Genomic DNA, 57,671 nt, shown 5'->3' on the forward strand with positions numbered 1-57,671 from the left:
AAAGGTAGAACCTTTTTCCGCAATTCCAAAAACCTCCCACAAACTTTTTTGTGAATATTTTAACACATCCCCATAACGCCCTCTGTACCAAAGAAATAACAATAGAAAAAAAATAAGAAAAAAACCACCGATTGGTAAAAACCTATCCAGAACTCGTTACAAAGGGCTTTCTGACTCCGAAAAAGAACTTCATAAATTTTAAAAATATTTCTAAAATCATCCATTCTCTCATCAAACCCACCACTTAACACTTCAAAAACTTTGATTCCCTTAAAATAAAACGGGCTGCCGATCTTCATCAGCAGCCCATCCTTATATATAATGTAGTTATTACTTATACATCTCAGCCCTCTGAGCTTTCACACGTTCATCAGTAAGATAGTCGTCAAAGCTCATCAGCTTGTCAAGGCTGCCGCGTGGGGTCAGTTCAATGACACGATTAGCCACCGTGTTTGTCAGCTGGTGATCATGGCAGGTAAAGAGAATGTTGCTGTCATAATCTTCCATCCCCTTATTGAGTGCCTGGATAGACTCCAGGTCAAGGTGATTGGTAGGCTCATCAAATAATAAGGTATTGGAGTTAGAGAGCATCATCTTCGAAAACATACAACGCTGCTTCTCTCCTCCCGACAGTACCGTACATTTCTTAAGGGCTTCTTCTCCCGAAAACAGCATCCTTCCTAAAAATCCCCTGACAAAAGTCTCGTCCTTCTCAGTCGAGTATTGCCTGAGCCAGTCCACCAGGTTGAGGCTGGCATCGCTGAAGTAATCTGTATTGTCATTAGGCAGGTAATCTTTTGTAATGGTTACCCCCCACTTGAAGGTTCCTGAAGTTGGCTTCTTCTTTTCCATCAGGATATCGAAAAGAGCAGAAACGGCCAGCCCGTCTTTACTGAGGAAAGCGATCTTGTCTTTTTTAGCTACCTGGAAATTCAGGTCTTTAAACAGGTAAACACCTTCTTCTGATTTATAGCTCAGGTTTTCGACTACCAGTATCTGATCACCTACTTCTCTTTCAGGTTTAAACCCGATAAAAGGATAACGGCGTGAAGAAGGTTGAATAGCGGTTACGTCCAGCTTCTCAATCATCTTCTGACGGGCAGTAGCCTGCTTCGACTTAGCGACGTTGGCAGAGAAACGCCTGATAAAATCTTCGAGCTCTTTTTTCTTATCCTCAGCCTTCTTGTTCTGATCCGCTTTCTGACGTGCAGCTAACTGGCTTGACTCATACCAGAATGAATAGTTACCACCATATAAAGTGATCTTCTTAAAGTCAAGGTCAGCAATATAGGTACAGACATTATCCAGGAAGTGCCTGTCGTGAGAAACCACGATCACGGTATTCTTGAAATTCATCAGGAAGTTTTCCAGCCAGAGGATCGACTCAATGTCAAGGTTGTTGGTAGGCTCATCTAAAAGAAGGACGTCGGGTGCTCCGAAAAGAGCTTGTGCCAGCAATACCTTCACTTTTTCAGAAGGATTGACATCCGCCATCATGGTAAAGTGCAGATCTTCTTTAACCCCCAGTCCTGATAATAATGAGGCCGCATCGGATTCTGCTTCCCAGCCGTTCATTTCGGCAAACTCAGCTTCCAGGTCGGCAGCCCGGTTACCATCTTCCTCAGAGAAATCAGGTTTCATGTAGATGGCGTCTTTTTCCTGCATGATTTCATACAGTCTTTCATTGCCCCTCATGACGGTATCCAAAACAGAATAGTCATCATAGGCATTCTGATCCTGCTTAAGGACAGACATCCTCTCACCCGGATCCATAGAGATAGAACCGGTAGTTTGTTCGATGTCACCCGAGATGATTTTTACGAATGTTGATTTGCCGGCTCCGTTGGCTCCGATCAGACCGTAAACATTACCCGGGACAAATTTTAAGTTAACTTCTTCAAAAAGAACACGCTTTCCAAACTGAAGCGAAAGATTAGATACTGTAAGCATTTATTTAAACTAATGTTAGAAACCGAAGGAATATGAATATAAAAACGGCTGCAAAGATACTGATTTTTGATCTACAAACAGAGACAAAACCAATCTTAAAGTTTTCGTGACCTGTATATAAGGAACGCTTTCAGGTGCTGTAAAAGTTTCTGGGACTTTGTTTTTCATCCCAAAAGCTTGTTAAACCGGATTTTACTTTGTTGTTCTTCCCAAAGGTTTGTCAAAGACCCCTTTGATTTGCATGGGCCTGACAGCCTCCTATACCTTTGTCCCAATCAAAAAATAAACAAAATTAAAACAATGAAAAAATCAATCGTTCTTATCGCCCTTATGTTGTTTGCCTCTGTTTCAGGTTTTGCCCAGCAAACCTATACCGTTAAAGTCGTAGTAAAAGGTTTAATGGAAAAGTCAGGTAAAATGTACGCCGCCATTACCAGAGACTCACAGGATTTCCCGGCAGTGACTGGTTTCAAAACCGCCAGCGTGGACGTGAAAGCGGATGGGGAAATTACCTTAAACCTGGAAGGAATTCCTGCCGGACGCTACGCCATCTTCCTGTTCCAGGATATGAACGGCAACCAGAAACTGGACATGAACGGCCAAATGCCTGCCGAGCCTTTCGGGTTCTCAAACTTAAGCACACTGATGGGGCCTCCGAGTTTTGATGAATGTGCTTTTGAGGTAAATGAAAACAAGGTAATTGAAATCGGTCTTTTCTCACTTTGATAATATAATTATCCCTATTCTATACATTATATATATACAAATTATGGAAACGCTCATTTTTAAATATGCTCTTATCATTCATGTGATTTGCGGATTTCTTTCCCTGGTAACAGGAGCGGTGGCTATGTCGGTAAAAAAAGGAGGAAAAACCCACAATGTGGCAGGCCTGATTTTTTATTGGGCAATGTTCGGGATATTCGTCACAACAGTCCTCTTCTTTGTTCTTTATCCCGAGAAAATAAAATACCAGTTCTTCCTTACTATTGGGATCGTCAGTTTTTACCCGAACTGGTCCGGAAAACGCATGCTTCAGATGAAAAAAGGCCTCAGCCCTACGCTGACAGACAAAGTTGCTGCTTTTGGAATCGGAATTTCGGGACTGGTTATGCTGGGCTACGCCTTTTACGGATTTTTAAATGGAAATATCCAGGATGTTTTTCAGATACTCTTCGTGATCTTCGGAATCGTCAGTCTTTTTAATGCCTATGGTGACCTCAAACTGTACCTTGGCTTCCAGCAAGCACCAAAAATGCACTGGTTCTTTGCCCATGCGGGTAAAATGACGGGGGCCTATGCTGCGGCTATGACTGCTTTTTTTGTCAACATTGTCCCGAGATATTTACCGGACAACCTGCCTTCTGCTTACCAGGTGGCCACCTGGGTGGTACCAGGGATACTTATAGGGATTGTCGGTAACAGGATTTCTAAAAAATACAAAGTAAAGTTTAAACTCATTCCTGCAGGTAAATAAGATTACCTGCAGAAGGAAGTTTTCCCCTTTGGGTTATTTATAAAATTATCCGGAAGCTTTTATCGTTCTTATCTTAAAAATAATCGGAAAACGTTTTTTTCTTTTTCAATAAAACCCCTATTTTGTATAATAAACTATTTCAGAAGAGATAAGAACAATAGGGAGATAATAATGAGTTTAAAGAATAAATGTAAGAAAATAGGCCTCACCGGTGCTTTGGGATTAGGAATAATTGTATCGTTCGGTTTTTTTAAAGAAGGCCCAGATTCCACATCAAAATCATATGAAAAGAATCATAAGACACTATCATATGAAAAGAATCATAAGACACTTCCGCAAGACATAAAACACAGAGATTTTCATGCTGCACAAAGCAGATGGGCCGACAGTTTGCTGGCTACCATGACCTTGGAGGAAAAGATCGGTCAGCTATTTATGGTGGCCACTTTCTCAAACCGTAATGAGCAGGAATACAGGAAAATCGAAGAGCAGGTCAGAAAATTCAAATTAGGCGGACTTATATTTTTCCAGGGAACGCCTATTCAGCAGGCGGTATTGACCAACAGATATCAGGCGGCCTCAAGGATACCCCTGATGATTGGTATCGACGGTGAGTGGGGACTGGGTATGCGTCTCGACGATGCGGTGTCTTTTCCGAAACAAATCACTTTAGGGGCTACCAAAGACCCTGAAGTAGTAGAACGAATGGGTTATGAAATCGGATTACAATGCAAACGCCTCGGTATCCACATCAATTTTTCTCCGGTTGTTGATATTAATTCAAACCCGCAGAACCCGATCATTAATTTCAGGTCTTTCGGGCAATCCAAAGAAAATGTATCCATTCTGGCACAAGCCTACGCGAAGGGGATGAAGAGAGCAGGCATTATGGCCTGTGCCAAACACTTCCCGGGGCATGGTGACACCGATGCGGATTCCCATCTTTCCATGCCGGTGCTGGACCACAGCCGGAAACACCTGGAAGAACATGAAATGTATCCCTTCAGACAACTGATCGCAGACAGCATTGCCGGCATTATGACCGGGCACCTTTATGTACCGAATCTGGACAATGCGATCAATATGCCTGCTTCTGTATCCAAAAGGATCATTAAGGAAACATTGCAGCAGGGTTTGAAATTTGAAGGGCTGACTTTTACCGATGCCCTGAACATGCGGGGATTGACCCGCTATTACCCGACCGGAACGGCAGAAGTAATGGCTTTTGAAGCCGGAAATGATGTACTGCTCCAAACCGGAAACGTTGAAGTGGCATTTAATAAGCTGAAAGAGAAGTTTCTCGACAGCACTCTTAACGTGGCTGACCTGGACATTAAAGTCCTTAAGATTCTCAGATCAAAATACTGGGCCGGGTTAAATCAGTACCGCCCTGTAGATTACAACAACATCAACAGGGACATCAATAACAATCAGTCGGTCGAAATAAAGAAAGAGATTTTCAGAAAGGCCACCACCATTGTCAAAGATGACATCAGGATTCTGCCTTTCTTTGATATTGACACTACCCGGTTTGCGTCGGTAGCGATCGGTGCCAAGTCAGGAAACGCATTCCAGGAGAACCTTTCCAATTATGCCAACTTCAAACATTTTACGATCCCGTTTAAACCTTCTGCCTCTACCGACTGGAAATGGGTAGCTGATGAAGCTTCCAAATACAGTGTGGTGGTTATCAGCGTGCATGAAATGCATAACCTTGGGTCAAAGAATTTTGGGGTAACAGCCTCTTCTATTGATCTTATCCGTGAAATAGCCCAGAAAACCAAAGTGGTGGTTTGTGCCTTCGGTAATCCATACAGTTTAAAATTATTTGATGAATTTAAAACACTGGTCTGCGGATATGAAGATGTAGATGAAGCCCACCAGATGATGCCGGGTGTACTTTTTGGGGGGAATACTTCTTTCGGGAAATTACCTGTGAGTCCGACCGCAAAAAATATGGAAACCTGGGAGGCCTCTCCTTCCGGGAATCTCGGAAGACTGGGCTATGCCGACGCTGAAGCTGTAGGGATGGACAGTAAAAAACTGGAAGAAATTGACAACATAGCCCAGGAAAGCATCCGTAGTAATGTTTTTCCCGGCTGCCAGATCCTTGTCGCCAGAAAAGGCAAGGTGGTTTTCCACAAGTCGTATGGCAAATTGAGATATGGTCTCGAAGAACCGGTCACCAATAATACTTTATATGACCTGGCTTCTATTACAAAAGTAGCGGCCACCCTGCAGGCCGTTATGAGACTTTCAGACCAGAACAGGCTGGATGTTAACAAAAAGGCTTCGGAGTATCTGCCTGAACTGGTGGGTACCAATAAAGAAAACCTGATCATCAAAGATATTCTGCTGCATCAGGCAGGATTAAAGGCATTTATACCTTTCTGGACCAGGACCAAAAAAGCGAACGGGAGTTTTGACGGCGATTATTATGCGATGAATATTCCGGAAAGCAATCTGCAGGTTTTTGAAAATCTTTATATTAAGCCATCTATCAAAGACTCGGTTTTCAAATGGATCATTGAAAGTCCTTTGAGCTCCAAAATAACCCCGGCTCCTTATGTTTATTCAGATTTAGGTCTGATCATGATGCAAAGGGTGGTAGAAAAAATAACCGGACAACCGCTCGACGAATATGTGGACCAGAACATCTATCAGCCTCTGGGCATGAATTCTACCTTGTTCAATCCCCTGAAAAGATTCCCGAAATCACAGATTGCTCCGACCGAATACGACCAGACTTTCAGAAATACTTCTATACAGGGCACTGTTCATGACCCCAACGCCGCCCTTCTGGGTGGAGTAGCCGGGCACGCGGGCCTTTTCAGCACTGCCTGGGACCTGGCCAAGCTTTTTCAGATGAATCTTCAGGATGGATTTTACGGCGGGGCTCATTACCTGGTGCCTTGCACGATTGAGAATTTCGCGAGGAATACTTCCACCAAAAGCCACCGGGGCATCGGCTGGAACAAGCCATTGATCAATGATTCAAGTGTAGCCTCCATGGCCTCAAAAAATACGTTCGGGCATACAGGATTTACAGGAACCGTCGTGTGGGTAGACCCTGACGAAGAACTGGTCTTTATCATGCTTTCCAACAGGGTTTACCCGAGTGTTGATAATAATAAAATCATACAATACAAGACCCGCAGACGGGTGCATGAGGTGATTTACGGAGCAATTAACAAATAAAAGAGAGCAGCCTTCCGGCTGCTCTCTTTTATTCCGGTTCATATTTTCCTAAAATTTAAAAACAGCTCCTGCTTTCAAATCGATATCTTTCTTAACGTCTCCGTAAATAACGGTGGCTTTACCACCCGGTTTACCATGGATAAGGGCAGAGACCAGCTTGCCGTTTTTCCAGGTGATGTCAATCTCAAAACCTCCGCGGGCTCTCAATCCTTTTACCGAGCCGGACGACCAGGCATCAGGAAGAGCAGGAAGAAGATAGATGTGTTCGTCATGGGACTGCAACAACATTTCAGCTACAGCCGCCGCCCCACCGAAGTTTCCATCAATCTGGAAAGGCGGGTGAGCGTCAAAAAGGTTAGGATAAGTACCTCCCCCTCTCGCGTAGTCCGTCTTTACACCATCCGGCTCCACATATTTCAGCAATTCCCTGTACATTTTGTAAGCGTGGTTTCCATCTCTTAATCTTGCCCAGAGGTTGATTCTCCATCCTTTTGACCATCCGGTGGTTTCATCTCCTTTTATTTCGAGGGTTTTCCTGGCGGCATCAGCCAGTTTCGGTGTTTCAATGACGTTCAGGTGATTACCCGGGAATAAACCGAACAAGTGTGACTGGTGACGATGCAGTATTTCAGGTTCCTCAAAATCATGGTACCATTCCTGCAAACTGCCTTTTTTACCGATCTGATAAGGTTTCAGTTTGCTTAAAGCACTTTCCAGTTTGTTTCTGAATGCCACATCTCCGTCAATAATATGAGTTGCTTCTATTAACTGGATGAAAAGTTCTTTAATCATGGCCAGGTCGGCTGTTGCACCATATGAGGTAGCTCCCCTGTAGCCGTCGGGAGCTGTAAACTTATTTTCCGGAGAACTGGAAGGCGAAGTCACCAATAGGCCGTCTTTGTCTTCCACCAGCATGTCCAGGCAGAATTCTGCAGCTCCTCTCATCAGCGGATAAGCATATTCCTTCAGAAATTTCTTGTCTTTTGTAAACGCGTAATGTTCCCACAGGTGCGTTGAAGCCCACGTGCCGCCCATGGCCCAGTTGGCCCATACAGGGTCGCCGTATCCGAAATCACCCACAGGGTTGGTCATTGCCCAGATGTCGGAATTGTGTGCACAGGTCCATCCGTTGGCTCCGTAGAAAGTTTTGGCAGTGACTTTCCCGGTTTTTTCCAGGTTGGAAATAAAGTCGAGGAAAGGCTGATGTAATTCCGACAGGTTGGTGTTTTCAGCCAGCCAGTAGTTTTCCTCCGCATTGATGTTCATGGTATAATTGCTGCTCCACGGCGGCCTCATGTACGGATTCCATAATCCCTGGAGGTTCGCCGGAACGCCCGGTGTCCTCGAAGAAGCAATCAGCAAGTATCTTCCGTATTGGAAATAAAGTGTTTCTAGGTATTTATCCGTGGTGCCTTTGGCATATTCCCTCAGTCTCTGATCTGTAGGCAGATTTTTACTCAGATCCGGTTCCAGGTCCAGTTTAACCCGGTCAAAGTATTTTCTATAATCCAGGACATGGGCAGCTTTTATGACCGCAAAAGTCTTCTTTGCAGCAGCATCCAGTTGTTTTTTTGCAATCGCCTGCTCATCAAGACCCTGTGTTGCAGGGTTCTTATCAAAACCATTGAAACTGGTGGCGATAGAAATAAGGATGACCGCTTCTTTCGTTCCGCGGATACCAATGGTAGAGTCTGACGCTACCTGTTTTCCATCTTTGGGGATGATCCTGGCCAGGCTGACAAACGCTGTTCCGCGGCCGGGTTCAAAAACCACGGCATTTTTGCCGTTTTTGTTATGATAGGACGGATCTGCTTTGATGGGTGCTCTGCCCGACATTTTGAGTTGCCCGCCGGCGGCCTCAGTTTTGTGATTAAGCAAGCTGTTTTGCCTGATGTCAAAATCAAGCGGCAAAGTCGAGGTCACTTTAATGGCGATGATATTATCCGGGTAAGAGGCCAGGTATTCACGCGTTATTTTAGCTCCTGATTTTTCCGAGTTGATTTTAACGACTGCTTCGTTAAGGCTGAGTTCACGATAATAACTGCTGGCGGCAGTTTTATCTTTAAAATCGATATAAAATGTTCCCAAAGGAGCAAAAGACTCTGAGTATTTCCCCTGCAGTTTTCTCATCAGGGAGTCAGCCACTTTGTATTTTTCGTTTTTCAGGGCTTCCCTGATGGCCGGCATAAACTTGTAGGCTTCCGGGTTCATGTTGGGATTGACGGGTTCTCCGGACCAGAGGGTGATGTCATTCAGAAAGATTTTATCGGTGGTATTTCCGCCGAAAACCGTGGCTCCGGCTTTCCCGTTTCCTAACACCAGCGTTTCTTCAAAATACTCGGCAGGTTTGTTGTACCAAAGTTTCAGGTTGGCCTGCTTTTGAGAAAATGACACAAAAGACATCAGTAACCCAAAAAAAGTAAGGGTAATTTTTTTCATAGAAATTGAATAAATGATTGTTCACAAAAATAGCCTTTTTTGACATAGTTTTCAGGAAATGAATTAAAATCCCCTGCTTTTTAAATTATCAGTCTTAATTTGCAGTATTCAAACCAGAAATTAAAATGAAAATAGTTTACCTCGACGATTACACCGTCCATCTGGAAGAACTTGATGCTTCCAGGCTTTTTACCCTCGGAGATTACACTGCCTATCCTAGAACATCAAAAGAACAAATCGTTGAAAGAGCAGCAGAAGCAGATATTATCCTGACCAATAAAGTGAAGTTGGGCGAAGATATTCTGAGTCAGTTGCCACGTCTTAAATACATTGGCGTAACGGCTACGGGATACAACATTATTGATATTGAAGCTGCCAGGAAAAGAAACATTATAGTTACTAATGCCAAAAACTACAGCTCCATGTCTGTAGCCCAGCAGACTTTTGCGATGATTCTTGCCTTTGCCAATCGCCTGGCCGAACATGCTGATCCTCAAAAATGGGTGGCTACACCTGATTTTTGTTATTATGATTTTACGCTGACAGAATTGGCCGGAAAGAAACTGGGCCTGATCGGTTATGGTGACATCGGCAAAAAAGTAGCCCAGATAGCCAAGGCCTTTGAGATGGAAATCCTGGTCCATAAAAAAACACCGATGAAAGAACAGGAAAAGGGCGTTACAGAAGTATCACTTGATGAGGTCTTATCTCAAAGCGATTACCTCAGCCTCCACTGTCCGCTAACACCTGAAAACGAGGCCTTCATTAACAAGGAGAACATCAGCAAGATGAAGAAAACGGCCTTTCTGATTAACACGTCAAGGGGTGGGCTGATTCATGAATCTGATCTGGCGGAAGCTTTGAACGAAGAAAAAATTGCGGGTGCGGCTTTGGACGTATTGACGGTTGAACCTCCGTCTGCAGACCAACCCTTGCTGAAAGCCAAAAACTGCAAAATCAGTCCGCATATAGCCTGGGCAACCCTCGAAGCAAGGAAAAAACTGATGCAGATTGTGATTGATAACATCGAAGCCTTCATGGCTGGAAGTCCGAAGAATGTGGTGAGTTAGTGTTTAATGTCTGAATGAGTGAATGATAGAATGTAAGGAATATTAAATTCTGGAGTGACATCAATAAAAAAGGTAGCTTCCGGAGTTCCGGATAAGCTACCTTTTTTTCTTTGAATATTATTTTCTCAGAATTTCAACGGAACGCTCACGGTGGTCATATCCCATGTGATGGTCAGGCTGGTGTTATCTGAGTTGATCAGTAATTTCTCCTGAACGGCGGAAGTTTTAGCTGGTTTTACTTTTACTTCAGCAATATTTTTTTCTTTGATACTGCCATAATTAGACGATCCCATCTGCTTCAATTCAGGATTCAGGATAACCGTCCATTCTTTTTCTCCCGGAATAGAGAAAAGGGTATAAGTACCTGCCTTAACACTTTTACCTCCGAAATTAACGTCTTTAGCAAAGGTGATTTCGGTACCCATGTTGGCACCTGTACGCCAGACCTGGTCGAAAGGCACCAGGGTTCCGAAGATTTCACGGCCTTTTTTAGAAGGTTGACTGTAAGAAATTTTGATGTTCTGGCTTTCTGAAGTAACGAGTGGACTAGCCGGTGACTGAGCATGCACGGTGCTTACGAAAAGAATAGCACTCAAAAACAATAGGACTTTTTTCATTTCAAGAATGTCGTTTATTTTGTTGTTTAATATATACGCACCCTTAGAACGAACAAATCAATGCTTTATTTTTTCTTTCATCTTTTCGGCCATCTCTCTCGGGTTCGTAGGATTCGGATTGACCACATCAGACTCTATCAATCCATCCCTTAGCCTCACAATCCTGTGGGCATACATCGCAATGTCTTCTTCGTGTGTTACCATGATGATGGTATTGCCCTTGGCATGGATCTCATTAAAAAGCTCCATGATCTCATAGGAAGTTTTGGTGTCCAGGTTACCGGTAGGCTCATCGGCCAGCAGGATACTCGGATCATTGACCAAAGCCCTGGCCACAGCCACACGTTGCCTCTGACCACCCGACAGCTCATTGGGCTTGTGCAACGACCGGTCTCCCAGGCCTACACTCGCCAGTACCTTCTGGGCTTTTTCTGTTCTGGCTGCTTTTCCATAACCTGCGTAGATCAGCGGCAGGGCTACGTTTTCAAGGGAAGATTGTCTCGGCAAAAGGTTAAATGTCTGGAATACAAAACCGATTTCCTTGTTACGTACTTCGGCGAGCTCGTTCTCCGTCATGCTGCTGACATCCTTGCCATTAAGGACATAAGTGCCGCCTGTAGGGGAATCAAGGCATCCTACAATGTTCATTAACGTAGATTTTCCGGAACCTGAAGGTCCCATAAATGCCACATATTCGCCTTTGTTTATACTGATGGTCACGCTTTTTAAAGCGTCAACGACTTCAGCACCCATGATGTACCTTTTCGAAATATGATCGGTCTCGATTATTTTCATTTATTTCTGCATTAGACTTTCCGGAAACAAATGTATCATTAAATCATCTTCACAGATATTATTTTTCTACTAATGATAAAATTAACGGATGGATGGCTATGAAGGCTTGATGGTCGGTAAAGCGTCATGGCTGAAGCTCTCCGGAGGGCTTGGTTCGTGTGCTCAGATCTTCCGGAATCCGGGCTGATTTTTTGATTGATTTTTAGATACGCACGGCCGTGCGTATCTAAAAATGTCAATAACCTGAATTTATAATTCCTGCATGGTAACCAGTTTCTTGTAGAAACCGTCTTCTATAGCGGCCAGCTCATCGTGTCGGCCTCTTTCTATGATTTTACCCTGATGGATGACCAGGATTTCGTCTGCATTCTGAATTGTGCTCAGACGGTGGGCAATGACCAGCGTGGTCCTGTTTTTCATCAGCTGCACCAGAGCATCCTGTACCAGTTTTTCAGATTCCGTGTCCAGGGCAGAAGTGGCTTCGTCAAGAATCAGGATCGGCGGATTATGTAAAATAGCCCTGGCAATGGAAATCCTCTGGCGTTGTCCGCCCGAAAGCTTGGTTCCCCGGTCTCCGATCACCGTTTGATAACCATCCGGCTGATTGACAATAAACTCGTGAGCATTGGCAATTTTGGCCGCCCTTACGATAGAAGTCTCAGGTACTTCAAAACCAAAAGCGATGTTATTAAAAATGGTATCATTAAACAGGATGGGTTCCTGGGTTACAATACCCATTCTCCCTCTCAGCGATTTCTGTGAGATTTCGCGGATATCTTTACCGTCAAAAGTGATGGCTCCGCCCGTTACATCATAAAACCTTGGAATCAGGTCGGCGATTGTAGACTTACCTCCACCCGACGAACCCACCAGGGCTACTGTTTTACCTTTCTCCAGTTTAAAATTAATATCGCTCAGTATCTCTCTGTCAGCAGCATAGGAAAAACTGACATTTTTAAATTCTATGGCTTTTTCAAATGACTTCACTTCAACGGCATGCGTATCGTCTACAATTTCAGAACGCTGATTGATCAGGTCCAGGATTCTCTGACCGGAAGCCAACCCTCTTTGTGCCGAACTAAAAGCCTGGGCTATTTCTTTGGCCGGTCTGACCACTTGCGAGAAAATAGCAATATAAGTAATGAATGCGGATGCCTCCAAAAGACCGTCGTTGTTCAGGATCATGCTTCCTCCGAACAAAAGCAAGCCGGCTACCATCGTCACGCTGATCACTTCAGAAAACGGGTTGGCCAGTTCTCTTTTTGAGGCGTAGGCAAACAATGACTTTTTATAAGCCTGGTTTTCAAACCTGAATTTATTCTGGATAAAGTTTTCGGCCACAAACGCTTTGATCACCCGCATTCCACCGAAAGCCTCGTCCATCAGACTGAGCAGATTCCCGAGCCTTTCCTGGCTGTCTCCGGCGTTGTGTCTCATTCTTTTGAGTGTCACTCCCAGAAAACCACCTGTTATCGGTATAATAATCAGTGAAAATAAAGTAAGATGCCATGACATCACAAAAAGGGTGATGAGGTAAGAGACCAGCAGGATCAGCTCTTTAATGGCTGCCGAAAAGGTGTTCGCAATTGAATTTTCAACCTCCTGCACATCGGTGATGATCCTTGAAATGAGATCTCCTTTACGTTCGTTGCTGAAAAACCCAAGGTTCAGATTAATGGCTTTGCCAAAAACCGCCTGGCGAAGGTTAGCCACCATGTTGACTTTGAAACCTTCCAGTAAGCGTAAACTGAGGTAACGGAATACATTGGAAATCAGGATACCGCAGACGATCGTCCCACAAACAAACTGCAGGGCTCCGATCTTGCCATGCTCTATGGAAATCCGGGCGAAAGTACCGTAAAACAAATCGCTGATGTTATAAGAAACCGGCAGAGCGGCCATTTCCTGCAATTTTTCAGGACCGACCTGCCCGAACAGGATGTCCATCAGTGGTTTAAGCAAAACGAAGTTAAGAACACCGAAAACACCGGCAATCAGGGAGGTTATCGCAAACGGGATAATGAATTTTCTCAGGTTTCCGGCATACCGGAGGATAGTAAAGTAGACTTTCATGCTGGAATTTGGAAAGTTAAAAGGCCTCCATCCTGAGAGACCTGAAACTCAATTAACTAATTTGTATTTTTATATCTTGTACTCCGGGTGTTGCCGAAAAACGGCACAAATTTCATTAAAATAGGTTAGATTTAAAACCTTAAACTCTATTTTATGCGAAAGTGCATTTTATTCAACCTGGTTTTCATTTTTACAAGCGGCTTGTTATCCTGCACTGCCCCGGAAGAAAAACTATCTGTCAGCCGTGCATTTTATCATTGGAAAACCATTTTTGACCTTCAACCTGCTGAAAAAGAATATCTTGAAAAACTGAAAGTCAATAAACTATATCTTCATTTTTTTGATGTCGACCTTGAACCTGTTACATACAGGGCCACACCCAAAGCCACCGTTGTCCTTAAAACAACACCTGACCGTGAAATAATTCCAACGGTTTTTATTACCAATAAAACCCTCGAGCTAAGCCCGCAAAATGAAATAGAGCCGCTGGCCGAAAATATTGTTCAGAAAATCAATGCGATAGCCTCCGCAAACCACATCAGATACCATGAAATCCAGATAGACTGTGACTGGTCAAAATCAACCCGGAAAAAGTATTTCAGGTTACTGAGCCGGATCAAAGAAGGTCTCCCGGCAGATAAAAAACTTTCAGTCACCATCCGGCTGCACCAAGTCAAATTCCCGGACATCACCGGCGTTCCCCCAGCAGACCGGGGCACGCTGATGATTTACAATACAGGCGACTGGAGAAATATCCGCACCAAAAACTCCCTTTTTGATCTTAATATCATTGGTCAGTACCTTGATAATCTTCCTGACTACCCTTTGGATCTTGACATTGCTCTTCCTGTTTTTGAGCAAACGCTCGTGTACAGGAACTCGGTTTTTCTACATTTTATCAAAGAGCAGACGTCCGAAAATTTAAATGCTCTTGATTTCTTAAAAAAAACTACAAATCCTGCTATTTTTGTTTGTACAAAAGATACCGTTTACACAGATGTATCGTTCAGGAAAGGAGATGTTTTCAGACATGAGAGGGCTTCTTTTGAAGACATCCTGGAAATCAAAAAAAATGTAACAACAAAACTGAGAAATAAGAACTTAAGTATCATAATCTATCATCTTGATGAAAAATCCGTTAAAAACTACAGCCTCAACCAACTGGAAGAATTATTCGCCGAAAACTAAAAAAGCCCTTAAGCTCCTTGCGGTATTTATCATTCTCGCCTGTGGACCGATGCCGCTTGATTTCGGGGAGTTTTACAGTTTTTTCTATCCGGAAAATGCTACAAACCCTGAGAATACACAGAAATACATTTATACCCCGCTGTTTCTGAACGAAGATGCTTACGAAAACCAACCGGCCACGCATTTTGACGACTCCGTCAATATAGAAGCCTGGAAGAAATACCTCGATGATAAAATCAGTTTTGCGGAAATCAAAAAAGGCCTTTATGAAAAACAGGCCATGGAAAGCCTCATTGCCAAAGTAAAGTCTCACGGAGACACAGAAGCGGCTGAATACCTCAAATTCTGTTCTGAAATAGATAGAAGTATCCCTTTAAAAGAAAATTACTGGGACGAAACCCTTCCGGCAGATACAGCTGCCCTTAAAAATCTCTATGCTACTTCAAAGGCCCGTTTTTCAAGTGTTAAAAGTGATTTTGTTAAGGAAAGATATGCTTTTCAAACCGTCAGGCTGGCAGCGGTAACGGCCAAACCTGAGCAGGCTATCAAGGATTATGAAACGCTGGTAGTGCCGATAAAGAACAAAACATTTATCAGCGGATGGGCCCGCAGCCGTAAAGCAGGCGTGATGATGAACGCGGGAGACGTGCCCCAGGCCATTTGTGAGTTTGCACAGGTGTTTGAAACCTGCCCTTCCAAAAGATACCAGGCAGACCTGAGTGTAAGACGTCTGGAAAAACCAAAGTTTGAAGAAGCTCTCGGTTTCTGTAAAAATGACCAGGAGAAAGCGGCCGTTTATACCCTGTGGGCTATTCAGCCGTTCCAGGACGGCATGTCGCTGGTCAAAAAAATATACGCCATTGATCCTCAGCATCCGATGCTGGAACTGGTGACCGCCAGGGAGATCAACAAAAACGAATACGGTTTTTTCGCATCTAAAAACGCGGAGTCATTTAATAACTACGGCGAGTTTAACGATGACAATTATAACGTTGATCCTAAGAAAGTAAAAGCGGCTGAAGACAAGTCGTCTGATTATTTTAAAGAGATTTTCGATTTTATTAACACGGTCATCAAAGACAAAAAAGCAAAATCAAACCAGTTCTGGCTGGCTTCTGCAGCTTATCTCTCTTATCTGAACCACGAGAATGAACAGGCCAAAAAATACATTGAAGAGGTAAAAAAAGAGAAAATCAGCAACCCATACCTGATCAGGCAGATGGACTTCCTGGAAATAGAACTGGCTGATAAGACCATGAATGCTGAAAATGAAGCTTTCCTCATTCAAAAAGTCGAAGGGCTTAAGGACGTTCAGAATTTCAGGGACAATATAGTGCTGGTCAATGCTTCCAAAAAACTTTCGGATTTCTATGCCGGAAAAGGTGAAAAGGTAAAGAAAAAAGGCGGATGGCTGAAGTCGTGTACCAGTTCTGACAAGCAAGACAAAGCACCCGGCAATGAAATCAAGGCTTTCCTGGCCGCGAATATCGGGGCCTTGCCTCCGGGTGAGTATGGTTACCAGTTCAGTGAATCGAAAATAAAGTTTATTGATACCTGTTCCGCTGCTTTTCTGAGAAAAGTGATTGCCTTTGTACCTAAAACAGAGAACGACAAAAAGCTGGTGGCACTGGCCGGCCTGAAGACCGACGATCTTAACCTTGCCCTGGTCAGGAGGCTGACCACAGACGGAGCCTACCAGCAGGCTGCAGAGGTAGTGACCAAAGTTCCGGAAGAAACGCTTCTCAATGCCCAGTTTGGTGAATATTTCAAAGAATCTCCAACACAGATCAACGGCAAAAAACCTGTAGGCGATGACGTTCTGTCTTTTCTGAAAAACATGGCCCTTTACAAAAAACAAACGGAGCAGAATCCAGGTAACGCCGAGGCGTGGTACCAATTGGGTGTAGGCCAATACAATCTCAGCTATCACGGCAATGCCTGGCTTCTGATCAAAAGAGAAAAAAGCAGTTATGAACTGGAATACGGAGAAGTTCATAAAGAAGATTACTATACCACGGAAAAAGCCAGGAGCTATTTTGAAAAAGCACTTGCTGCTAATCCGAATGCTGAACTCGGGGCAAAAATCTGTTACGCCGGAGCCTTGTGTGAACGCAACCAGTACCTGATCAAATATTACGAAGGAAGACCGGATACCTATGACGAAAAAGAAATAGATGACTATTATAAAAAGATGGTAGCCAACGAGTTGCCCGGCTTCAGGACATTCTTTGAAAAATTGAAAACGACCTATCGTGAAACCCAGTATCAGAAAATGATATTGAAAGAATGCGAAACCTACTCTGCCTATCTAAAATAACCAGCATATATGATTTACCTGATCGGGAGCATCGCTCTTTCTGTCCTTTTACTGATTAACTTCCGGATATTCCCGAAGTATTCGGTGAACACCTTTCAAGCCATTGTGTTCAATTACCCGGTTTGTTTCCTGATCGGTATGGCCCTCATGCCCGAGGGGCAGCATTTCAGCCTTGATCTTTCCCAGAACTGGACCTGGTATTGCCTGGCTTTGGGGGTTGGGTTTATTGTTACCTTTCTGCTATCCGGCATCTCAACACAGCAGGTAGGCATTACCATTACCTCTCTGGCCAATAACATCTCGCTCGTCATTCCGGTACTTTTCAGTTTATTTGTGTTCAAAAGCCAGAACAAGGTTTTTGACAACTGGAATTACCTGGGCCTTGTTTTGGCCATCGTAGCCGTCGCGGCAGCTACCTACAAACCTTCGACAGGCGAAAAAAAGGTTTTTGAATGGAAATCGTTCTGGTACTCAGGAGGCGTTACCCTTTCTGTTTTTCTCATGTACGGCATCACCAATACCGTCGTCAACTATCTGAACATCCACTACATTCCAAATCCCGAACAAACCGTACCTGTTACGCTTGTCATGATTTTCGGGGCTCTGATCAGCGGGTTTGTCGTTCTGATTTTCAGACTCTTCAAAGGCACCGAGAAGATAGAACTGAAAAGTCTCGTGGGCGGTGTGAGTCTCGGTATCCCCAATTTCCTGTCCTTCTATTTCCTGATTCTGGCCCTGAGTCAGTTCGGAAACAGCGGAGCTTTTGTGTATCCGATCTATAATATCGGGGTTATTCTGGGTTCCAGCCTGGTTGCTTTTCTGTTTTTCAAAGAAAAGATCAGCAGCTTCAACCGTTTTGGTTTATTTCTGGCACTTCTGGCCATTATTCTCATTTCTTACCAGGAAATTATGAGTTATTGACCTTTTATTTTGAACTAATTCAGAAATAATATCCTTGTGATTTGACATACTGCGTTAAAATCGGAGCATAAAACTCAAAAAAAGATGAATGAATGGAATGATTTTTAAGGAGATTTAAAGAATCATTTTAGAGTTTCTGCAAATTTAAGTATCTTTGCGTCCTTTTTGACTTTTCAAAAGTTTGATTATTAATTATTTATAAAATTTGTCTTATTAATTTAGACAATTCAGGGATATGTCGAATATAGTAGCTATAGTAGGAAGACCCAATGTGGGCAAATCTACATTATTTAATAGATTGATTGAGGAAAGAGTAGCCATTACTGATAATGTTCCGGGTGTGACCCGCGACAGACACTACGGTAATGCCACATGGACTGAGAAATTCTTTACCGTTATTGATACAGGTGGTTATGTCGTAGGATCAGAAGATACTTTCGAAGACGCCATCAGAAGCCAGGTTGAAATGGCTTTGGAAGAAGCCAACGTGATCTTGTTTGTGGTGGATACCATGACAGGACTTACTGATCTGGACAAAGACTTCGCGAACGTACTCCGCAGGTCTAAAAAACCGATTTACATTGTGGCTAACAAAGCCGAAACATTCGAACGCCAGACGCTGGTGGCTCCTGAGTTTTATGCCTTGGGAATAGCGGATGTTTATCCGATTTCAGCCATGGATGGCTCAGGTACAGGTGATTTGCTTGACGAAGTAGTGAAACACTTCGAAGATGAGGGCATTGAATACCCCAATGACGGCATCCCGAGAATCTCAATCCTCGGAAGACCAAATGTAGGTAAATCTTCGTTTTTGAATGCCCTTCTGGGTAAAGACAGAAGTATCGTTACGGACATTGCCGGAACCACCCGTGACTCGATAGATACCCGTTACAAGATGTTCGGGAAGGATTTTATCCTGACTGACACCGCCGGTATCCGTAAAAAAGCCAAGGTCAATGAAAACATAGAATTCTATTCTGTACTCCGTTCTATCAAGGCCCTTGACAATTCTGACGTGTGCGTGATCCTTATTGACGCCGAAAAAGGTCTGGAAGCTCAGGATGTCCACATCATTGCCCAGGCCCATAATGCCAAAAAGGGTATTGTGATCATGGTCAACAAATGGGATTTGCTTGAAAAAGATTCAAAGACTGCCGATAAGATGAAAAAGGAAATCCTGGATCGTCTGGCTCCGATGAATTACATGCCGGTGATCTTTGCGTCAGTGATCGAAAAACAAAGGATTTTTCAGGTGATCGAAAAGGCGATGGAAGTGTATGAGAACCGTAAAGTTCAGATCACAACCTCTAAAATCAATGACGTCATGTTGCCGATCATTGAAAAAACACCTCCGCCTGCATTGAAAGGAAAGCATATCAAAATCAAATACATTATTCAATTGCCCACGCCTTCTCCTACTTTTGTGTTCTTCTGTAATTTACCACAATACCTCCGCGAGGCTTATGAGCGTTTCTTACAGAATCAGATCAGGGAGAATTTCGGGTTTGAAGGGGTGGCCATCACAGTTTTCTTCCGCAAAAAGTAAAGCTGAATTTAAAATTTGATCGTATCAATGACCAAACATATCCTGTTAATGGATGGCCCCGATGCCAAGGGGCTGATTCTTCATGTCGCTACTGTCTTATTTGCCAATGGGTGTAACATCATTCGTCAGGATGAATATGTGAGCCCCTCAGGCCAGTTTTTTATGCGTACCGAGTTTGTCGGTAATGACGAAACTGCCACCGACAAAATACTCAGCGACCTGAGGGCTAAAGTGCCTAACGAAGCCATTTCATTCAGGATCAACCCGAAAAGGAAGAAAGACATTGTCATACTGGCCACCAAAGAACATCACTGTTTATCAGAATTGCTGATCCGTTACCATTTTGATGAACTGGACGCCAACATCCTGGCGGTGGTCAGCAATTATGACACTCTGCTTCCTTTTGTCAGCAAATTCGGAATTCCTTTCCATTATATCTCACATGAAAACAGGACCCGAGAAGAGCACGAAGAGCTGTTATTACAGGTACTTAAGTCCTATCAACCGGAATTACTGGTACTTGCCAAATATATGCGGGTACTGACACCTGAATTCGTCAGTCATTTTTCAGACAAGATCGTCAACATCCACCATTCATTCTTACCCGCCTTCATCGGGGCCAATCCTTACAGACAGGCCTACGACAGGGGCGTGAAGATCATCGGAGCTACGGCTCACTTTGTTAATAATAACCTCGACGAAGGGCCGATCATCGCCCAGGACATCAAAGAAGTAGACCACAGGTATACTGCCACCGATATGTCAAGAGAAGGGAAAGACGTAGAAAAGATGGTACTGACCAAAGCCCTGAAGCTTGTATTAAACGACAGGGTGTTTATCTACGGCAACCGTACGATCATTCTCTGATCTTAAAAGAAGAATCCGAATCTGAGTACCAAAGGCGAATCGCTGCCTCCCAGCCGCTGCGGACTGACAAAACCGTAGTTGGGATACCCGAGGTTATACATCACTGAAATAAACGATCCCTGCTGTTCTCTGAAGTTCGTGTAAACACCCAGCCCTATCAAAGGCGAGCCTCCCCATTTACGCTTGTATTCCGGATTGACACCGGGCGTTGACCTGTCAACAAAATTATAGAAATAATATTCGGGGGCATTGATGAGTTCATATTCCGCCTGGGCAAATACAGGCTTCCAGATCGGCTGTCTGACAAAGATCTTTGGACCACCCATAAACTCTCCCGACTGGGCAATAATCGATGCTCCTAATCCGACAATGGTTCCGCGATTGGTCACTTCATATCCGGCCATAGGCGAAGCATCCAGATAAAACGACCCGAAAAATCCCAGCCAGATATTCCCACCGTAATGCAGTTTATCTTTCCAGGCAGGCCTGGGTTCTTCAAAAAAGACAGGTTTCTCTTTGACGATAGGTTCTTGTTTCTCCTCTTCCTCTCCTTCTTTTATGGTTTCAACGGTTGGTTGAGTCTGTGCGACGACTCTGAATGATAATCCTGCACCAAAAAATAATAACAATAGTACCTTACGCATAATTTGTTTCTTTAATGAATCGGGGAAGGGTAATTTCCTCTAATAGCTTTTCTTCCAGCATATCTGCCCACTCGTTGAGATAAACGACCACATCGTCTTTGCAATTGTGACGGAGGTGCCGTTTTTCTAAGGGTATCCTGTTTAAAATATCATGATCCGAGAGCCTTTCCAGGTTTTTCAGATCGTCTGTTGTAAATCCAAAACTGATCAGATCAAAAATCACAAGGTCCAGGGGAATACTGGTATTGCTGCAGTAATCATTGAGCTGTTCACTCCAGTCTCCTTTTCCCTGCATGGCAAAAGCATGTATTTCGGCCTTGGTCCGCCGTGTCACCTGCTGGGCCAGGTTTCCGCAATTGCAGCTTCCCATGTGTCCCCACATATAGGGAGCGTCTTCTTCAAGAGCCCTCGCTGTTTTCCTCAGGGCCTCAATCACTTCCAACTTTACCGCTGCCATATGATTTAAGTTTAAAGTTCTCACAAAGATCGTGAAATTAACGCAATCCCTTACCTAATCATACGCTATTTAGCGTATAAATGTTTCTTAAAATGGCTTTATGGGTTAAAAATTCTCTTAATAAATCTTAAAAAGTGCATTTGACTGCCGGCAGTTCTTAGGTTTTTTTATCATATTTTGTTATGTTTGTAAACATCGGGTTTTCAACCACTTTGTTTTGCACAGGTTATTTTCCTGACAGATTTGAACACATTTTCCTGTTCAATACCCCTTATTTATTTCATCAACCCTTTAAATCCCTGATTCGCAAATTATGGAGTTATATTATTCATTTTCCGTTCTCATCGTTCTTGCCTCTTTTTTTTCTTACCTGAATCTACGCTACCTGAAACTTCCGTCAACCATCGGTGTGATGCTCATTGCCATGGCTCTGTCGGCTTTCCTTGTTATTTTCGGCAATATTTTCCCCAAGACCCTCAGCAATTTTTCCGAGCTCATTAACCGCTTCGATTTTTCAGAACTGCTGATGGGGGCCATGCTCAACTTTCTTTTGTTTGCAGGGGCCATTCACATCAATATCGCGGACCTGAGAGAACAGAGATTACCGGTCATTGTCTTTTCGACGGTGAGTGTGATCATCTCCACTTTTTTTGTCGGCATTATCATGTATTATATTTTCCCGGTTTTCACTCTCCAGGTTCCTTTTATTTATTGCCTTCTTTTCGGAGCCCTGATTTCTCCTACCGACCCGATTGCGGTATTGAGTATCCTGAAAGATGCCAAGGTGCCTAAATCATTGGAGACCAAAGTAGCCGGAGAATCCCTTTTCAATGACGGGGTCGCGGTTGTGGTGTTTGCGGTTATCCTTCAGCTTGCCCATGGTAAAGAAATTGACATCTCGTTTTTAAATATTTCGTGGCTTCTCATCAAAGAAGCGGCCGGTGGATTCGTTCTGGGTATTGTGCTCGGCATCAGTGCCTCCAATGCCATGAAAAGGATTGATGACTATATTGTCTCGGTGCTCATTACCCTTTCTGTGGTGATGGGCGGATATCTTATTGCCAGGGCCATGCACATATCAGGTCCGCTGACGATGGTAGCAGCCGGGTTGATGATCGGTAATTACGGAAAGAAAGCGGCCATGTCCGCTGTTACCAAAGATTACCTGAACAAGTTCTGGGAGCTGATAGATGAAATCCTGAACGCTATATTGTTCCTTTTCATCGGCTTTGAATTATTGCTTATTCCTCATATCATTAACTATTGGGCTATCGGATTGATCTGTATTGTAATAGTCCTGTTCTCACGCTTACTTTCCATCTGGTTGCCAACCTTATTCATACCTTTCAAAAAGAAGTTTTCGAGTGGTACGATCAAAATCCTTGTCTGGGGTGGTCTGAGAGGTGGAGTTTCCATAGCCCTGGCTCTTTCGACCGGAGAAGGACCTTATTATCAACTGATTATTGCCATTACTTACTTTGTCGTAGTATTTTCTATTGTAGTCCAGGGGCTCACGATCGGAAGGCTGGCCCACAAGGTGCTGCCTCATGTTTCGAAGCAATCCTGAAAAGAATAAAAGCCCGAAAAGATCTTATCCGGAGGTGTAAAGCCACGGATAAGATCTTTTTTTTATACAAATTCAGAAAATTTTCGAGAGGAGATAATCCAAAAAATTACTACTGCCGTATCTTAATCAAACAATTAGATTGAAAATAGGGTTTACTGAGAATCTTATTGTAAATTTAAACCTCTAAACATAAAATAAAATTGGCAACGAATTTAGTAAAATACACTGAAGAATCGTTGGTAATATCCTTAAAAGAGAACGACAAGAAAGCATTTGAACATCTCTATGACAATTATTCTTCGGCATTATACGGGGTCATTTACAAGATCCTTAATAATGAAGAAAAAGCAGAAGATGTGATGCAGGAAGTTTTTCTCAAAATATGGAGAAAAATCAATGAGTTCGATCCTTCACGAGGGCGGTTGTTTACGTGGATGATCAACATTGCAAGAAATTCTTCTATAGACCTTCTGAGGAAAGAGAAGAATGTTTTCAAAGAGGATATCGAAGATTCGGTAGGAAAAGTTGATCGCCTTTTCTCTGAGTCCAAAGAAATTTCTCATATCGGAATTAAGGATTTGATAGAAAATCTGAAACCCGAGAGGAAGGATTTGGTTGATTTGGTCTATTTTCAAGGTTACACCCAGGAAGAGGCGGCAGAAAAGCTGAGCATTCCCTTAGGGACAGCTAAATCGAGAATCAGGGTGGCCTTACAGGAATTAAAAAATTATTTTGAGTTATGAATATCAAAGATTATATAGCTTCTGGCATTCTGGAAGAATATGTGATGGGAGTAACTTCTGAGCAGGAAACGCAGGAAGTGAAGTGTATGTCACATATATATCCTGAGATAAAAGCGGAACTACTGAAGCTGGAGGATGCCCTGGGGCAGTACGCCAGATTATATGAAAGAAAACCATCGACGACTTTAAAAGACAAGATTTTTGCCCAGATGGAGTTCAAAGGTCACGAGGAGAGCAAGGAAAGTGTGGAAGAGGAGTCAACGGCATCTGTGGTAAAGGTTGTGCCTTTGTGGAGCAAAATTTCGATAGCAGCGGCAATATTGTTGGGGATCTATGCAGGTTCATTATATTATGACAACCAGCAGACCAAGGCTGACATGAATGCATTGAGTGCGAGAATGACGGAGATGGATAAGCAGAATGCTGTCAATCAGGATTTCCTGGCCATGTATAAGAACGCCGACATGAAAATTGTCAAACTGAGCGGAAAAGAGATATCCCCTGAAAGTTCTGTGGATGTATTCTGGAATCAGAAAAGCCAGGAAGTAGCACTGAATGTACTTAATCTTCCAAAACCTGAGAGTGGTAAACAATACCAGCTCTGGACGATTGTCGACGGCGTGCCTGTTGACATGGGAATGATTGACAAAGATTTTCAGGGTAAAATTTTGAAGATGAAAGCTACAGCCGGTAAGGTGATAGCATTTGCCATTACACTTGAGAAAGAAGGAGGAAGCCCGTCCCCAACATTAGAAAAAATGTATGTAATGGGCTTGGTTTAGAGGTAAAAAGTGTATTCAGACACCATTGTCTTTGACTTTGGTGTCTTTTTTTGCCCTCGTGCTTCCGTTTTAAAATGATACCGGCATCAGGATAAGATAATCAGAAAGTCAAATATGTCACCCCTCCGGGGTTTGTTTTAAGATGGCATATCTGTTGTTTCCACCGATGTTTCGCCCCTAAGGGGCTTATTGACACGGAGATTTATTGAAAATCTTCATCCGCAGATAATTTCAATTCCCACAAGGCATACACAAGACCCATAGGAGCGACATCCAGACAGCCAAGAGAATACAAGCCCGATCGGGCGGCATTGCGGCAGCCAATAATTTCTACAATATATTTCAAACAGCTCAGGGCCCTTAGCCCCATCGGGGCGACACCCCGGTAGCCAAAAATGTACGCAATGTGTTTCAAACCCCGGAGGGGTGGCATATTGGAAGGATCCATTGTTATAGTTATTTTGAATGATATTTCCATCCGGATAAACCTGTCTGAAAATACCATTCAAAATGCTAAACCCGGATATTTCAATGCTTGCTCTCCACAGTCACCGCATCTTTTGCCGTGGTTTTTAAGGCAAAATAGAGGGTAACCAGGAAACAAACCGCAGGAACGATATAAGCCGTCTGTATGCTGCTGATGTCTGATATCCTTCCCATAATCACCGGGAAGATGGCACCACCAACGATCGACATGATCAATAACGAAGAGCCCAGTTTGGCCTGAGAGCCCAAGCCATGAAGTCCCAGCGAAAATATAGTCGGGAACATAATCGACATAAAGAACTCCACTCCTATTAACGCATAGATGGAAACATTTCCACCCACAAAAATCGCCACCAGAAGCAGAACAATATTGATCAGACTATAAATAAAAAGCAATTTATGAGGAGCTACATAACGCATGATAAAGGTCCCGATAAAGCGGCCCAGCATAAAACTGAACAAGGCTACAGCAAGATATCTGGCCGCCGGTTGCTCGCCGATTCCGGCAGTTTTTTCCAGAAATCGGATAAAGAAACTGGAAATACAAACCTGGGCACCCACATAGAAAAACTGGGCGATCACCCCCAATACAAGGTTCTTTTGTTTAAGAATACTCTCACCTGAATTGGTTTGTTCTTCGTTTTCTTCTTTGATTTCCGGCAAATTGATTCTCCAGATGATCACAGCAACAAGAAGCACCACCACACCGATGATGACATAAGGAATCTGAACTGTTGAGGCCTCTTTTAATAAATACTCATCCAGTTGTTCCGCACTCATGGCAGACTGCTCGGTCTCTGTCAGTTTTTTCCCGGATAATATGAAAATACCTCCTAAAAGAGGGGCCAGCGAAGCCGCCAGACCATTAAACGCCTGCGAAAAATTAAGACGCTGGGTAGAAGTAGACGCATCTCCCAACACCGTTACATAAGGATTGGCTGCTGTTTCCAGAAATGTAAGGCCACTGGCTATCACAAAAAGAGCAAATAAAAACAAAGGGAAAGTACGGAAACCCGCCGCAGGATAAAACAGGAAAGCCCCTGCCGCAAAAATGATCAGCCCCAGGATGATCCCTGATTTATAGCCGTACTTTTTCATATAAACACCCGCCGGAAGTGCCATCACGAAATAGGCAATAAAAAAAGCGGAATCGATAAAAGCAGACTGTAGATCGGTTAGCTGACAGGCTTTTTTGAGGTGAGGAATGAGAATCGGGTTGAGGTTATGAGCAAATCCCCACAGAAAGAAAAGTACAGTAATAAATATAAACGGAATAAGGTAAGGGTTTTTCTTTGCCATACGTTTAAGGTTGAATTTTTTAATGGTATGCAAATAAATGAAAAATAAAAGAGGAATAATACCATGGCCTTTAATTTTAATTTATGTCTGCCATATCTTCAGGGATTATTCCAGAGCAGCAGATTCATTTTTTTCATAATCTCAGGATAAATACTTAGCATTGCAGAAAAAGCCGGCCGATGCCAATTAAAAAAGAATCTTACCCCTTGTTTTCTCATGAATATTTTATGAGTAAAGCCCTGCAACTCGCTGTTGAAGCGGGTGAGAAGGGTGAAGTCCCTGTCGGAGCCATCGTCGTGGCAGAAGGCAAGAGAATCATCGGGAAAGGCTCTAACCAGACCGAGCAGCTGCAGGATGTAACAGCCCATGCCGAAATTCTGGCCATAACGGCCGCTTCACAATACCTGGGAGGAAAATACCTTAAAAACTGCACCCTTTACGTCACACTCGAACCCTGTGTGATGTGTGCCGGGGCACTGGCCTGGTCGCAGATCGACCGGATCATCTTTGCCGCTTCCGACCAAAAGAAAGGCTTCACATTGATCAACCAGCGGATTATACACCCCAAAACGGAAATTTTATCGGGAATTCTGGCCGAAGAAGCCGGATTTCTTCTGAAAGCTTTTTTTAAGAATCTCAGAAAGTAAGCTTTGCCATCTCTCTTTTTTTGTTTGAAAATAAGTGTCAAACGAACATAATTTCGAATACCTGTGTTATCAAAAATATAAGTTTAACTCAAAATTCAAAATATTATGGCTTTTACACTAGCTCCGCTGCCTTACGCAAACGACGCCCTCGAACCTCATTTCGATGCTTTGACAATGGAAATTCACCATGATCGTCATCATAATGCATATGTAACCAATCTTAATAACGCTATTGCCGGAACAGAACTGGAAGGTAAAACCCTGAAAGAACTTCTTGCCGGAATCAGCAAACTTCCGCCGGCTGTCCGTAACAACGGTGGTGGTCACTTCAACCATGATCTGTTCTGGAATATCCTTTCGCCAAACGGCGGCGGTGCTCCGTCAGGTGAATTGGCTGAAGCTATCAACAAAGCTTTCGGTTCATTTGACGAGTTCAAAACAGCTTTCAAAGCTGCGGCGACCACCCGTTTCGGTTCAGGATGGGCCTGGTTATTGGTAAAAGCAGACGGTTCTGTGGCTATTTCTTCTACTCCAAACCAGGATAACCCTTTGATGGACGTAGCTGAGGTACAAGGAACGCCTCTTTTGGGTCTTGATGTATGGGAACATGCCTATTACCTGAAGTTCCAGAACAAAAGACCTGATTATATAGATACTTTCTGGAATGTAGTAAGCTGGGAAGCTGTAGCTGAACGCTTTGCTGCTGCCAAATAATTTCTGAAGAACGGAGGAAGGAGTTCGGAGAAAAATCTCCAGATTCCTTCCTCTTTTTACATTTCTCTTTCTATCTTTTCCAGTTTTCTGTTTTCGTCCCTCCTTTTTCCATAAATTATTTTGATTTATAAAAAACATTCATACATTTGCGACATGAAATCATTCAAAAGCATAGCAAACATCTGGTGGTGGCGTTCTACTCTTCGAAGTTGAACGGTTAGTGCTATGCAATGAATTCAAAGAAATTTTGCGGCTTGCTGTTCACACGGCAAGCCGTTTTTTTTGACCTTTTTTTGACAAAATATTAAAATGTATCATTAAAATGACCGCAAATAGCCCGAATATTGAAATGAAAACAACCTATCATGTCTCTACAAGACATAAAAAACTACTGGCAGATACCCTGACTCCGGTAAGTATTTTCCTCAGATTGAGAAAACAATATCCGTTTTCTGTGATCCTGGAAAGTGCCGATTATCATGCCATGCAAAACAGCTTCAGTTACATCGCCTGCGACCCGGTGGCTTACTTCCAGATTGACAATGATGAAGTGACCGAAAGTTTCCCGGACGGCAAAAAAGAAAAATATAAACTGGCCTCACGCAAGGATGCCGTAGGGGCATTAATGGAATTTACCAAACAATTCAAAGCTCCTGAAAACAAATATCCTTTTATTTCCAACGGACTGTTCGGACACATCACTTATGACTCTGTCGAGTATTTCGAAGACATTGAAATACAGGAGAAAAGTCCGGAAACAGCCATCCCACAGATTCTTTACAGGGTGTACCGTTATGTGATTGCCATCAACCATTTCAAAGATGAGATGTATCTTTTTGAACACACCTACACTCCTGAAGGAGCGGAGCCTAAGCCGATAGAAAACGGACTGGAAACGCTGGAGATTTTTGTAAAAACACCAAAAATATCAACAGGCCATTTTAAAGCTTCTGAACACGAAGACACCAATATCCAGGACGACGACATGCGTGAAATCATCGGTCAATGTCAGAAACATTGTCTCAGAGGTGATGTTTTCCAGATTGTTCCTTCCCGCAGGTTCTCCAGGAAGTTCGAAGGCGACGATTTTAATGTTTACAGGGCTTTAAGAAGCATCAATCCTTCTCCTTACCTGTTCTATTTTGACGGAGGAGACTACCATATTTTCGGATCATCCCCTGAAAAACAAATCTATATCAAAAACGGCCAGGCGGAGATTCACCCGATAGCCGGAACATTCAGAAGGACGGGTGATGACATCAAAGATGCCCAGCTGGCTAAAGACCTCCACGCAGACCCTAAAGAATCTGCGGAGCATGTGATGCTGGTCGATCTGGCCAGAAACGACCTTTCAAGAAGTTCGGATGGCGTGAAGGTTGAAGTTTTCAAAGAAGTTCAGTTCTATTCCCATGTCATTCACCTGGTTTCAAAAGTAACAGGCTCCATGACTGAGGGCACTAACCCGATGCAACTGGTAGCAGATACCTTCCCGGCCGGAACGCTCTCAGGGGCTCCGAAACACAACGCCATGACCATTATCAACAGACTGGAGCCTACCAACCGCAGTATTTACGGTGGAGCCATCGGATTTATGGATTTTGATGGTAATTTTAACCACGCTATCGCAATCAGGACCTTCCTGAGCAAAAATGATACCTTGTTTTATCAGGCCGGGATGGGTGTGGTAGCCAAGTCAAACATTGAATCTGAAATGCAGGAGGTACACAGCAAATTAGGGGCCCTGAGAATGGCAATTGAAATGGCTAATGAACTGTAAATAATCAACCTATGAATCCTTTATTAAAAAAGCTGAATTTTAAAGACCATAAGGAAATAATTATCCTTAACCCACCGCAGGAATTTGCTGAGCAAATGAAGGATTTCGGGCTTTACGGTGCTGTTATCAATGCCATTCCTGAAGGTAAAATTCAATTTGTGATGGTGTTTGTCACTAAACAAGTTGAAGTAGATGACCTGGCTCCGGAAATCGCAGAAAAGCTGAAAGGAGATGCTGTTTTCTGGTTTGTGTACCCTAAAGGTACTTCCAAAAGATACAAATGTGATTTTAACCGTGACACCGGCTGGCAAATCATGGGAAAACTGGGACTCGAAAGTGTCCGAATGGTGGCCGTTGATGAAGACTGGTCAGCTCTGAGATTCAGAAAAGTGGAATATGTGAAAGTGATCAACCGCGATCCAAGCTGGATTGCCACAGAAGAAGGAAAAGCAAAAGCAAAAAAACAATCATGAAAATATTAGTATTAGACAATTACGATTCATTTGTATATAACCTGGTTTATATCCTTAAAGACCTGGGTGGCGATGTGGATGTATTCAGAAACGATAAAATAGCCCTGGAAGACGTAAAGAAGTATGATAAAATACTACTTTCTCCAGGCCCGGGGATTCCTGAAGAAGCCGGAATCATGCTGGACCTGCTCAAAGAATATGCCGCTACAAAAAGCATCTTCGGCGTGTGTCTGGGTCACCAGGCCATCGGCGAGGCTTTCGGCTCCAAGCTTCACAACATGGGAGAAGTTTTGCACGGCGTAACCACCAAATGCATCATCAAAGACACTGAGGAAGTACTTTTCAAAGGCGTTCCAACCGAATTTGAAGTGTGCCGCTATCACTCGTGGACGGTTGTTCCGGAAACCATGCCTGCAGACCTTAAAATCACTGCTGTGGATGAAAAAGGTTTTGTATTGGGCGAAGCCCATCAGAAGTATGATATCCGTGGCGTTCAGTTTCACCCGGAAGCTTACCTGACTCAGCACGGTGTAAAAATGGTGGAGAACTGGCTGAGAAGCTGAAAGTCCCCCCGGCGTGACCGCCAGGGGATTGAGACTCATTCTGTCATTAAAGCATTCAATATTCATAATTAATATAACGTGAAACAATATTTAAACCAGCTGATCAGCCATACATCCCTTTCAGAGGATGAGGCTAAAGCAGCTTTGTTAAAAATCGGTCAGGGCGAAGTAAATCCCTCCCAGATGGCCGCATTCCTGATGGGCATACAGGCCAAAGGAGTTACTGTGGATGAACTGATCGGATTCAGGGAAGCCATGCTCGAACTGGCGGTTATCGTAGATCTGACAGAGTTTGATGCCATGGATTTATGCGGAACCGGTGGCGACGGCAAAGACACCTTCAATATTTCCACCACCGCCTCTTTTATAGTGGCAGGAGCCGGGCAGAAAGTCGCCAAACATGGTAACCACGGTGTATCTTCTTCCGTAGGATCAAGCACTGTCCTCGAATATCTGGGGGTGAAGTTTTCAAATGACCAAGATTTTTTGAAACATAAAATAGAAACAGCAGGCATATGCTACCTGCACGCCCCCCTGTTTCATCCGGCTATGCGGCATATCGGTCCGATCCGCAAAGAACTGGGTATCAAAACCTTTTTTAACATGCTGGGGCCGCTGCTCAATCCGGCCAAAGTAGAAAAACAGCTTACCGGGATATATGACCTTTCGATATTCGACCTGTATCACCAGCTGTTTAACCGCTCTGTCAGTCAATACGGTATTCTACACAGTCTTGACGGCTACGATGAAATTTCACTTACCGGCGACTTCAAACTGGCGACCAACGACTTTAACAAAAATTACTCTCCCTCAGATATCGGACTTGAAGTCCTGCTTCAGGATCAGCTGCACGGAGGCGATTCGCTGGAAGCTTCAGCCAAGATCATGGTGTCCATCCTGGAGAACGAAGGCACTCCTGCTCAGAATGCCGCAGTGCTGGCCAATGCGGGTGTAGCACTGAGTGTATCACGGGGATTGGATCTGGCTGAAGGTATTGCCTTAGCGAGGGTTTCTCTCGAAAGTGGTAAGGCCTTGGAGAGTTTCCGGAGATTGGTGGAGTGATCAGGTTTCACTCGTGGTAATGCTTTTTAAATAGAAAAGCAGGTATCTTTCTTCCTTACAAATAATATTTTATACCTGATGTGCATCATTCTATCAAGAATTCATGCACATCCTGGCATTGCTTTTTCCAATATTGTCATTTAACCATCAAATTTTAATGTACATCATTGAAAGTTACTCTACCGCCGTATTTTTTTGCATCATCACCATGATTGCCTGGGGTTCCAGCTCAAACACCCAAAAACTCGTCAGCCCAAACTGGAGAGTTGAACTTTTTTGCTGGGACTATGCTTTCGGGATACTGATAACTTCACTGATCTTTGCATTAACAATAGGTAGCTACGGAGCTGAGGGTCGAAGCTTCATTGAAGATCTTCAACAGGCCAATACCAAAAACATCGGCAATGCCTTGCTGGGAGGCATTATTTTCAATGCTGCCAACATTTTATTTATTTCTGCCGTGTCAATGGCCGGAATATCTGTGGCCTTTTCAGTGGGTTCCGGCTTATCTCTTGTCATTGGGGTCGTGGTTAATTACCTGGATTCACCCATCGGAAATGTTACCCTGCTCTTCTCAGGTGTCTTCCTTATTATTGTGGCTATTCTGCTGAATACAACCGCTTATGCCAGGATGTCTGCAGGAACAAAATCGTTTTCTGTAAAAGGACTGTTGATATCCATCAGCAGCGGGATTTTGATGGGGCTTTTCTTTAAATATGTCGCTAATTCAATGTTTCCCGATTTCAAGATTCCTGTCGAAGGAAAACTCAGTCCTCATTCTGCGGTTTTCATCTTCGCATGCGGTGTTTTCCTCAGTAATATTTTCTTCAACACGTTCATCATGTTCAAACTGTTTACCGGCACCCGGGTTAGTTTTGCCGGCTATTTCAAAGGAAGTTTCAAAAATCACTTTTTAGGAGTTATGGGTGGTTCTATATGGTGTATCGGGATGTGTTTTAGTATTATCGCCTCTGACAAAGCAGGAACAGCTATTTCATATGGGTTGGCATCCGGAGCAATCGTCGTAGCCTCTATATGGGGTATTTATGTCTGGAAAGAATTCAAAACAGCTCCCAAAGGCACCAATGTCTTACTGAACATCATGCTGATTTCATTTCTCTCCGGATTAATATTAATTGTCACTTCCAGGTAATTTTATCTGTATTTCCCTTTTGCAGCCTGTCTCTTATAGGAAACGCCTTCTCTGCATTGCAAAGAAGGCGTTTTTTAATCAGGCTATCTGATGCAGGCTTAAGGAAGCGACAACAAAAATCCGATGGTAAAGTTAGCATCCCAGTCAAACACAAATTGTTCTGTTCCGGTAGCGTCTTTGATGCCTTTGTAGATGTTAAGCCCGGCTTTGGCTTTCGCATCTTCCAGTTTATATTCCTTCGGATCTTTCAACACTGTGTATCTTTCTTTTCCTGCACGCACTTTTTTAGCCAGTTCAAAAGGTACCCCACCGATGATAAAACAGGTTTTGCGTTTCAGGCTTGGAACGTCAGAAGCGAGTTTTTTCACTTCGTTATACACTTTTCCGTCATCATCACCATTCTGGAAATACTTGGCTCCGTAAGTTTCAAAAGCTGAAATAGAGCTTCCGCTGATCCATGAAATTTTGGTGTTACCCGAACCGATATCTGTTACAAACGCTTCTTCTTCGTAATCTTTCGGCAATACACATTTCAAAGCCAGGGCTCCTTCCTGCTGCGGGGTCACGGTATTGACCTGGTAGTTAAGCGATTTCAACGCCTTGATGATTTTCTGGGTTACCTCGGCTTTTGCCGCTCCGGAACTTACCACAAAGTGGATATTCTTGCCGTTAACACCATAATCCAGCATAGACCCGATGTATTTTTTCAAACCGATTCTAACATCGTCATCTGTGGCCATGTTTTCAGTAACGAGGCTGTTACCAAATTCCGGCTTTACAAGTTTCCAGTTTTTATCCTTATCAATTCTGACGATGAATGAGTTAAAACCACTGGCTCCCAGTTCAACCACTCCTTTCAACGTGCCGTTGATCGGCTCAGGAGCTACGTAAGTGAAGCCTGAGTTGCTTTCAGCAGTAGCTTCAGTATCTGTGGCAGCAGAACCTTTGGTCTCTGCTCCGGGGATGCTCGGACTTTCAACCTCATCGGTTGTTTCTTCTGTCTGGCTCTGGGCTTTCAGTTTCTGACCCAGGGATGTATTTTCAAGAAACCATTTTCCTCCAAAAAACAGGGCCGCCACAATGGCGATGATCATCATGAATTTTGAAAAAGGCGTTAATCGTGTTTTCATTGTTTAAAAGTATAGTTTATAATTAATTATCAAATAATTTATCGTACTGGTTACCGCTTCTTTCGGAAGAGCTGACCTGGTTACCAGCCACCAACAGCTTTTTGTCACTTCCTAAAAGCATAGATACCCCTTCTTTTTCCCATTTTTCGAGCATATCCAGACCTTCTTCTTCAAATACACCATTTTGCAGGTCAATTGAATTCATAAAGTTAGAAGACAAATCCATGAATCTCTCCATTTCTCCGACTTTCTGACTCACATCTTCAGCGATATTCTCCAAAGCCATGTCAAACATGTGTCTCTGATCTTTGTTACCCGAAAGAATGTTCATCGCAGAGGTCATGGCAGAGTGACTCGCACGGATGGCTTTACGCTCCTGCTCTTTCACCATCACCTGGTCTTTGATGTCCTCCAGCATGATCTCTGAGTTTTCATACATTTTACCCAAGACACGGTACAGGATCTCCATCTTCTTATAAAGGTCTTCCAGTTTCATGTTAGACTCTTTCAGACGGCCGGCTTTTCTGGCCTTCAGCACCATCAGGGCTTGTTTATCCGTTTCCTTGGCTTTGCTGGCCAGGCTCAGGTCGTTCTGAATCTGCTTCGAATTATTATCGATGATGGTCTTAAGATTCACCATCTGGCCTTTCAACTGAGTAATCTGCTGGTTCATTTTACCCAGGTTGCTTCTCAGCTCTTCCACGTAGGTTTTAAGGATACCGATCGGGTCGATCTGTACGAAAATACCGGTAATCCAACGCATGATACCCCTGTAGATATAAAACACCATCTGACGCATTTTAGAGTCAAACACCATATAAAGCAAAGCAGCCAGGGCCACCAGGAGCAGGGCAAGATAAAGCGTATTTGAAGCCAGCGAAATTAGAAAAGGTAAAGACTTATAAAGAAAATATCCACCGGCGATGATACCTGTTGCTAAAAAAAGCATACCGGTCGTACCTTCCGGTTTCTCCCAAAATGATTTTGGTTTGATTTCCTGTAGTTCCATAGTTTTTATTTGTTTTAAATTTAATCCGAAAGTTTATTTTATGAGTATTAATTTATTTGAGATATTGACTGATTTTCTGGATATCCGTTTCAATCTGACCAGCCAGATCCATGTAAGTCGTTTTAAAATCATTTTTCGTCGCATCCAGTTTTAAAACCGACTCTGAGATTTCAGCTTTCAGTTTTTCCATAGCAGCCTGACCCTCCTGGATCTCTTTGGTCAGCTGGGCTATTTTCTCTCCTTTTTGTTTTAGCCCGAGTTCCATATCCTGGATGTTCTTTTCCTTGTCACCGATCTGCTTGGCCCTCTGCACACTCAAAGCTTCCTGAAACTTGCTTTCTTCTTCTTTAAGGGTTTTCAGGTAAACGTTTGCCGTGTCTGTCAATCGCTGCTGCGAAGTACCCATGGCCTGGGCCGCAGCATAAGCCGACTGGTAACGGGTGGCTTCATCCATAGGCAACTTGGCCAGGCTTTGCAGGGATTTTTTAAATTCAAGGTAATCAAAACCTTCCTGATTGTTCTTTTCCAGCGAACTGAACAATAAATCGTAGAACTGCTCACTGACTGACCCCTTGACTTCAACTGGTGCTGAAGCGGCAGCCTGCGACTTGGTTTCCGGTTTTTCAGATGCTTTTTCAGAGGGCTCTTCAGTAGCCGAACCGCTGGCATCATCCACAATAAAAACGCTTTTGATTTTCTTTAAAAAATCGCTCATGTTGTTTTGTTTTTAAGATTACGGTCCAAATTTTAGATGAAATTAACGATTTTCAATGGATTTTTATGTGCTGCCTTGTAAAGACATGTCAATCGGTTAATTTTAATGATGATTTTTGAAACGAGATGCAGTAAAGATTCCGGAAGGCAGATAATTTAAATGTTGCAGGATGTAAACCACAAAAAATCCATCCTTCTTAAATAATTAAAAAGGGCAGAAACAAAAATGAGCAGGTATCAGCGGTTAAACAGGCTGCTACACCAGTTGATGAGCTCTGTTTCATCTACAATACTCCAGGAATGCGGATGCCGGGAGCCGTCTTCTCTGAAACCTTTATTATTTGTGCTGATCAGCTCCGCATCTTTATTACCGTCTATCATCAGCTGATTGATAAGGGCCGCACAATCAATGGAATTCATGCCGTAATAATCCAGCCTGCGGTTTTCGAGCCACCAATTGACATCAGGTTCATGATAAATCCTGACGGGTGTTTTGTCAAGAAAGACGGCATTTCCTCCCTTTCTGGCCGAATAAGAGAACGGTGACCCGGTATGATAGTTTGACAGCTTTTGATAAGGCGTGCCCCCATATTTACTTTCCAGGAGACTCAGGACCATCTTCCCCTCCGCCACTGCCACCGAGCTGAAATTGAGTTCTACTTTCTTTTTACATTCTCTCCAGAATCTTTCATAGTCCAGCGGCGGATCAACGGCCATTACCCCGGCGACCTTTATGCCGCTGTGATTTTTCCCCTGTTCTCCATATTGGGCATACCGTATGGCCAGGGAACCGGCTGCCGAAAGACCACCGACAATCACCTTATTCTTCGGGATATTGTATTTAACCGTAACCTCAGCAATCATTTCATCCAGTAATTGTAAAGGATAGTCTTCCACCATAATGTCCAGGTAATTGGAAGATGGAATCCCCATCATCAGTACAATCCCTTTTTCGGCAGCCATGCTGACCATCGGGTGTGAAAACGGAAGATAGGTCAGGACAAACATGCCTTTGATCTGCCCTTTGGGCAAAACAAGCTGATATAAGTTAGCGGTGGAATCCCTGGGATTACGGAAAACAGTAATGGGTTCCTGGGCAAATGAGATATGAAAACCAGGTATTAAAAAAAGAAGTAATAATAGCTTTTTCATTTTATAAGCGGGGCTTTTGTCAAAGGTATCCGCATTGTTACTCCTCTCCAAAAATCTTAACTTTTATTAGCAATCTTTAACATATCCAAACTCTTGTGGTCATTTATCTTCTTTTCATTAGATTTGTGAATCAATAAAACCAATTCAGCCTTATGTTAAAATTAGGATTTGTAAGTGCCATATTAGCCGATTTCGGATTTGAGCACGTTGTGAATTTTGCTCAGAAAAATGAGTTTCAATGCGTCGAAATGATGTGCTGGCCGGGTGATAGCGGCGACAGCAGGAGATATGCCGGTGTGAGCCATATCGATGTTGAGAAAATGGACGTCGATTATATCAAACATTATATCGCAGAAAGAGGAATCAGCATTTCAGGGCTCGGTTATTATCCCAACCCGATGGATCCGGACCCTAAAAAATCAGAATACTACGTAGAGCATATCAAGAAGATCATCAGGGCCTGTAATGCCCTGGGCGTGCCGGTCATGAACACTTTTATCGGCCGCGACCAATTTAAAAACGTGAAGGATAACCTGGAAATATTCAAAAAACTCTGGAAACCGATCATTGAAACAGCAGAACAGGAAGGCATCAAGATCGGTATTGAAAACTGCCCGATGTTTTTTACCAATGACGAATGGCCCGGTGGTAAAAACCTGGCGACAAGTCCGGCGATCTGGGACCAGATGTTTGAGATTTTCCCTACGCCGCTTTTTGGTCTGAACTATGACCCCTCTCACATGATCTTCCAGATGATGGATGAGATCAAACCGATCTATCAATACAAAGACCGCCTGCATCATGTGCACATCAAAGACGTAAAAGTATACAAAGATAAACTGGACAGGGTGGGCATTATGGCCAATCCGCTGGAATATCACTCGCCTAAGCTTCCGGGGCTGGGAGATGTCAACTGGAGGGCTTTCTTTGCGGCTTTAACTGATGTCAGATACCGTGGACCGGTGGTGATTGAAGTGGAAGACAAAGCTTACGAAGGCAGTCCTGAGGACGTCACCACCGCCATCAGAACGGCCAGAAACTACGTCAAACAATTTTTAGGATAATTTTTTAAGGGTAAATTACAACTTTTAAGTCGCGTCAGGGGTCATAATAGCAAAAGACATTATACCCATGATACGTAAAATAGTTGTATTTACCCTTTTAGCATTAGTTTCTTTTGCCTGCGAAAAAGAATCGGACACCATCAGTGATCTGAAACTGGTATCTTTCAGACCCAATCAATGCAGTGAACCATGGGATCTGGAAAAATACAATAGCCCCGGAGAAATCAGCCGGGAAAACCGCTTAAAGAACTACCTCAAAGAAAAGGGTATAACTACCATCACCAACTTTGAAGCGGTCACTTCAGACAGCGGGTCCTATTGCAAGGCCTGCACCTGCCCGGATAATCATGTTTTTAAATTTACTGTCACTTTGCAGGATTATACAAAGCTGAAAAACATGGAGCCTTTTTCAACCTATCTGTCTTAAAGCCGGAAAAACCTGATTCCAACTTTCAGGACAGATGAAGAATCATCATAAAAAATACAAATTAATTATGCTACGTAAAACATTTGCCATCGCCCTTCTTGCACTTGCCTCTTTTTCGTGTGAGAGCAGTTCAGTTCCGGCTGAAAACGAAGTAAAACTAGTGGCTTTCAAGCCAAACCAATGCAGCGAACCATGGGATGCCGCCAAGTACACCTCCAATGAAAGCCTGAGCCGTGCAGACAGGTTGAAAAACTATCTCAAAGATAGTGGCATCGGACAGATTACAAATTTTGCTGTAACGACCGATAATAACGCCTACTGTGCAGCCTGTACATGCCCGAGCAGCGACAATATCAAGTTTACTGTAAGTCTGTCTGACTTTGAGAAATTGAAGACCGTAGCTCCTTTTTCGACTTATCTCAAATAACCGGCTGAGTTGCCGGATTGATTATGACTCCCAGGATATTATTGCTATTACTCCTTTCAGTGAATTTTGTGGCCTGTGAAAATGAGCAGGAAGAAAAGTGGGAAGAAAGAGGACTGAAACTGGTAGCTTTCAAGCCTAATCAGTGTAATGAGCCCTGGGATGGTGCCGGATACAGAACTTCCGAAGCTCCTAGCCGCCCCGAAAGGTTGAAAAATTACCTCAGGGACAATGGTATCAGCCAGATTACAAATTTTGAGATCACAATAGACAACAAGATATACTGTGAGGCTTGCTCTTGTCTGAGTGGCGAAAACGTTAAGTTTACCGTAACCATCTCAGATTTTGAAAAATTGAAAACCATCGCTCCTTTTGATAATTATCTGAAGTAAGTATCCTATAAAGAAAAGCCCCGGCATCATTTCTGATGCCGGGGCTTTTTATATTTCCTGATGCCGTATTATTTCAACGAGTTGATATAAGCAGCAATGGTTAATGCATCTTTTTTCGGAACCTGTGGCATCGGGGCCATTGGAGTGGCGTAATCAGGCCAGTTTTCAGGCTTAGGATTGTAGATCAGTTCTACGATCTTCTCAGCACTGTACTTTCTTTTAGCCACATCTTTGAATGCTGGGCCTACTACTTTCTTGTCTTCAGAGTGACAAGCCAGACAGGTGTGTTTCTGAAGAAGTGGTTTGATCTGTGCAAAAGTCATCGGAGCTGCTTTGGCTGGTGCCGCGGTAGTTGCTTTGCCTTTGCCGTCAGGGGAAACCGTTTCTTTAGCAGTTTTAGATGGAGCCTCCGCTTTAGCTTTACCTGAATCAAAAGTCTTCAGTTCAGCAGCACCCAGTTTAGCTCCTTCCGGAATCGCGTTCAGGGTGTAATAAGCCGTAGGGTGTACCAGTGACCATGAACCGGTCGTAGCTCTGATACCGCCTAAAGTAAGTTCATGAACATAATATTTTCTCAGACCGTCAGCTACAATTCTCAGTTTTTTACCGTCTTCCGAAAGCTTAACTCCTTTGATTTTCAGATCTTCACGGTTGATCGGAGGTGAACCGTAAACCGGGTGGTGCTTATAGATAAAGCTGCTCAGTGAAATTGAAGACAAATCTTCAGCAGATTTACGATCAACCGGCATGGTGAATTCTACTTCAAAACCGTCCGGCATAGCCTTCACCGTTGACATTTCGAAAGGTATTTTTCCATTCCAGATCAGTCTTTGCAAACCCTGGTTGGCATCTCCGGCCGATCCCCATCCACGGTTGGTTTCTCCGACAAACATCGATCCGTCCGGAGCGAAGGTCATACGCATGACACCCGACTGGAATCCTGAACGGAAATCCCAGGCAGCTCCCTGAAATTCGCCGTTTACTTTTTCAAGATAAACCCTCATGATTTTTGACTGACCCTGGTCACCTACAAACAACTGACCGGCAAACGGACCGAAGTCACCCTGCGTTTCATCTTTGATGATCTCAGAGTTTGAAATTCCGAGAATACCGTGAGGAAGCCAGACTGCCGGCAACTGAACCGCAGGATATTTCTCTTTCAATGTATACAGATAATCAGGTTTCTCATTAACCACGTTCTCAGGCTTAATGTAATTTCCACCTGCATTCTTCACTTTCCTGTTGTCTCTTTCTGCAAAAAACTGTTCTTCAGTCAGTTTTACCGGAGAGTTTTTATCTACCCATTTTAAACTGGCCGGGTGTCCGGTGAAAGCTCCTTTTTTAACGTGCCATACTCCACCTGATCCCATCCAGTCACCTTGGTTGTCTGCATAGAACAATTCGCCGTCTATCATACCCAAACCGGCCGGAGAACGCATACCTGCAGCCCATGCTTCGATTTTACCATCTTTATGTACTTTGAATATCGAACCTCTGTTAGGTACTCTCGCTTCACCTCTCCACCATTCCTCATCACCGAAAGCCACATTACCACTGACGAAAAAGCTTCCGTCCGGAGCAGGCTTAGGCCCGAATGAATATTCGTGATAGTGACCTGAAACAGGCCATGCACTGACAGTTTCATAGCTGTCGGCTTTACCGTCGCCATTCTTATCAGTCAGCTTGGTTAACTCACCTCTCTGGGCACAATAGAATGAGCCGTCTTTGTAAATCAAACCAAGTACTTCGTGAAGTCCTGAAGCAAATTTCCTGAAATAGGGCTGACGGCTGGTCGGGTTCTCCACCACCCAGATGTCTCCGCGTCTGGTAGCCAGGGCAAGTGATCCGTTCGGAGTCATGGTTACACCACCGACTTCCAATAAAACACCTTCAGGCACAGGCAGGGTAACGATTTTATAAAAATCCTCTTCTTTTGGCGATTCCTGGGCCAGAACGGCAGAAGAACAGGCCATCGTCAGTATTAAAGCTTTAAATATTTTTTTCATTTTCTTGATTCAGATTACTAATTAAAACAAAAGTGAATAGATAATTTTACCGTTGGAAGGCGTCGCTACCAGCTCCTGACCGTTGGCAGTGCTTTTGATGGTAGCCCCTGATCCGGTGTCAATCTTAATAAAGTATGACTTGTTATCTACAGCATAAAGCCCTTCTTCCACTTTCTCTATCTGTTTACCTTCTGCAAGACGTGCCTGAACACTTTTTGCCGGGTTTTTAATATTTACTTCGCGGCTGAAATACTTACCGTCCACAATTCTGATGGCATCACTTACGTCTGCTCCGAATATCTTGTATTTAAAAGTAGGCAGATCAGCATCATCAAGGTCGTATCCCAAAGGTTTGTAACCGCTTCCGGTAGTATCTTTCGGCCAGGCCGCTGCAGAGGCATCTGCCAGCAAAAGGTCATGGTTAAGCAAGGTTACACTGCCCAAAGGTCTTGAAGAACCGTCTCCCCTGTCGTTCCACATTGGTGTGGCATCAAGGAACCCGCCTTTCCAAACCTGCACCAAAGCACCTTTATCAAGGTCATAGGTATAGTGAAGATTGTCAGGGGTTCCAACTGAAATCGCATGAACAATTCTGAATCTTGATTTGTCTTCCGGTTTTTTGAAATCCATGAAACTTCTCAATGTTGTATTGTTTGAAGCAGATACGATGATCGGATCTGATAGTTTACCGGCAATCAGTGAACCTACGGCATGGTGAGGCGTTTCTCTGAATCCAGGGCCTGATGACCAGAATGCCAGCACAGGTTTCATCCATCCGTCGCGTTTGTTGTTGAATATCTCAATGATATGGTCTCCGGCTTTCAGATCTACAGAGGCCTCACGGATGGTGTTGGTCTGAAACCACTGGTTATCCAGGACTTCCTTATTGTCGATTTTCAACCAACTGTGGCCTGATTCCTGTAGTTTGAAAGTATAATTTCCGTCGGTAGGGGCGGTATATTTACCTCTGATCACAAATGCGTAATCATTCGGGTTTTTAGTAACTTCCCACGTCAGGCTCTCAATTTTACCTCTTTCGTCCACTTTAAGGGTTGAAAGGTCCGTATCATGCTGATAGCTTCCGTAGTACACCTTGTAAGTAAGGTCAGAAAGCGTTCCCGGTTTTTTGTCAAAATTCGTGATCTTAATGTCTTTGATGGCCAATGAACCGTGGTCTCCCTGGATTCTCAAAGGACCCATTGCCACTTCATTTTCGGTCATTGCACCCCTCGTAACTCCTGAAAGCTCTACATTTTCATGAACAGTAATGCCGTTCAGTTTTATGCTGATGATCCTGGCGTTGGCAATTTTCTTACCTGCTGCATCAAATTTAGGTGCCTGGAATGAGATTTTGATTTTCTGCCATAAGCCCGGGGCTTTAGAAACGTTGACTCTCGGAGCATAACCTTCATAACCTTTCTGGCCTTCAGGCATGGCTTCGTTCCAGCGTTCGTAGATACCGCCGGCATCGCTGTATTTGGCAGTTTTCTTTCCCCAGCTATCAAAAAGCTGAATTTCATAACGTCCTTGCAGATAAATACCTGAGTTCGATCCTTTTGTCAGCATGTAATCCAGTTCTACATCCAGATCACCGTGTTCAAAATTGGAGAACAAATCATACTCTCTGCCGTATTTACCTTTTTCGTGGAAACAAGCCAGGACCCCTGTTCCGGGTGTAGTGTTGAGAACATTCTCTTTGGAGATGTCTGCCGATGCATTACCGACAATCTTCCAGTTGCCCGTTGTATTGGGTTTAAAGCTGCTTAAATCATTAAGCGGTAGCTGTGTCTGGGCAAATGCCGACCAGGACAGAAGAAGAAAAAAAGCGAGTTTTTTTTTCATGAAATCGTTTAAGATTGAAAAATGAGAAATACAAAAAATCAATATGGCCATTCCGAATAAGCTTTGCAGCATTCGTCAGAGCAGCGTTTTAATCAGGTTTTGCTACAAATTTACCATCAAATCGTGATTAAAAAAATATTTTATTAAATGTCGCCCTGACACGACCAAAGTCAGCCCGGCAGCAGCATAAGCGGCTGATATATAATGCAGAATTTCAATCGATTTAAACCCGCAAATACCTTCTGGGGTCTATGACTAAATCAGGAATTCGAAAAGCTCCGGCTTGTCGTTAATGTAGGTAAACTGAACGTTGGAGTTTTCCATTCTCTGGATCAGGCCTTCAAAATCGTCCTTTTTCTCAATTTCTATACCCACCAGGGCCGGGCCCCTCTCTCTTGCAGTTTTTTTAGAATATTCAAAGAAAACAATATCCATGGTTGGCCCGAGTACATGCTCGAGGAATTCTTTCATTGCTCCGGAACGTTGCAAAAACCTGATGATGAAATAATGTTTTAGTCCTTCATATAGCAGTGACCTTTCCTTGATCTCTTCCGTACGGGTAATGTCATTATTCCCTCCGCCGATAATACAGACCACATTCTTACCTTTGATTTTATCCCGGATAAAGTCAAGGGCCGAAACACTCAATGCCCCGGCAGGTTCGGCCACGATGGCTTCTTCATTGTACAGCTGGAGAATCGTCGAACAAACTTTACCTTCAGGAATCAGCAGGATGTCGTCCAGCTTGTTTTTAACGATCTGGTAGGTCTTATCTCCCACCCTCTTAACGGCTGCTCCATCCACAAACTTATCTATATGCTCCAGTGTAACCACCTCGCCCTGTTCAAATGACACTTTCATGGAAGGCGAGCCCAGCGGTTCTACGCCAATCAGTTTGGTTTTAGGGCTCAGTTGCTTAAAAACAGTCGAAACCCCGGCAGCCAGACCACCGCCTCCTATCGCAAAAAGTAAATAATCAATCTTAAAATCTGCATCCTTGAAAATCTCAAGGCCAACCGTACCTTGTCCTTCCATGACCTGGAAATCATCAAAAGGGTGTACAAAAATCCCTCCGGTTTTCTCCACATATTCCTGGGCGGCATAGTAGGAGTCATCATAAGTATCCCCGCTCAGTTTGATCTCGATCCAGTCTTTGCCAAACATGCTTACCTGCCGCACTTTTTGGGCCGGAGTGGTGGTAGGCATAAAAATGATCCCTTTTACTTCCAGTTTACGGCAGGCGTACGCCACACCCTGGGCATGATTCCCCGCACTGGCACAAACCACCCCTCTCAATAATTCATCATGAGGGATAGCCGCCATTTTATTGTAGGCTCCGCGAATCTTATATGACCTTACGACCTGGAGATCCTCTCTTTTAAGAAAAATATTGGCCTGGTATTTCTCAGACAGGTTGCTGTTGAATGTCAATGGAGTTCTGATAGCTATATCCCGAAGCCTTTCCGAGGCCGCATAAATATTTTCGAGTTCTATTGAATCCTGATGGTCTTTTTGATTTGAAGAGGACATATTTGAAGAGAGATAAAAATACCGACAAACCTACAAAAAACTACTAAGTTTACCGGCAAATATCCGCATTTTTTATCCGGCTGTATGAAATTACTTTTCACAGGTAATCTAAATGAAAAAGCCACCGGATTTAGTACTTCCGGCGGCTTTTAATAAGATCTATTTATTCTCAGCTGTTTTCTGGTCTCAGGCTGCGGACAGTCTTACCTGCTCTCCACATTTCTGATTCACGAAGTTCAGCCAGTTCAACCTCCAGTTTCTCACGGTAGTCAGACTGCGAGTTTCTTTCAATTGAGATGCTCGCTTCGTTCTGAGTTTTAACTGAGTTGTACAGTTGCTCAAAAACAGGTTTTGTAGCATCGCGGAAAGGCTTCCACCAGTCCAAAGCACCACGCTGAGCAGTGGTAGAACAGTTGGCATACATCCAGTCCATACCGTTTTCAGCTACCAATGGCATCAATGACTGAGTCAATTCTTCCACAGTTTCGTTAAACGCCTCAGAAGGTGAGTGGCCGTTCGCACGCAATACTTCGTACTGAGCCGCGAAAATACCTTGTATAGCTCCCATCAAAGTACCACGCTCTCCTGTAAGATCCGAGGTAACTTCTTTGTAAAAATCAGTTTCAAACAAATAGCCTGATCCCACACCGATAGCCATGGCGATACATTTCTGACGGGCAGTTCCTGTAGCGTCCTGATAGATTGCAAATGATGAGTTAAGACCTTTACCTTCTACGAACAGACGACGAAGTGAAGTTCCTGATCCTTTCGGAGCAGCAAGGAACACGTCAACATCAGCAGGAGGTACGATACCTGTTTTTTCTTTGTAAGTAATTCCGAAACCATGCGAGAAATACAGAGATTTACCCGGTGTAAGGAATTTCTTCACAGTTGGCCACAATTCGATTTGTGCAGCATCTGAAAGTAAATAACAAATGATGGTACCTTTTTCCAAAGCTTCTTCGATTTCGAAAAGCGTCTGACCAGGAACCCAGCCATCAGCAATTGCCTTGTCATAAGTTTTACCTTTACGCTGACCCACGATAACGTTCAAACCGTTATCACGCATATTCATCGCCTGACCCGGACCCTGAACACCATAACCGATTACAGCGATAGTCTCATTAGCCAATACTTCTCTTGCTTTTTCAAGGGGAAATTCTTCTCTTGTTACAACTTCCTCCTCAACGCCTCCAAAATTTAATTTTGCCATTTTTAATTTAAAGAATAGTTTTTATTTACTTATTAACTGTTGTAAAAACCTGTTTACTCCGGTGGTTTTTACGAATTTTGATACTGATTTTACAAATAATACTCCCACTCCATGTCTTCCGGGAGATACTCTACCAAACCTTGCGGGGTTTTTCCGACGGCTACCCTGCCCGACCTTACAAACTCAATTATACCGTAAGGTTTCAGGTATTTGAAGAAGTCGAAAATCTCTACCTCGGTGCCGGTTTTCTGAATGGCCACATAGTCAAGTCCCCAGTAAACCACCCAGGCTTTATACACACGGTTGATGGTGTCTACATCCAGGGGTTTCGAGCCCAGCGGTGTGGCGATTTTGAACAGGGCAATCTCATTATAAACGATGTCGTCATTGAGATACCCGAACACAGCCAGAACTTCCACGATTTTCCTGGTTTGGCGAACAAGCTTTTCAACTTCTTCCCTTTTCTCATGTTTGATAACGATGGTAAATCTTGAAATCCCTTTTCTTTCGGTTTCAGATACCGTCAAACTGTCAATATTGATTCTTCTGCGTGTAAAAATAACCGTGATCTTATTCAATAAGCCAATGCTATTTTCAGTAAACACGCAAATGGTATATGTACTCATAATCTGATTTTAAATGCCTTTGATCAATTACTCCAACCTGATTTCAGAAACACTTCTTCCGGCAGGAACCATCGGGAATACGTTTTCTTCTTTTTCTACAACAACTTCCAGCAAATAAGAACCCTGGTGGTTCAGCATTTTATCAATGGATTCTTCCAGGCTTTCTCTTTCCGTACATTTGTGGCCGTCTATTCCGAAACCCCTCGCAATCGTAATAAAATCAGGATTCTGAAGCTCCACAAATGAATACCGCTTGTCAAAAAAGAGTTGCTGCCACTGGCGTACCATTCCCAAAAAGTTATTGTTAAGAATGATCAGTTTAACAGCCAGTCCGCTTTGTGCGATCGTACCCAGCTCCTGGATGGTCATCTGGAAACATCCGTCACCGATAAAGGCAATCACATTTCTGTCAGGTGCTCCCATTTTAGCTCCCAAAGCTGCCGGAATGGCAAAACCCATAGTCCCCAATCCACCCGAGGCGATATAGGAATGTGGTTTTTTGAACTGGTAATATCTGGCGGCCACCATCTGGTGCTGTCCCACGTCTACCACCACACAGGCTTCTCCTTTTGTTTTATCTGAAACCATTTTAACCACTTCCGCCATCTTGATCTGGTCAGATCCGCCAAGGTCTCTGTCGGTTACTTTCAGTTTCTCTTCCGGCTCAAGTTTCCTGAATTCATTCTTCCAGGCCGTATAATCTCCTTTTTTAACCAAAGGCATCAGCAAATTCAGGACTTCCTTGATGTCGCCTACTACCGGTGCTTCGGTTTTTTTGATCTTTTCTATCTCCGCCGGATCAATTTCAATGTGGATGATCCTGGCCTGTTTGGCAAAAAGCTCCGCATCGCCGGTTACCCGGTCGTCAAAACGCATACCGATGGCAATCAGGACATCACACTCGTCGGTCATGACATTCGGAGCGTACATGCCGTGCATACCCAGCCATCCCATGTAGTTAGGGTGGTCAATCGGCATACCTGAAAGGCCCAGCAAAGTACTGGCACAAGGAATATCTGTTTTCTCTACAAACGCCTGGAACTCTTTTACCGCTTCTGAGATCAATACACCATGACCAAAAAGAATATAAGGCCTTTTGGCATTGTTGATCATTTCAGCAGCTTTCTCTACCTGTTCTATTTTCGGAACACGGCGTGGATGATACCCTGCCAGTTTCTCTACTTTTTTATATTCAAATTTCTTTGACATCAGTTTGGTCTGGGCATCCTTGGTAATGTCTATCAAAACCGGACCCGGCTTACCCGCCTGAGCAATGAAAAAGGCTTTCGCTAAAATCTCAGGAATCTCATCAGGATCAATGATCTGATAGTTCCACTTACAGATCGGGGTCGTAATGCCGATCACATCCGTTTCCTGGAAAGCATCTGTTCCGAGAAGGTGAGAGGCTACCTGTCCGGTGATGGCTACCATCGGTGTACAGTCGATGATGGCGTCAGCGATACCTGTCACCAGGTTAGTGGCTCCGGGACCCGAAGTGGCCATACAAACGCCTACGCGTCCGCTTGACCTGGCATAACCTTCTGCAGCGTGTGATGCACCCTGCTCATGCCTTACCAGTACGTGTCTGATCCTGTCGGTGTAATCATACAAGGCATCGTAAATGGGCATAATAGCTCCGCCCGGATATCCGAATATGGTGTCTACACCTTCAGCCAAAAGACATTCCATCAGAGCTTGTCCTCCGGAAAGCATCTTGGGCACCGTTCCTATTTCAGGAGCAGGACTTACTGAAGCGATTACTGGTTCTTCCATGATTTCTGCTATTTTGCTCATGGTTTTTTGTTGTTTATTGATTCTTTAATTATTCTCTTATTTGTCGGTAACGCATCCCTCTTCCGCACCGGACACGTTTTTAAAGTATTTCCTCAAGACACCTTTTTCGATGAAAGGAGGCACAAGCGGCACCCATGTTTTTCTTCTTTCTGCCAGCACCTCGTCGGTAACGTGGACAGTCAGTTCGCGGGTTTCAGCATCTATCGTAATCAAATCCCCATCTTCAACCAGGGCAATATTTCCACCTTCAAAGGCCTCCGGAGCAATGTGTCCTACCACAAATCCGTGCGTTCCACCGGAGAAACGGCCGTCGGTAATCAAAGCCACCTTATCTCCAAGGCCGGCACCCATCACCGCGGAAGTCGGTTTAAGCATTTCGGGCATACCCGGTCCGCCTTTAGGACCTTCATATCTGATGACGATTACCTGCCCTGCTTTGATTTCGCCTTTAGCCAGGGCTTCCAGCATTTCTTCTTCTTTATTACATACCTTGGCAACGCCTTCGAACTTAAGACCTTCTTTTCCTGTAATTTTAGCGACTCCACCTCTTGTAGCCAGGTTACCATACAGCAACTGGATATGTCCTGACGGTTTGATCGGGTCTTCGAGTCTTCTTACGATGCTTTGTGATTCAAAATCAAGATCAGGCACCTCTTCAAGGTTTTCGGCAATGGTTTTACCGGTAATCGTCATACAATCACCATGGATCAGACCATTTTTATAAAGATATTTCATGACCGCAGGCACACCACCTACAGACAGCATGTCTTCCATATAATATTTTCCTGAAGGTTTCAGATCGGCAATGAATGGTGTACGGTCTGAAATAGCCTGTATATCTGCATAAGTAAGTTCAAGTCCTGCCGAATGAGCAATAGCTATATAGTGAAGCACCGCGTTGGTCGATCCGCCCAGAGCCATTACGACGGTCAGGGCATTTTCCAATGACTTCTTCGTTACCACATCTCTCGGAAGAATCTGTTTTTCCAGGATATTTTTCATGGCTGCACCGATGGCTATACATTCTGCCTGCTTGCCTTCGTGTGTGGCCGGGTAGGTAGAGCTGTTAGCCAGACTCAGCCCCAAAGCCTCGATAGAAGAAGCCATCGTATTGGCCGTGTACATGCCACCGCAAGCCCCTTGTCCCGGAATTGAGTTTTGTATTACTCCTTTATAATCCTCATCACTGATGTTGCCGGCAAGCTTTTGTCCGTAAGCCTCAAAAGCCGAAACGATGTCCAGTTTTTTACCTTTCCACGATCCTGACTTCACTGTTCCTCCGTACACCATAATCCCCGGCCTGTTAACACGGCACATGGCCATTACTGCACCCGGCATGTTTTTGTCACATCCTACCACAGTGATCACACCGTCATACCATTGTGCAGAAACCACGTTTTCGATTGAATCGGCGATGATATCACGGCTAGGAAGAGAATAACTCATCCCATCGTTACCGTTGGTCATCCCGTCAGACACACCGATGGTGTGAAAAATCAATCCGACCATGTCATTGGCCTGGATGCCTTTTTTCACGTGAACAGAAAGTCCGTTCAGGTGGATATTACATGGGTTTCCTTCGTAACCTGTGCTGGCGATACCAATCTGTGGCTTTGCCATATCCTCTTCCTTCATACCGATGGCATAAAGCATGGCCTGAGCGGCCGGGTTACTTACTTCTTGTGTCAGGGTTCTGCTGTACTTGTTAAGTTCTTGACTCATTATATTGATAAAATTAATACTTCTCTAAGTGCCAGACATCTTATAAAAAGAGTGTTTCTAAATGTTGGCAGAAATTCTTCATTGGCGAAAATTCGCTATTTTGATAAAAACTACTTCACAAATGAAAAAATTATTATTTTTATTTCCAACAAAAAAATAAAGAAATTACTGAGCTTATTAAAAAACATTAATAAATCAAGATTTTCGAATGCAAAAATTATATTATTCCAAGAAGGCTTCCTTCTTTTTAAAAACTTTTATATATTCGTTTGACCATTTATTCAAGGCTTTAAGGAAATTCCTACTTTTAATAATTTTGTACTTTATCAATTCAAACCTAATCTGTCTTTAAAATGATCCGATTACTCTTTGCAGCGTTTTTACTCACTTCATGTGCCTCCTCAAAAATCAAAAGCTCTGTTTCTGACGATGCTCAGAAAGAACTGGCCAATCGACTTGCCCAGAAATACATCATTGCTGATGGCCATGTCGATCTGCCCTACCGTCTGAAAGTGAAGAATTTTCAACTCGAAAAACAATATGTGGGTATTCCTGTAAAATCAGCTGAAGGCGATTTTGATTTCGAAAGGGCCAAAAAAGGCGGACTGAAAGCTCCATTCATGTCCATTTATATTCCGGCATCTTACGAACCTGCGGGAGCCCAGCTTCTGGCCGACTCACTGATTACGATGGTGAAGTGGATTGCCGATCAGAACAAAACCTATTATGAAGTGGCCACCACGCCTGCAGATGTCATCAGGATTGCCGGTCAGGGCAAAATAGCCCTGCCGATGGGTATGGAAAACGGCTCTCCTATTGCCACGCTTGCCGATGTAAAAGGCTATCGCCAAAAAGGCATCAGCTACATTACACTGACACATTCCAAAGACAATAAAATCTGCGACTCTTCGTATGACACTACCAAAACCTGGAAAGGACTGAGCCCTTACGGCCGTGAGGTGGTGAAAGAAATGGCTAAAGAAGGCATCCTGATAGATGTATCCCATATTTCAGACAATTCGTTTTACCAGGTGATTGAAATTTCCCCGGTACCGGTGATAGCCTCTCATTCTTCGGCGAGGAAATTCACTCCCGGCTTTGAAAGAAACATGTCTGATGACATGATTAAGGTTATGGGTAAGAACAATGGCGTGATCATGGTCAACTTCGGTTCTACTTTTGTAGACGGGGAAGTAGCTAAAAAGAGAACAGAAAATCAAAAGAAACTGGGAGAAGTACTTAAAGCAAAAGGCCTTACTTTCAGAGACGACGCAGCCAAAGCTGTTATAGATGAATTTATGAAAGCCAATCCGAATGCTTTTGCCGATGTGGAGCAGGTGGCTGATCACGTGGACCATATTGTCAAACTGGCCGGCATTAACCATGTTGGTTTCGGCTCTGATTTTGACGGAGTGGGCGACTCCCTTCCCACAGGTCTTAAAGATGTGGCAGATTATCCCAATTTGCTGTATGTACTGATCAAAAGAGGATATTCCCCTGCTGACATCGAAAAAATCTGCTCCGGAAATATCTTCAGAGTATGGAATGCAGCCCTTGACTATGCCGCAAAAAATTAATGGTGCCTCTCCCACAGGGAAAGACACCATTACAGATAACCGGGGAAATTAACTTTCCCGGTTTTTTATTTTTTTAACTCTCCCATTTTCTCCAGCAAATCTGTGGAAATCCCGGTATTGGAATAACCACCATCGTGGAAAAGGTTCTGCATCGTAACCATCCTGGTCAGATCAGAGAACAGGGTGATGATATAATCAGCACATTGGTCTGCAGAGGCATTACCCAAAGGAGAAATAATATCAGCAAAGTCATAGAAAGACTCAAAACCTCCGATACCTGTACCGGCCGTGGTTTTGGTTGGCGACTGTGAAATGGTATTCACCCTTACATTCTTAGCCTTTCCGTAACGATAGCCATAACCTCTGGCGATCGACTCAAGAACAGCTTTGGCATCAGCCATATCCGTATAAAACGGGAAAGTACGCTGAGCAGCAATATAAGAAAGACCCACTACAGATCCCCACTCATTGATGGCATCCAGCTTTTCAGCTACCTGCATAAACTTATGGAATGAAAGTGCAGAAACGTCAATGCTTTTCAAAAACCAATCATAGTTAAGATCACCGTATTCTTTACCTTTTCTGATGTTTGGAGACATCCCGATAGAGTGAAGGACAAAATCCACTTTCCCTCCCAGGTGTTCCATGGATTGGGTATAAAGATTCTGAAGATCTTCTACAGAAGTAGCGTCTGCTGCGATGATTTTAGCATCACAAATTTCCGCCAGTTTATTGATTTCGCCCATACGCATTGCGATCGGGGCATTGGTCAGTACAAATGAAGCACCTTCTTCTTTTGCTTTCAGAGCAACTTTCCAGGCGATTGATTTTTCATCTAAAGCACCTGAAATAATTCCTTTTTTACCTTTTAATAATCCGTAAGCCATTCAGTTTAAGGTAGTTTGGTTTAATTAATAAATATTTCGCTACAAAATTATGATTTTTAGGTTAATTGATACTATCAATCATGAATTAAAAAAATCAGGTCTCCTCTTTCTGCTAATATAAAAAGGCTTCATTTTTTACACCGCTGTCCGGCAGAAAACATGACAGCACAGTATATTACTTGTACGTATGGTAAGCACCTTGAGGTGTTTTTAGATCAAATTACACTTAAATCACAAAAAATATTACTTATCTTTGGTCATTATTACCATGAAGACCGGATTTAAATTCTCTCATTAGTAAACCTTAAAAGAAATGACTTTTTATTCAACATTTTTAACTACTGCCTTGATAGTTGCAGGATCTATGGCATGTACAAACACTGAAAGCAAAGAAGAAAACACTGAAATGAGTACAAAATTTATCGAAGTCGCAGATTACGGCGTTTTGCCTGACAGTTCAAAAGCCCAGCTTTTCACCCTTAAAAACGCTCAGGGGATGACTGTTAAAATCACTAATTACGGAGGTATTATCACCTCATTGACTGCTCCTGATAAGGATGGGAAATACGGAGAAGTAACTCTTGGATGCAACACCCTGGAGGATTACTTAAAAGGTACTCCGTTTTTCGGAGCCCTGGTAGGCAGGTACGGCAACCGTATCGCCAACGGCGAATTCACTTTGGAAGGTAAAAAGTATACCCTTGAAAAAAACAACGGGGTAAACGCCCTGCATGGTGGCAAAAAAGGTTTTGATAAGGTATTATGGACTGCTGTTCCGGTTGACGGAGAAGAGCCTCAGCTTAAATTGTCCTATACCTCAAAAGACATGGAAGAAGGATATCCGGGAAATCTTAAGGTACAGGTAACTTACACGCTGCAAAAGGACAATTCTCTTAAAATAGATTATTCGGCTACAACAGATAAAACAACGGTGGTTAATTTAACCAACCATACTTATTTCAACCTGGCCGGAGACGACAGCAGGGATGTACTGGATCATGAAGTGACTTTGAAGGCAGATAAATTTACGCCTGTTAATTCTTCGCTTATCCCTACAGGTGAACTTAAAGATGTGAAAGGAACTCCTTTTGACTTTACGACTGCTCACAAAATCGGAGAACGCATCAATGATGAAAGTGATGATCAGATCAAAGCCGGCGGCGGGTATGACCACTGCTGGGTCCTGAACGAGTCATCTACCCCGTTAAAAACATTCGCTACGGTAACTGAAGCCACCAGTGGCAGAGTGATGGAAGTGTCTACTACAGAGCCTGGGGTTCAGTTTTATACCGGCAATTTCTTAAACGGCAGTGTGATTGGCAGAAATGGCAAACCTTATACCAAAAGATCAGGATTTTGCCTGGAAACCCAACATTTCCCTGATTCTCCGAATCAGCCGAAATTCCCAAGTACTACTCTAAAACCCAATGAAGTATATAAAACCACCACTATTTACAAGTTCTCTGTAAAGTAGGAAAGTACAGTTTCTTTTCTATCTGAAAGCCCGTAAGTCATTGCGGGCTTTTTTTATCTTTAAAATCAAAGCATTACTTTTGCCAAAAAAAAACCAACATGCTCATTGGAATACTCACGTGTGACAGACTCCCGCAACTTAACCCCGCTGATCAGATACTCATACCCCTTCTGCTGGAAAAAGGAATAAAAGCAGAACCTGTCATCTGGAATGATAAAAATGTAAACTGGCAATCATTCGACTACCTGGTCGTCAGGAACATATGGGATTATTACCTTGAAGAAGAGGCATTTGAAGAGTGGCTGAGCCTGATGGAAGAACTGAGTATTCCTGTCCTTAATCCCATTCCGGTTATCAGGCAGAATAAGCATAAATTTTATCTGAAGGAATTCCGGAAAAACGGGATAAAAATCATCCCCACTTTATTTTCCGTTCAGGATTTTCCGGCATCCATAGAAGACATTAAGACACAGGGATGGAACAAAATAGTCATAAAACCGGCAGTTTCTGCCGGATCACATCTGACCAATATTTTTGAAGCGGATAAGCTTAATGCTAAAGTTTTAGAAGAGGTAGTTTCGGGAAATGACTGGTTGATACAGCCTTTTTTAGAAGAAATCAGTACAAACGGAGAAATCTCTATGATTTTCTTCAACGGTCGGTTTTCACATGCGATACTCAAAAAGCCCAAAGACGGGGATTTCAGAGTACAAAGTCAATATGGCGGTCAGTATCAGCTATTTCAGCCTGATGAAAATCTCATTGCCACGGGTCAGAAAGTGATCAGCCAGATCAAAGAGCCGCTGCTTTATGGACGCGTAGACGGTCTGATGATCAACGGAGAATTCAATCTGATGGAACTTGAGTTAATAGAGCCTGATCTGTATTTTCAATATGATGAAAAAATAGCTCCGCGTTTTATAGAAGAAATACTCCGGAGAATCTCCGGAGTTTGACTTAATCAATTAGCCCCTAACAAGAAAAATAACAATAAAAAGTGCCATTAAAAAACCAAGCATCAGTCTGAAGTCTTCATAGTTAATAAAAGCAAAAGCGTAAGCAACAATGGTAATCAAACCCAGGAAAACCCCCGTAATCCTGTTGTACCCCGCTTCAATCTTTATATTCTGAAAGACATGCAAACTCATCAAAAATCCTACGAAACCCGATCCTGCCACCCACAGCAGGCCGGTTTCATGCTCTTTGGCCGTAAACAAAACTAATATCTGAATAACTGTCAGTATCATCATCAGTTGTGACAAAACACTGAGTACATTGGCCTGATCTTTCTTTAAAATACTATTCATTATACTATTTGTTTAATAGCACCAAGCTATAGTATAATACTGAAGAGAAGCTTAATTAAAAATAAAAAAATATTAAAATAGTGCAATAAAAAAAAGAGACTGCCCGGAACCGGACAGCCTCTCCGAAAAAATAACCTATTAATTGACCTTCACTACCTTCACAGTTTCTGTTTTTTGAACAGACCTAAGATTCAGATAATAAATACCCGCAGGATTATTCTTCAAGTCAAATTCGGTCTGGTTTGACCCGGCTTTTGACTCTACTTGTTTAGTAAGTATTGTTTTCCCAAGATTATCCGTAAAACTGAAAAATACTGTCGCTTGTCCGGTCAGGTGATACTTTACTTTTATAATACCATCAGTCGGATTAGGAGAAACAACGGTTTTGGTTGAGCCTTCATCCACATTACTCGCCACATATTCAGCTGAAATCCTTCCGTTAGGACAGGTCACAGACTGCATATACCATTTATTCCCACCCCAGCTTGCGTCACTTTTCAATTTCAGGTCTTTGGTATTAGGATCAGCGTCTCCACCATCCCATGCACCATTTCCTCCTCCTATAAACAAACCAGCATTGAGGCTGCTTTTGATGAAGTGATAAGATTGACCGGAAGCTTGCTCAAACTGCCACTTCTGACTTCCTGCTCCGGTGTAAGAAGCGACATTGACGATAGCATCAAAACTCGCAGAGCCACCTTCTATAGTAATGGCTGTATTTTCATTCGTTACAGAAACCAGTTTTGAATAAGCTCCGTCCTCTATTTTTTTCCAGATGCTGTTGTTCGTATTGTCCCCATTGCTGGGAATATTCAATACGCTTCCGGATAAAGTGATTGGTCTGAAATCATTGGACGAATGATATCCGGCAATATAAAAACGATAGCAAGGGGATGGGTTGCAGGTAGTAACCGTTATCGCGTTAGATGGGCTGCTTTGTGTACATCCCGAAAGAGTACATGTGGCCGTATAGCTGCCGGCTGCACTCACGGTTGTTCCGGTTCCAGTACCTCCGTTAGACCAGTTAATAGTACCTCCTGAGCATCCTGAAGTTGATAACGAAACCAGGCCTCCCCCGCACAGACTTGTGGAACCATTGGCTGTAATGGTCAACGTCGGACTTGAACAGGTTGTAGGACATGTCACTGATTGCATATACCATTTATTACCTCCCCAACTCGCATCACTTTTCAATTTCAGGTCTTTAGAGTTAGGGTCGGTGTCTCCGCCATCCCATGACCCGTTTCCGCCACCGATAAACAAGCCGGTATTTAAACTGCTTTTAATAAAATAATAAGGCTGGCCTGAAGACTGTTCAATCGACCATTTCTGGCTCCCTGCCCCGGTATAAGCAGCCACATTGACAACAGCCTCAAAACTGGCCGACCCGCTTTCTATCGTGATAGCAGTATTCTCATTGGTCACTGAAACCAGTTTTGAATAGGCTCCGTCCTGTACTTTTTTCCAGATGCTGTTGTTGCTGTTATCGCCATTGCTCGGCAGATTCAATATGCTGCCCGACAAAGTAATCGGTCTGAAATCATTGGAAGAATGGAATCCGGCAATGTAGAAGCGGTAACAGGATGATAATGGCTCACAGGTGGTGACTGTTACCCCTATCGAATTCGATTGACATCCCTGACTTGAACACTTGGCAGAATAGTTTCCTGCTGTACTGACAACAATCGAATTTGCCGTTGTCCCGTTAGACCAAATTGGAGTGGTGCCGGAACAGCCGGAAGCCGTCAAAGTAACCGAAGAGCCTGCACAAAGGCTTGTCGTTCCGTTTGCAGTGATCGTTGGCGTAGGGCTAGAGCAACCGACTCCTGTGTAAAAAAAGGATATGGAATCAAATCCGTTACAAGTGGTCGATCCGGCCGGAGTATTTTTAGTCACACACGTTTCAAATGTGTAGGTGCCCGTAGGAATCCCTGATGGAATAGAAAACGGAACATTGGCAGAGGTCGGTGATACATTCCCTGAAGCAACCACTGCACCTGAAGCGTTCTTCATCTTCCAGTCAATCCCGTAAGCATCACAGGCACTAAAACCAAATGTACCTGATTGACCTGTAATGGATACGCTCAATAAATCAAACCCACAACTACATGCCGGAGCAGAAGGATTACATCCGGCAGCATTACATCCTAAAGACACATCAACTGTCTGATTATTTTGGATGGGGTTTGAACTTTGGAAAAAAGTTTGCCCACCATATGGTGTAGTTAAAGCTGTAAGCCATTTCGATTTAAACTGCGATTGACCGGAAGGAGTTAAGTGCACTCCATCTACTGCAACGCGGTCACTACCAACAACATCGTCTGTAGATGGTCCGGGGTACATATATTTCGTCCCGTCTCCAACTGTAGCACTCCAATCTCCAAATGCCGTTTTCCCATCTCCTATGACTCTTTGCTGAGCATCTAAGATAATAGTACTTGCGGATCCTGAGCCATATCTGCTTGCTTTTGATATAACCCAGGCAAGTTCATGACAATCAGTGCAAGAGCTTTGTCCGCTACCAGATTTATCACTTGCATCTATCCGGCTTTTTAT

49 protein-coding genes (1 of these 49 running past the window's edge) are annotated in these 57,671 nt (G+C 43.4%); 26 read left to right on the forward strand and 23 right to left on the reverse strand.

The window, feature by feature from the left end:
- Positions 1–330: 330 nt before the first annotated feature.
- Positions 331–1,950: an ABC-F family ATP-binding cassette domain-containing protein gene (locus GVN16_RS23650; RefSeq protein WP_166566443.1), complete on the reverse strand. Its 1,620-nt coding sequence runs from the start codon at positions 1,948–1,950 to the stop codon at positions 331–333.
- A gap of 300 nt (positions 1,951–2,250) precedes the next feature.
- Here GVN16_RS23650 and GVN16_RS23655 point away from each other — a divergent pair, with 300 nt between their 5' ends.
- The 3 genes from GVN16_RS23655 (at position 2,251) to GVN16_RS23665 (ending at position 6,625) form a co-directional block, all read left to right on the forward strand.
- Entirely contained in the window at positions 2,251–2,676 is a 426-nt protein-coding gene (locus tag GVN16_RS23655) for a DUF2141 domain-containing protein (RefSeq protein ID WP_205748971.1), read from the forward strand.
- A gap of 43 nt (positions 2,677–2,719) precedes the next feature.
- Positions 2,720–3,427, forward strand: a complete 708-nt coding sequence (locus tag GVN16_RS23660) for a hypothetical protein (protein ID WP_166566444.1) — start codon at positions 2,720–2,722, stop codon at positions 3,425–3,427.
- Between the two features lie 171 nt (positions 3,428–3,598).
- Positions 3,599–6,625, forward strand: coding sequence for a glycoside hydrolase family 3 N-terminal domain-containing protein (locus tag GVN16_RS23665; protein WP_166566445.1), 3,027 nt, complete (start codon positions 3,599–3,601; stop codon positions 6,623–6,625).
- Between the two features lie 48 nt (positions 6,626–6,673).
- Here the strand turns inward: GVN16_RS23665 and GVN16_RS23670 are convergent, their stop codons facing one another.
- A complete protein-coding gene (locus GVN16_RS23670) occupies positions 6,674–9,064 on the reverse strand; it encodes a glycosyl hydrolase family 95 catalytic domain-containing protein (protein ID WP_166566446.1) in 2,391 nt (796 codons plus the stop codon).
- A gap of 125 nt (positions 9,065–9,189) precedes the next feature.
- Here GVN16_RS23670 and GVN16_RS23675 point away from each other — a divergent pair, with 125 nt between their 5' ends.
- Positions 9,190–10,134 (forward strand): D-2-hydroxyacid dehydrogenase, encoded by a 945-nt coding sequence (locus GVN16_RS23675; protein ID WP_166566447.1) that lies wholly within the window; start codon positions 9,190–9,192, stop codon positions 10,132–10,134.
- A 125-nt stretch (positions 10,135–10,259) separates the two neighbouring features.
- Here GVN16_RS23675 and GVN16_RS23680 read toward each other — a convergent pair whose 3' ends face one another.
- The 3 genes from GVN16_RS23680 to GVN16_RS23690 all read right to left on the reverse strand — a co-directional run bounded on the left by GVN16_RS23680 (position 10,260) and on the right by GVN16_RS23690 (position 13,619).
- Positions 10,260–10,751 carry a DUF2911 domain-containing protein gene (locus GVN16_RS23680; protein WP_166566448.1) on the reverse strand — a complete coding sequence of 164 codons (492 nt, stop codon included), beginning with the start codon at positions 10,749–10,751 and terminating at the stop codon, positions 10,260–10,262.
- A gap of 57 nt (positions 10,752–10,808) precedes the next feature.
- Complete coding sequence (locus tag GVN16_RS23685) at positions 10,809–11,546, reverse strand: ABC transporter ATP-binding protein (protein WP_166566449.1); 738 nt, start codon at positions 11,544–11,546, stop codon at positions 10,809–10,811.
- Positions 11,547–11,795: 249 nt separating this feature from the next.
- Positions 11,796–13,619: an ABC transporter ATP-binding protein gene (locus tag GVN16_RS23690; protein ID WP_166566450.1), complete on the reverse strand. Its 1,824-nt coding sequence runs from the start codon at positions 13,617–13,619 to the stop codon at positions 11,796–11,798.
- Between the two features lie 153 nt (positions 13,620–13,772).
- On the opposite strand from GVN16_RS23690, the gene GVN16_RS23695 reads away from it, so the two are divergent.
- From GVN16_RS23695 to purU, 5 genes are all read left to right on the forward strand, one after another.
- Positions 13,773–14,807: a hypothetical protein gene (locus GVN16_RS23695; RefSeq protein WP_166566451.1), complete on the forward strand. Its 1,035-nt coding sequence runs from the start codon at positions 13,773–13,775 to the stop codon at positions 14,805–14,807.
- Positions 14,746–17,124, forward strand: coding sequence for a hypothetical protein (locus GVN16_RS23700; RefSeq protein ID WP_166566452.1), 2,379 nt, complete (start codon positions 14,746–14,748; stop codon positions 17,122–17,124). The genes GVN16_RS23695 and GVN16_RS23700 overlap by 62 nt, the downstream gene beginning before the upstream one ends.
- A 9-nt stretch (positions 17,125–17,133) precedes the next feature.
- On the forward strand, positions 17,134–18,045 hold the full coding sequence (locus GVN16_RS23705; RefSeq protein ID WP_166566453.1) for an EamA/RhaT family transporter: 912 nt from the start codon (positions 17,134–17,136) through the stop codon (positions 18,043–18,045).
- A gap of 235 nt (positions 18,046–18,280) precedes the next feature.
- Entirely contained in the window at positions 18,281–19,591 is a 1,311-nt protein-coding gene (gene der / locus GVN16_RS23710) for a ribosome biogenesis GTPase Der (RefSeq protein WP_166566454.1), read from the forward strand.
- 27 nt (positions 19,592–19,618) lie between these two features.
- Positions 19,619–20,458 (forward strand): formyltetrahydrofolate deformylase, encoded by an 840-nt coding sequence (purU, locus tag GVN16_RS23715; protein ID WP_166566455.1) that lies wholly within the window; start codon positions 19,619–19,621, stop codon positions 20,456–20,458.
- A 2-nt stretch (positions 20,459–20,460) separates the two neighbouring features.
- Here purU and GVN16_RS23720 read toward each other — a convergent pair whose 3' ends face one another.
- Both GVN16_RS23720 and GVN16_RS23725 read right to left on the reverse strand, forming a co-directional pair.
- Positions 20,461–21,102, reverse strand: coding sequence for a hypothetical protein (locus tag GVN16_RS23720; RefSeq protein ID WP_166566456.1), 642 nt, complete (start codon positions 21,100–21,102; stop codon positions 20,461–20,463).
- A complete protein-coding gene (locus tag GVN16_RS23725; RefSeq protein WP_166566457.1) occupies positions 21,095–21,559 on the reverse strand; it encodes a hypothetical protein in 465 nt (154 codons plus the stop codon). The genes GVN16_RS23720 and GVN16_RS23725 overlap by 8 nt, the downstream gene beginning before the upstream one ends.
- 313 nt (positions 21,560–21,872) lie before the next feature.
- On the opposite strand from GVN16_RS23725, the gene GVN16_RS23730 reads away from it, so the two are divergent.
- From GVN16_RS23730 to GVN16_RS23740, 3 genes are all read left to right on the forward strand, one after another.
- Positions 21,873–23,126: a sodium:proton antiporter gene (locus GVN16_RS23730; protein WP_166566458.1), complete on the forward strand. Its 1,254-nt coding sequence runs from the start codon at positions 21,873–21,875 to the stop codon at positions 23,124–23,126.
- Between the two features lie 200 nt (positions 23,127–23,326).
- Entirely contained in the window at positions 23,327–23,869 is a 543-nt protein-coding gene (locus GVN16_RS23735; protein ID WP_205748972.1) for an RNA polymerase sigma factor, read from the forward strand.
- Positions 23,866–24,651, forward strand: coding sequence for an anti-sigma factor domain-containing protein (locus GVN16_RS23740; protein ID WP_166566459.1), 786 nt, complete (start codon positions 23,866–23,868; stop codon positions 24,649–24,651). The genes GVN16_RS23735 and GVN16_RS23740 overlap by 4 nt, the downstream gene beginning before the upstream one ends.
- Before the next feature lie 202 nt (positions 24,652–24,853).
- Here the strand turns inward: GVN16_RS23740 and GVN16_RS23745 are convergent, their stop codons facing one another.
- A complete protein-coding gene (locus GVN16_RS23745; RefSeq protein ID WP_166566460.1) occupies positions 24,854–25,099 on the reverse strand; it encodes a hypothetical protein in 246 nt (81 codons plus the stop codon).
- An 80-nt stretch (positions 25,100–25,179) separates the two neighbouring features.
- Complete coding sequence (gene fucP, locus GVN16_RS23750; protein WP_166566461.1) at positions 25,180–26,436, reverse strand: L-fucose:H+ symporter permease; 1,257 nt, start codon at positions 26,434–26,436, stop codon at positions 25,180–25,182.
- A 179-nt stretch (positions 26,437–26,615) separates the two neighbouring features.
- On the opposite strand from fucP, the gene GVN16_RS23755 reads away from it, so the two are divergent.
- From GVN16_RS23755 to GVN16_RS23785, 7 genes are all read left to right on the forward strand, one after another.
- A complete protein-coding gene (locus GVN16_RS23755; RefSeq protein WP_166566462.1) occupies positions 26,616–27,083 on the forward strand; it encodes a nucleoside deaminase in 468 nt (155 codons plus the stop codon).
- Positions 27,084–27,188: 105 nt separating this feature from the next.
- A complete protein-coding gene (locus GVN16_RS23760; RefSeq protein ID WP_166566463.1) occupies positions 27,189–27,797 on the forward strand; it encodes a superoxide dismutase in 609 nt (202 codons plus the stop codon).
- Between the two features lie 322 nt (positions 27,798–28,119).
- On the forward strand, positions 28,120–29,574 hold the full coding sequence (locus GVN16_RS23765) for an anthranilate synthase component I family protein (protein WP_229244336.1): 1,455 nt from the start codon (positions 28,120–28,122) through the stop codon (positions 29,572–29,574).
- Positions 29,575–29,585: 11 nt separating this feature from the next.
- Positions 29,586–30,047 (forward strand): hypothetical protein, encoded by a 462-nt coding sequence (locus tag GVN16_RS23770; protein ID WP_166566464.1) that lies wholly within the window; start codon positions 29,586–29,588, stop codon positions 30,045–30,047.
- The gene (locus GVN16_RS23775; protein ID WP_166566465.1) at positions 30,044–30,610 is read left to right on the forward strand and encodes an aminodeoxychorismate/anthranilate synthase component II; all 567 of its coding nucleotides are present in this window, start codon (positions 30,044–30,046) and stop codon (positions 30,608–30,610) included. The genes GVN16_RS23770 and GVN16_RS23775 overlap by 4 nt, the downstream gene beginning before the upstream one ends.
- 78 nt (positions 30,611–30,688) lie before the next feature.
- Positions 30,689–31,672, forward strand: a complete 984-nt coding sequence (trpD, locus tag GVN16_RS23780; RefSeq protein ID WP_166566466.1) for an anthranilate phosphoribosyltransferase — start codon at positions 30,689–30,691, stop codon at positions 31,670–31,672.
- Positions 31,673–31,829: 157 nt separating this feature from the next.
- Positions 31,830–32,825, forward strand: a complete 996-nt coding sequence (locus GVN16_RS23785; RefSeq protein WP_166566467.1) for a GRP family sugar transporter — start codon at positions 31,830–31,832, stop codon at positions 32,823–32,825.
- 98 nt (positions 32,826–32,923) lie between these two features.
- On the opposite strand, the gene GVN16_RS23790 is transcribed toward GVN16_RS23785, so the two are convergent.
- The 4 genes from GVN16_RS23790 to GVN16_RS23805 form a co-directional block, all read right to left on the reverse strand.
- Entirely contained in the window at positions 32,924–33,955 is a 1,032-nt protein-coding gene (locus tag GVN16_RS23790; RefSeq protein WP_166566468.1) for a hypothetical protein, read from the reverse strand.
- Between the two features lie 22 nt (positions 33,956–33,977).
- On the reverse strand, positions 33,978–34,964 hold the full coding sequence (locus GVN16_RS23795; RefSeq protein ID WP_166566469.1) for a hypothetical protein: 987 nt from the start codon (positions 34,962–34,964) through the stop codon (positions 33,978–33,980).
- A gap of 52 nt (positions 34,965–35,016) precedes the next feature.
- Positions 35,017–35,679 carry a hypothetical protein gene (locus GVN16_RS23800; RefSeq protein WP_166566470.1) on the reverse strand — a complete coding sequence of 221 codons (663 nt, stop codon included), beginning with the start codon at positions 35,677–35,679 and terminating at the stop codon, positions 35,017–35,019.
- A gap of 236 nt (positions 35,680–35,915) precedes the next feature.
- A complete protein-coding gene (locus tag GVN16_RS23805; protein ID WP_166566471.1) occupies positions 35,916–36,830 on the reverse strand; it encodes a hypothetical protein in 915 nt (304 codons plus the stop codon).
- A gap of 152 nt (positions 36,831–36,982) precedes the next feature.
- Here GVN16_RS23805 and GVN16_RS23810 point away from each other — a divergent pair, with 152 nt between their 5' ends.
- The 4 genes from GVN16_RS23810 (at position 36,983) to GVN16_RS23825 (ending at position 39,137) form a co-directional block, all read left to right on the forward strand.
- The gene (locus GVN16_RS23810; protein ID WP_166566472.1) at positions 36,983–37,894 is read left to right on the forward strand and encodes a sugar phosphate isomerase/epimerase; all 912 of its coding nucleotides are present in this window, start codon (positions 36,983–36,985) and stop codon (positions 37,892–37,894) included.
- A 67-nt stretch (positions 37,895–37,961) separates the two neighbouring features.
- Complete coding sequence (locus GVN16_RS23815; RefSeq protein WP_166566473.1) at positions 37,962–38,321, forward strand: hypothetical protein; 360 nt, start codon at positions 37,962–37,964, stop codon at positions 38,319–38,321.
- Between the two features lie 67 nt (positions 38,322–38,388).
- A complete protein-coding gene (locus GVN16_RS23820) occupies positions 38,389–38,748 on the forward strand; it encodes a hypothetical protein (protein ID WP_166566474.1) in 360 nt (119 codons plus the stop codon).
- A gap of 23 nt (positions 38,749–38,771) precedes the next feature.
- Positions 38,772–39,137, forward strand: a complete 366-nt coding sequence (locus GVN16_RS23825) for a hypothetical protein (RefSeq protein WP_166566475.1) — start codon at positions 38,772–38,774, stop codon at positions 39,135–39,137.
- A gap of 68 nt (positions 39,138–39,205) precedes the next feature.
- Here the strand turns inward: GVN16_RS23825 and GVN16_RS23830 are convergent, their stop codons facing one another.
- From GVN16_RS23830 to ilvD, 7 genes are all read right to left on the reverse strand, one after another.
- On the reverse strand, positions 39,206–41,143 hold the full coding sequence (locus GVN16_RS23830) for a c-type cytochrome (RefSeq protein ID WP_166566476.1): 1,938 nt from the start codon (positions 41,141–41,143) through the stop codon (positions 39,206–39,208).
- A gap of 21 nt (positions 41,144–41,164) precedes the next feature.
- Entirely contained in the window at positions 41,165–42,985 is a 1,821-nt protein-coding gene (locus GVN16_RS23835) for a family 16 glycoside hydrolase (RefSeq protein ID WP_166566477.1), read from the reverse strand.
- Between the two features lie 255 nt (positions 42,986–43,240).
- Positions 43,241–44,515 (reverse strand): threonine ammonia-lyase, encoded by a 1,275-nt coding sequence (gene ilvA, locus GVN16_RS23840; protein WP_166566478.1) that lies wholly within the window; start codon positions 44,513–44,515, stop codon positions 43,241–43,243.
- Between the two features lie 169 nt (positions 44,516–44,684).
- A complete protein-coding gene (ilvC, locus tag GVN16_RS23845) occupies positions 44,685–45,728 on the reverse strand; it encodes a ketol-acid reductoisomerase (protein ID WP_166566479.1) in 1,044 nt (347 codons plus the stop codon).
- Between the two features lie 89 nt (positions 45,729–45,817).
- Positions 45,818–46,354 carry an acetolactate synthase small subunit gene (ilvN, locus tag GVN16_RS23850; RefSeq protein WP_166566480.1) on the reverse strand — a complete coding sequence of 179 codons (537 nt, stop codon included), beginning with the start codon at positions 46,352–46,354 and terminating at the stop codon, positions 45,818–45,820.
- A gap of 27 nt (positions 46,355–46,381) precedes the next feature.
- Positions 46,382–48,067, reverse strand: a complete 1,686-nt coding sequence (ilvB, locus tag GVN16_RS23855) for a biosynthetic-type acetolactate synthase large subunit (protein ID WP_229244340.1) — start codon at positions 48,065–48,067, stop codon at positions 46,382–46,384.
- A 117-nt stretch (positions 48,068–48,184) separates the two neighbouring features.
- Positions 48,185–49,870, reverse strand: coding sequence for a dihydroxy-acid dehydratase (gene ilvD / locus GVN16_RS23860; protein ID WP_166566481.1), 1,686 nt, complete (start codon positions 49,868–49,870; stop codon positions 48,185–48,187).
- 353 nt (positions 49,871–50,223) lie between these two features.
- Between ilvD and GVN16_RS23865 the strand changes: the two genes are divergently transcribed.
- Positions 50,224–51,447, forward strand: a complete 1,224-nt coding sequence (locus GVN16_RS23865; RefSeq protein WP_166566482.1) for a dipeptidase — start codon at positions 50,224–50,226, stop codon at positions 51,445–51,447.
- Positions 51,448–51,512: 65 nt separating this feature from the next.
- On the opposite strand, the gene GVN16_RS23870 is transcribed toward GVN16_RS23865, so the two are convergent.
- Positions 51,513–52,334 (reverse strand): enoyl-ACP reductase, encoded by an 822-nt coding sequence (locus tag GVN16_RS23870; RefSeq protein ID WP_166566483.1) that lies wholly within the window; start codon positions 52,332–52,334, stop codon positions 51,513–51,515.
- Positions 52,335–52,698: 364 nt separating this feature from the next.
- Between GVN16_RS23870 and GVN16_RS23875 the strand changes: the two genes are divergently transcribed.
- Both GVN16_RS23875 and GVN16_RS23880 read left to right on the forward strand, forming a co-directional pair.
- Positions 52,699–53,808: an aldose epimerase family protein gene (locus GVN16_RS23875; protein ID WP_409013200.1), complete on the forward strand. Its 1,110-nt coding sequence runs from the start codon at positions 52,699–52,701 to the stop codon at positions 53,806–53,808.
- 98 nt (positions 53,809–53,906) lie between these two features.
- Positions 53,907–54,764, forward strand: a complete 858-nt coding sequence (locus tag GVN16_RS23880; protein WP_166566485.1) for a RimK family alpha-L-glutamate ligase — start codon at positions 53,907–53,909, stop codon at positions 54,762–54,764.
- Positions 54,765–54,773: 9 nt separating this feature from the next.
- Here GVN16_RS23880 and GVN16_RS23885 read toward each other — a convergent pair whose 3' ends face one another.
- Positions 54,774–55,115: a hypothetical protein gene (locus GVN16_RS23885; protein WP_166566486.1), complete on the reverse strand. Its 342-nt coding sequence runs from the start codon at positions 55,113–55,115 to the stop codon at positions 54,774–54,776.
- Between the two features lie 138 nt (positions 55,116–55,253).
- Positions 55,254–57,671, reverse strand: partial view of a sialate O-acetylesterase gene (locus tag GVN16_RS23890; protein ID WP_166566487.1) — the 3' portion only. 921 nt of this gene lie beyond the right edge of the window; 2,418 of the gene's 3,339 nt are visible here — the last part of the coding sequence; its start codon lies beyond the right edge, outside the window; its stop codon occupies positions 55,254–55,256.

Source organism: Emticicia sp. CRIBPO (assembly GCF_009905725.1).
Taxonomy (GTDB): Bacteria; Bacteroidota; Bacteroidia; order Cytophagales; family Spirosomataceae; genus Leadbetterella.

Excerpts from the sequence above, each read along its gene's own strand:
- GVN16_RS23680 (WP_166566448.1), bottom strand. The coding sequence starts at position 10,751 with ATGAAAAAAGTCCTATTGTTTTTGAGTGCTATTCTTTTCGTAAGCACC.
- GVN16_RS23730 (WP_166566458.1), top strand. The coding sequence starts at position 21,873 with ATGGAGTTATATTATTCATTTTCCGTTCTCATCGTTCTTGCCTCTTTT.
- GVN16_RS23675 (WP_166566447.1), top strand. The coding sequence starts at position 9,190 with ATGAAAATAGTTTACCTCGACGATTACACCGTCCATCTGGAAGAACTT.
- GVN16_RS23740 (WP_166566459.1), top strand. The coding sequence starts at position 23,866 with ATGAATATCAAAGATTATATAGCTTCTGGCATTCTGGAAGAATATGTG.
- GVN16_RS23695 (WP_166566451.1), top strand. The coding sequence starts at position 13,773 with ATGCGAAAGTGCATTTTATTCAACCTGGTTTTCATTTTTACAAGCGGC.
- GVN16_RS23820 (WP_166566474.1), top strand. The coding sequence starts at position 38,389 with ATGCTACGTAAAACATTTGCCATCGCCCTTCTTGCACTTGCCTCTTTT.
- GVN16_RS23805 (WP_166566471.1), bottom strand. The coding sequence starts at position 36,830 with ATGAAAAAGCTATTATTACTTCTTTTTTTAATACCTGGTTTTCATATC.
- GVN16_RS23825 (WP_166566475.1), top strand. The coding sequence starts at position 38,772 with ATGACTCCCAGGATATTATTGCTATTACTCCTTTCAGTGAATTTTGTG.
- GVN16_RS23830 (WP_166566476.1), bottom strand. The coding sequence starts at position 41,143 with ATGAAAAAAATATTTAAAGCTTTAATACTGACGATGGCCTGTTCTTCT.
- purU (WP_166566455.1), top strand. The coding sequence starts at position 19,619 with ATGACCAAACATATCCTGTTAATGGATGGCCCCGATGCCAAGGGGCTG.
- GVN16_RS23690 (WP_166566450.1), bottom strand. The coding sequence starts at position 13,619 with ATGAAAGTCTACTTTACTATCCTCCGGTATGCCGGAAACCTGAGAAAA.
- GVN16_RS23755 (WP_166566462.1), top strand. The coding sequence starts at position 26,616 with ATGCCAATTAAAAAAGAATCTTACCCCTTGTTTTCTCATGAATATTTT.
- GVN16_RS23800 (WP_166566470.1), bottom strand. The coding sequence starts at position 35,679 with ATGAGCGATTTTTTAAAGAAAATCAAAAGCGTTTTTATTGTGGATGAT.
- GVN16_RS23665 (WP_166566445.1), top strand. The coding sequence starts at position 3,599 with ATGAGTTTAAAGAATAAATGTAAGAAAATAGGCCTCACCGGTGCTTTG.
- ilvD (WP_166566481.1), bottom strand. The coding sequence starts at position 49,870 with ATGAGTCAAGAACTTAACAAGTACAGCAGAACCCTGACACAAGAAGTA.
- ilvN (WP_166566480.1), bottom strand. The coding sequence starts at position 46,354 with ATGAGTACATATACCATTTGCGTGTTTACTGAAAATAGCATTGGCTTA.
- GVN16_RS23815 (WP_166566473.1), top strand. The coding sequence starts at position 37,962 with ATGATACGTAAAATAGTTGTATTTACCCTTTTAGCATTAGTTTCTTTT.
- GVN16_RS23685 (WP_166566449.1), bottom strand. The coding sequence starts at position 11,546 with ATGAAAATAATCGAGACCGATCATATTTCGAAAAGGTACATCATGGGT.
- GVN16_RS23655 (WP_205748971.1), top strand. The coding sequence starts at position 2,251 with ATGAAAAAATCAATCGTTCTTATCGCCCTTATGTTGTTTGCCTCTGTT.
- GVN16_RS23790 (WP_166566468.1), bottom strand. The coding sequence starts at position 33,955 with ATGAAAACACGATTAACGCCTTTTTCAAAATTCATGATGATCATCGCC.
- GVN16_RS23760 (WP_166566463.1), top strand. The coding sequence starts at position 27,189 with ATGGCTTTTACACTAGCTCCGCTGCCTTACGCAAACGACGCCCTCGAA.
- GVN16_RS23705 (WP_166566453.1), top strand. The coding sequence starts at position 17,134 with ATGATTTACCTGATCGGGAGCATCGCTCTTTCTGTCCTTTTACTGATT.
- GVN16_RS23725 (WP_166566457.1), bottom strand. The coding sequence starts at position 21,559 with ATGGCAGCGGTAAAGTTGGAAGTGATTGAGGCCCTGAGGAAAACAGCG.
- GVN16_RS23660 (WP_166566444.1), top strand. The coding sequence starts at position 2,720 with ATGGAAACGCTCATTTTTAAATATGCTCTTATCATTCATGTGATTTGC.
- GVN16_RS23765 (WP_229244336.1), top strand. The coding sequence starts at position 28,120 with ATGACCGCAAATAGCCCGAATATTGAAATGAAAACAACCTATCATGTC.
- der (WP_166566454.1), top strand. The coding sequence starts at position 18,281 with ATGTCGAATATAGTAGCTATAGTAGGAAGACCCAATGTGGGCAAATCT.
- GVN16_RS23795 (WP_166566469.1), bottom strand. The coding sequence starts at position 34,964 with ATGGAACTACAGGAAATCAAACCAAAATCATTTTGGGAGAAACCGGAA.
- GVN16_RS23770 (WP_166566464.1), top strand. The coding sequence starts at position 29,586 with ATGAATCCTTTATTAAAAAAGCTGAATTTTAAAGACCATAAGGAAATA.
- GVN16_RS23650 (WP_166566443.1), bottom strand. The coding sequence starts at position 1,950 with ATGCTTACAGTATCTAATCTTTCGCTTCAGTTTGGAAAGCGTGTTCTT.
- fucP (WP_166566461.1), bottom strand. The coding sequence starts at position 26,436 with ATGGCAAAGAAAAACCCTTACCTTATTCCGTTTATATTTATTACTGTA.
- GVN16_RS23880 (WP_166566485.1), top strand. The coding sequence starts at position 53,907 with ATGCTCATTGGAATACTCACGTGTGACAGACTCCCGCAACTTAACCCC.
- GVN16_RS23875 (WP_409013200.1), top strand. The coding sequence starts at position 52,699 with ATGGCATGTACAAACACTGAAAGCAAAGAAGAAAACACTGAAATGAGT.
- GVN16_RS23810 (WP_166566472.1), top strand. The coding sequence starts at position 36,983 with ATGTTAAAATTAGGATTTGTAAGTGCCATATTAGCCGATTTCGGATTT.
- GVN16_RS23745 (WP_166566460.1), bottom strand. The coding sequence starts at position 25,099 with ATGGATCCTTCCAATATGCCACCCCTCCGGGGTTTGAAACACATTGCG.
- ilvC (WP_166566479.1), bottom strand. The coding sequence starts at position 45,728 with ATGGCAAAATTAAATTTTGGAGGCGTTGAGGAGGAAGTTGTAACAAGA.
- GVN16_RS23720 (WP_166566456.1), bottom strand. The coding sequence starts at position 21,102 with ATGCGTAAGGTACTATTGTTATTATTTTTTGGTGCAGGATTATCATTC.
- GVN16_RS23885 (WP_166566486.1), bottom strand. The coding sequence starts at position 55,115 with ATGAATAGTATTTTAAAGAAAGATCAGGCCAATGTACTCAGTGTTTTG.
- GVN16_RS23870 (WP_166566483.1), bottom strand. The coding sequence starts at position 52,334 with ATGGCTTACGGATTATTAAAAGGTAAAAAAGGAATTATTTCAGGTGCT.
- GVN16_RS23865 (WP_166566482.1), top strand. The coding sequence starts at position 50,224 with ATGATCCGATTACTCTTTGCAGCGTTTTTACTCACTTCATGTGCCTCC.
- ilvA (WP_166566478.1), bottom strand. The coding sequence starts at position 44,515 with ATGTCCTCTTCAAATCAAAAAGACCATCAGGATTCAATAGAACTCGAA.
- GVN16_RS23700 (WP_166566452.1), top strand. The coding sequence starts at position 14,746 with ATGAAAAATCCGTTAAAAACTACAGCCTCAACCAACTGGAAGAATTAT.
- GVN16_RS23835 (WP_166566477.1), bottom strand. The coding sequence starts at position 42,985 with ATGAAAAAAAAACTCGCTTTTTTTCTTCTTCTGTCCTGGTCGGCATTT.
- GVN16_RS23670 (WP_166566446.1), bottom strand. The coding sequence starts at position 9,064 with ATGAAAAAAATTACCCTTACTTTTTTTGGGTTACTGATGTCTTTTGTG.
- GVN16_RS23775 (WP_166566465.1), top strand. The coding sequence starts at position 30,044 with ATGAAAATATTAGTATTAGACAATTACGATTCATTTGTATATAACCTG.
- GVN16_RS23785 (WP_166566467.1), top strand. The coding sequence starts at position 31,830 with ATGTACATCATTGAAAGTTACTCTACCGCCGTATTTTTTTGCATCATC.
- ilvB (WP_229244340.1), bottom strand. The coding sequence starts at position 48,067 with ATGCTTTCCGGAGGACAAGCTCTGATGGAATGTCTTTTGGCTGAAGGT.